The organism is Verrucomicrobiia bacterium (assembly GCA_019634625.1).
Lineage (GTDB): Bacteria > Verrucomicrobiota > Verrucomicrobiia > Limisphaerales > CAIMTB01 > CAIMTB01.
Genome location: JAHCBA010000003.1, coordinates 1 through 57671, shown reverse-complemented (window position 1 = coordinate 57671; position 57671 = coordinate 1). Strand labels below are relative to the sequence as shown.

Here is a 57671-nt window from a genome sequence, read left to right as displayed (position 1 = left end):
CCAACCCTTGATCGAGCGTTCGTGCCTGGCGTGTCACAGCGGGGAAAGACCCAAGGGCGGTTTCACGATGAGCGATCGGGCCGCACTGCTGAAGGGCGGCAATCGCGGTGAGCCGGTCGTTGTTCCTGGCAAACCCGACGAAGGCCAGCTGATCCATTTGGTGCAGGACGAGGTGGAGGATCTGGAAATGCCGCCTCTTGCGAAGCGCGGGAACTATCCTGCCCTGACGAAGGACGAGACGGCGCGCCTTCGCGCCTGGATTGACCAGGGCGCCCATTGGCCCGAGGGCCTGACCCTCCGGGCTTCCGGGAAGTGACCCCATGCCCAGGCGGAACGTTCAGGACTCGGCAGGCCCAGGAAGGCCGTCAACGAACCGGGGATGAACCGCCCTGGAAGCAGTGCCTCCACACGCTGTCGGCGGGGAGGCATTGATTCGAAGGGACAGGTTCCACAAGTCCTCATCCCATCCCTCCCGCGCGACCTCGTGGAACCCGACCCTCCGAATTCACCCCTCCGTTTCACATGTCCATCGGCCCCGTCATGCGGTCCCCGGCCATTTCATAGATCCCGACGAGATAGCCGTTCTCGTACATCTCGCCGACCTTCAGCGTCCCGTGCAAGACCACCGCCTGGTCCATGATGGGCTTCACGCCCTGGCCCACCATCTTGACGCTGACCCATTCGTTGATCCTCGGCACCGTACCGTAGCAACACATGGACTGGTCCCGCATGATCAGCAGCTCGGTGACCAGTCCCTTCTCCACCTTGAGCGGGAGCATGAACCCTTTCAGCGAAACAAACTGCTCATTCAAGGCCTGGATGCCCTCCGGGATCTGCGCCGAAGCCTTCCCCGCCGCCACCGGTTCCACCTCGACCGGCCCGTCCGGAAGATCGTACTCGAAGGACGCCAATTCATCGAACCCCACCACCAGCGGCTTCTCCCGTGTCCCCCGCTCCTGCCGGGCCCGTGCGGCTGCCACCGTTTCCGAACCCTTACCCTCCCTGGGAACCTCGATCGCCGAATCCACCAAAGCCGCGCCGGCAAGCGTCAACTCCGTCACCTCTTCCAGCACCGGAGCAGGCACGTCGTTCACAGGCGGCGTCCCGGGCGCGGCAACCATGATCTCCCCGGTCAAGTCGCCGTCCGTCCACTCCGCAGCCTCGGGTTCGGATTCCATCCCGACCCCGCCGGCCTGCGGAATCGGCACCGACGCCACCGCCCGAATAGGTTCCCCCCGGATCTCGGGAAGAGCCGCCCCATCTCCATCCCCCCCGCCCCGACCACACCCCGTCCAGACCGCGGACAGGGCCATGAGTGCCGCCAGCGTCGTCCAGCGAACCCGCCATTGCCGCATCCCAAACTCGTTCATCGGGGATTGAATGGCACAGGCCCGGACGGCACTCAAGCGTGGATACCCTCCGCTCCCTTCCCTCGAATCGGGTTCGACGAACCCTCCCCGCACCACGCACGCTCGCCGCCATGCGCCCGCCCCCTGACCTCGTGCGCCTCGGACTCCTCCTCGCCCTCGTCGTCCTCGCCTGCCTCGATACCGTCGGTGCCCAACCCGCCCCCGGGACCCCGCCCAGGGTCTATCGCGATCGGGTCGAACCCAACTGGTTCGCCGGGGATACCCGCTTCTGGTACCGCAATGATCTCGCCAACGACACCCGCGAGTTCCTCGTCGTCCACGCCGTCGAAGGCACCCGCTCCCCGGCTTTCAACCATGCCCTCGTCGCCAATCGCCTCGGCACCCTCCTCCAGCGTCCCGTCCATCCCGACCGCCTGCCGGTGGATACCCTCCGGTTCTCCGAGTTGGACGACATCGTCACCCTTCAGGGATCCGAGGGCACCTGGCGGTGGAATCCCGGCCGCGCCGAACTGACCCCCGATCCGGATGCCCCCGCCGACCAGGGACGGCCCGCCGAAGCCAACGCTTCCAATCCACCCCCCTCCCCACGACGTGCCCGCCAGCCCCAGACCCCCACGCCCGTCACCTCGGTCCCCTCTCCCGACGGACGCTGGGAGGCGTTCGTCCGCGACCACAACCTCTGGGTCCGCGACACACAGTCCGGCGCCGAACACCCGCTCGCGTTCGATGGCAATCCGGGCCACTCCTTCCAGCAGGACATCCAACGAGCCCGCCTCGTCGAAATGCGGTACGATGCCCCCGAGCCCCCCGAGACCCTGCCCCGGGTCTTCTGGTCCCCGGATTCCCGCAAACTCCTCGCCCTCCAGACCCGCTCCGTCCCCGAACGCCGCGTCCACCTCATCCACGCCGCCCCCCGCGACCGTCTCCAGCCACGTCTCGACTCCTATCCGTACCTGAAACCCGGCGATGATCTCCCCGTCGCCACCCCACGCCTCTTCGGAATCGACCCCCGCCGCGAGGTCACCCTCAACCGCGATCTCCACCCCATCCCCTGGAACCTCTCCCACTTCCGTTGGGACCCCGACAGCAGCCGGGTGATCTTCCTCTACAACGAACGCGGTCACCAGCGCCTGCGAGTCCTCGCCGCACCCTGGCCCTCCGACCCGGACGCCACCGCCTCCGCCCTCTTCCCGCTCCTCGATGAGCCCTGCGACACGTTCTTCGATTACTCGAACAAAACCCACCTCGAGTTCCTCCCCGGCACCGACGAGTTCCTCTGGATGTCCGAACGCTCCGGCTGGAATCACCTCTACCTCCTCGATGCCCGCACCGGACACCTCCACAACGCCGTCACCCACGGACCCTGGGTCGTCCGCGGGGTCGATCGCGTGGACCCCGAAACCCGCCGGGTCTGGTTCCGCGCCTGCGGCATCCGGCCCGGCGAGGACCCCTACCATGCCCACCTCGCCCGCGTGAACCTCGACGGCTCCGGCCTTTCGATCCTCACCGAAGGCGACGGCACCCACTCGGTTCAATGGTCGCCGTCCCGGCGGTACTTCCTCGACACTTGGTCCCGCGTCGATGCCCCGCCCATCACCGCCCTCCGTGACGGAGAATCCGGCGCCCTGATCGTCCTCCTCGAACAGGCCGATGCCTCCGAAGTCCTCGCCGCCCGCGGCCGCTTTCCCCAACGCTTCGTCGCCCCGGGCCGCGACGGCGCCACCGACATCTGGGGAATCCTCCACCGGCCCCGCGACTTCGACCCCGCCCACCGCTATCCCGTGGTCGAAAACATCTACGCCGGTCCCCATGGACAGCACGTCCCCAAGGCCTTTCGCGCCACCTACCGGCACCAGGAGGAAATCGCCGACCGCGGTTTTGTGGTCGTCCAGATCGACGGCATGGGCACCAACTGGCGCCACAAGGCCTTCCACGATGTCGCCTGGCGGAACCTCGGCGACGCCGGGTTCCCCGATCGCATCGCCTGGCTCCATGCCGCCGCCCGGCACCTGCCCTTCCTCGACCTCGACCGTATCGGCATCTATGGAGGATCCGCCGGCGGCCAGAATGCCCTTCGTGCCCTCCTCGCCCACGGCGGCTTCTACCGGGCCGCCGCCGCCGATTGCGGCTGTCACGACAACCGCATGGACAAGATCTGGTGGAACGAAGCCTGGATGGGCTGGCCCGTCGGTCCCCACTACGCCGAACAATCCAACGTGACCCAGGCCCACCGACTCCAGGGCGCCCTCCTCCTCACCGTCGGCGAACTCGATCGCAACGTGGACCCCGCCAGCACCACCCAGGTCGTCGACGCCCTCATTCGCGCCGGCCACGACTTCGAATTCCTCCTGCTCCCCGGTGCCGGCCACGGAGCCGGCGAATCCGAATACGCCCGACGGCGCCGCGCCGACTTCCTCGCCCGACACCTCCTGCCCGCGTCGAGCCCCGCCCAACGGCCATTGCCAGCCACCCCGTCCCCGCGCTAAACGAAAGCACCCATGAGGGACCTGGAACCGCCGGATTCCCACTTCCTCAACGCCGCCCGCGGATGGCTCGGACTCGGCCTGCCCGAGGAGGCGCGCTCCGAATTGAACCAGCTCTCCCCCGAAGCCCAGCTCCATCCCGCCGTCCTCACCGTGGAATGGGAGCGGTACGCCCATCTCCGCGACTGGACGGCCGCCCTTCGCATCGCCGACCGCCTGCTCGCCATCGACAACTCCCTTCCCGCCGGCTGGATCAACCGCTCCTACGCCCTCCACGAACTCCGCCGCACCCACGAAGCCCGCACCGCCCTCCTCGCCGCCCTTCCCCGGTTCCCCTCCGTGGGCGTCATCCACTACAACCTCGCCTGCTACGCCTGCCACCTCGGCGATCTCCCCGAAGCCCGCACCTGGCTCCGCCAGGCCATGGCCATTGAGGGCCGCGAGGTCATCCTCGAACGCGCCCGCACCGACGCCGACCTCGACCCCATCCGTCACGAACTGTCCGGCCTCTGACCCCCCGCCCCGGGGTCACATCTGTGAATTTGACATTTGCCTCGCCCCCTTCGGGCCCGACCCGTTCGTTTCACCCGCAGTCCCGGAGCCTCCCTCCTGCGAACTGCCCCGCAGCCCCGATGGCTCAATACCCCGCCCCCCGGCGCACCCACCCCAGATCGATCCTCGGCAACGCCATCGGTGCGGCCTCGGCCTCCCCTTCCCTTATCCGGTAGCCCCGTTCCATCTCCAGCCCGACCAATACCTGCCGAATCCCCGACGCCGGCCAGTCCACCTCGATTCCCGTCACCGCCACCGCATCCCCCAGCCCCACGTGCTGCCGCAATGGCGACGATCCGAAACTGCCCCCCGAACTCACCGTGCGATGAATCGTCCGGCTCCCGTCCGGAGTCTGCACGCGAACCCTCAGACGCGCCCCGATGGCGGCCCGATTGGACCGCGTCCCCTCCAGCTTCAGCGCGATCCATCGATTGGAGTTCCCCGGGTTGAGAAAGAGCGCATTCGGATAGTTGTCGCCCGTGTACGCCCCCCCCGCCACCAGGTACACATCCTGGTGACCGTCATGGTCCAGGTCCGCAAAGGCAATGCCGTGCCCCTTCTGCAAGTGCCCGAACCCGCCCCCTTCCGAGACATCCTGAAACCGTCGCCCGCCATCGTTTCGGAACATCCGGTTGGGGATGATCGTCGCCAGATCCGGATCCCCGGTCCCCAGGTACATGTCCAGCCATCCGTCGTTGTCCAGGTCCCCGAAATTGGCCCCCATGCTCAGGCACACGCGGTCCAGACCCACCGCCATCGTGACATCCACGAAGGTGCCGTCGCCCCGGTTCCGGTAGAGCCTTGGACGCGCCGCCCGGTTCGGCAGCCCGAGATACTCCGCCGCCACATCCCCGACCCCTTCGATCGCATAGCCGCTCACGAAAAGATCCTCGTGCCCGTCGTTGTCGAAGTCGAAAAACCACGTCGGGAAGCTCGGCACCGAATCCGAGACGCCCACCCGCTCTCCCACCTCGGTGAACCGCCAGGTCACGCGCCCCGCCTCGTTCGTCCCCGCCGGACCCTCATTCCGAAACAGCAGGTTCCGCTGACTGTCCCGGCAGGAAAGGTACAGGTCCGGTCGCCCGTCGTTGTCGATATCCCCCACCGCCACCCCCTTCACCAACCGCGCCACCGCCAACCCCGACTCCGCCGCCACCTCCGTGAACGTCCCGTCCCCGTTGTTCCGATAGAGTTCGCATCGGTCGGGATCCCTCGGATTCCAGCTCTCGTTCCCGATGAACACGTCCAGCCAGCCGTCCCCGTCAAAATCGAACCATACCGAGGCCTGGGTCGGATGCCGGCTCAACAGCCCCGCCTCCTCCGTCACATCCGTGAACGTCCCGTCCCCGTTGTTCCGCAACAGCGAATTCGGAATCCGCCCCGCCTCCCCCAGCCACGCCCCACGCAGCATCCAGATGTCGAGGTGCCCGTCGTTGTTGAAATCGGTCTGCTGGATGTTGAGCGCCCCCACCAACCCCGCCAATCCCGCCTCCCGCGTCCGCTCCGTGAACCTCCCGTCCCCCTCGTTGCGGAAATACCGCAACGGCCCGTCCGAACCCCACGCTGACACCACCACGTCGATCAACCCGTCGTTGTCGAAATCGTCCAGGACCACCCCGCCCGCCAGGTCATTCACATCCAACCCCAGTGCCCCCGCCACATTCGGAAACCGCCTGATCGGATGCTCCGAGGCGAAAGCCGCGGCCGGAATGACCCACTCCGACGGCACCCGTTCCGGCCATTCCCCCAGGGTCATGTACGCCACGTTCATCAACCATCGCGCCCCGAGATCGTCCGGAAACGCCCGCAACTGCTCGCGCAACAGCGGCAAGGCCCCCCGCGAACCCCGCGTCCGCTGATGCACCCCATCCCCCCGGATCGGCAGCAGGCACGATTCGGCCTGATGATGGTCCACACAGTTTTCCTGCTCTCCCAACCGCAGCCAGGCCACCGCATGTCGCATCCGGAATTCCGCCCGTCCCGCCGCCGCCAGCCGCAGCCGCCCCTGGTCCAGGAGTGCCTCCACCCGCGCAAACTCCGCCAATCCCTCCTCCGGCCGCCCCGCATTCACCAACTCCCGCGCCAACCGGAACCGCAACGGCATCTCCTCCCGGACCTCCTTCGCCCCCGCCACCTCGCCTCGCAACGCCTCCACCCGGCGATCGTTGAAGAATGTCGTCGCCATCGGGTCGATCGCCTCATAATGACGCTGCAGGAGCTCGACCATCCGCCGAGTTCCCTCCGGTTGTTCCACCTCCCCTTCCGAAAACGCCCCGTCCACCACCAGGTTCGTCGTCACACACATCGGGTCCGCCTCCAACCCTCCCCCTCCCGGCTCCGCCGCCCCCGCCATCCCCAGCGCCAGTCCCACCCCCAAAGCCCACCTGCTCTGTCCGGACATCACACCACGCATGCTGCTATCCATTCACAGGACCCCACCTGGAGGCAACCGTTTGGAATCAACCTTCGACTGCGGGATGTGCCCTGAAAAGAACGGCCGATCGCTCTCTGCTCGCCTCACGAACAAGGAACATAGGCCATAAGTTAATAGGTCAGGCGTCTTGCTGTTGACACCGCGATCCCGTCAGCCACCCCTAGGTCCCCCGACTCCGATGGATGCCCCCGTTGCCCGTCAGAGAGTCAGTAAACAGTAAGCTGCCTGGCTTGCTATTACATTGTCAATAATACTATGCCTGTCTGTCTATATTTCCCCATCCTGCTCTGGCCGCTCCGACCTTGCCCAAACCCCGTCCGTCATGTCGGAGTCAGGGCCGCTCATGCAACCGGAGCCGCCTCTTTCCAACAGCCCCAACGTCCCGCCCCGCGCCCGCTATGTCATGATCGGCGGGTTCCTGGGCGCTGGAAAAACCACCGCCGTCGCCCGACTCGCCCGTCGCCTCACCGAACGCGGTCACAAGGTCGGACTCATCACCAATGACCAGGGGCGCGACCTCGTGGACACCGCGATGCTTCGTTCCCGCGGATTCGCCACCGAGGAAATCCCGGGCGGCTGCTTCTGCTGCCGGTTCAACTCCCTCGTTGAGGCCGCCCGCACGCTCACCGCCCACAACCGCCCGGATGTCTTCATCGCCGAACCCGTGGGCAGTTGCACCGACCTCGTCGCCACCGTCACCTATCCCCTCCGCCGCATCTACGGGACCGACTTCACCATCGCCCCGCTCAGCGTCCTCGTGGACCCCATCCGGGCCCTCCGCATCCTCGGCCTTGAACCCGGCGGCACCTTTTCCGACAAGGTCCGCTACATCTACCTCAAGCAACTCGAGGAGGCCGATCTCATCGTCCTCGGCAAGAGCGACCTTGTCCCAGCCGCGCGCATGGAAGCCCTCCGCGCCGCCATGGCCGATCGCTTCCCCCACGCCGAACTTCTCACCGTCTCCGTCCGCACCGAATCCAACCTGGAACCCTGGTTCTCCCGCCTTGAAAGCACCGAACAGTCCCGCCGGGCCTCCATGCAGGTGGACTACGACCTCTACGCGGAGGGCGAAGCCCTGCTCGGCTGGCTCAACGCCACCGTTCGACTCGCCTCCAGCACCCCCTTTGATACCGAGCGTTTCCTTGGCGCCCTGGCCCGCGCCATCCAGGAACACCTGGCCGCCCAAACCGCTGAGATTGCCCACCTCAAAATGACCCTCAGCCCCGACGATGGCCTCGGCGAAATCGCGGCCATCAACCTCGTCCGCAACGATTTCATCCCCGAACTCTCCCTCCGACTCGATGGTCCCGTCCTTGGCGCCCAGTTGATTCTCAACCTCCGCGCTGAAGCCAGCCCCGAAACCCTCGCCGCCTCCGTCCGAAAGGCCCTTGCCCACGCCGCCGGCGGCTTCGACACCCTCACCGCCGACCTCGATCACCTCGAACAGTTCCGTCCCGGTCGCCCCACCCCCACCCATCGGGATCCAGTCGCCGGCGTTTCCGCGCCCGCCTGATCCCCAACCGGCATGTTCTGGCTGAAGCGCCTCTGGACCCTCGTTCCCGTCCTGCTGCTGGTCAGCCTGGCCGCCTTCGCCCTTGTCCGCCTCGCCCCGGGCGGCCCGTTCGATCGCGAGCGCGCCCCGGCTTCCCCTGAAATCGAACGTGCCCTGCGCGATCGCTATCACCTCGACGACCCCCTCTGGCGACAGTACGCCCGCTTCCTCGCAGGCGCCGCCACCGGCGACCTGGGCCCGTCCCTGAAGCACCGCAACCACACCGTTGGCGAAATCATTGCCCAAGGATTCCCCGTCTCCATGGCCCTGGGAGCCGCAGCCTTCAGCGTCGCCCTCGGCCTCGGACTTCCTCTCGGCGTCGCCGGCGCGCTTCGCCGCGGACGTTGGATGGACGGCTCCACCAGTCTCCTCGCCCTCCTGGCCGTGTGCATCCCCGGCTTCGTCTCCGGCCCGCTCCTCATCCTCTTCTTCGCCGTCCGCTGGGAACTCTTCCCCGTCGCCCTCTGGGGCGGTCCATGGCATATGGTCCTCCCCGTCCTCACCCTCGGTGGTTACTATGCCGGACGCGTCGCCCGACTCGTCCGCGAGGGCTGGACCGACGTCATGACCTCGCCCCACATCCGTGCCGCCAGAGCCCGCGGCCTCCCGGAGTGGCGCATCCAACTCCGCCATGTCCTGCCGCTGGCGATCCTTCCCGTCGTCAGCTTCTCCGGCCCCCTTCTCGCCGACCTCCTGACCGGCTCCTTCATCGTCGAGAACCTCTTCCAACTCCCCGGCATTGGCACCCTCACCGTCAACAGCGCCCTCAACCGCGACTACCCCTTGATCGTCGGACTCGTCCTCCTCTATTCCGCCCTCCTCCTCGTTCTCAACCTGATCACTGACCTCGTCCATGCCTGGCTTGATCCCCGCATCCGCCATGCCTGAATCGAACCCGGCCCCCTCTTCCCCGCCGACGCTCGCACTCGGTCAGTTCGGTCAGTCCCCATGGACCCGGGCCGCACGGAGATTCGTGGCTCTCCGCACCGCCGTCGCTGCCTCCCTGTTCCTCCTCGCCCTTCTCCTCGCCGTGTTCTCCTCCCCCGTCTGGTGGCCCCACCACCCGGAAACCCTGACCCAGGCCCAGTGGGCCTCGCCGTCCCTCACCCATTGGCTTGGCACCGATGCCAACGGACGCGACCTCCTCGCACGAATCTGCGCCGGTGCCCGTATCAGTCTCTGGGTCGGCCTCGCCGGGGCCGTCGTCAGCCTCGTCATTGGCGTTGTCTGGGGTGCGGTGGCCGGCTACGTCGGAGGACGCCTCGACGGCGTTCTGATGCGCACCGTGGACATCCTCTACTCCCTGCCGTCCGTGATCTTCATCATCGTCCTCCTGACCACCCTGCAGGCGCCGGCCCGCGCCATCCTCGCCCGGCTCGGGAGCGGGCAGGATGCCGATCACGCCCCCCTCCTACTCTTGATTCTCGGCCTCGGTGCCATCTCGTGGCTCACCATGGCCCGTATCGTCCGCACCCAGGTGATGTCGCTCCGGCAGCGCCCCTTCGTCGAAGCCAGCATCGCGCTGGGAGCCGGCCATGCCCGACTCCTCTTCCGCCACATCCTGCCCAACACCACCGGGGTGATTCTCACCTACCTTACCCTGACCCTCCCGACCGTGGTGCTCGCCGAGTCGTTCCTCAGCTACCTGGGCCTGGGAGTCCAACCCCCGCAGGCCAGCCTCGGCACCCTCATCGCCGAGGGCGCCGCCCAAATCAATCCGATCCGAACCTACGGATGGCTGCTCGCCGGCCCGGCCGGAATGCTGGTTGGTCTCCTCCTCGCCCTGGGGTTCCTCGGAGACGGTATCCGCGATGCCCTTGACCCGCGTTCCTGATCCGTCCCGCCGGCATCCCCACGGACCTCACCGCGCCAGGCGGTAGAATGCCAGCCTGCCCACCACCGCAACCGGGGAATGTCCCTCCGTCCAGTACGCCCGCGTGCCCAACCGCTCGAAGTGCGTCGCCCCCCGCGAATACCCCGGCAGCGTCTCCGGCTGGTTGTACATGCGCCGGGCGATCTCCAGCGCCTTCCGAAAATCCCGCTCACCATGGTACCTCCGGATCAGAGCCTCGGGAGTCGTCCGGTTCAGACAGGTGAACTGCTTCGGCCGCAGCACCGCCGCCAGAGGACTTATCCCCGCCCGGTCCGCCCGCAATCGAATCACCTCCGCCACCGCCGTCATGGCCTTCTCCCCTTCGCCCCACGCTTCCCCCATCAGCACCGCCGCCACCACCTGCTGCCCGTAGGTGTAGCTGGGCGGCCCCGCCTCCATACGGCGCCCCACCAGGGCCACCAGCCCGCAACAAATTAAGAGTAAAGCTCTTGAAGAGATCATCGGAAACGGAAGTGCCCGGCCTGTACATCGTCCCGCCGGGATCGGTCTGAAGGAGCGCCCTGCCTCAGGGTTCGAGAGACTTGACCTCCCCGCTTCGCCCAACGCGAAGCACCGCGGACCGTGCCCCACTCCGGCGGAATCGCAAGAGCCGATGTTCACGACGCGGCACACGCCGATGGCGATTCCTGGACCCCGCCCGCCCGGACTACCCCCCTCCTTTCGGCCCCACGGCACGCATCCCCATTCCCGCCGCACACGCAAGGACGCTGCCTCCCGTCCCAATACTACCCACACTTTCTCCAGGACTTGGCAGCACCCAACTACCCGAAATGCTTAAGTGATCCGCGTAGTTACGAACCGCGTTCGCGCCGTGGAATGGAGTCGGGTGGGCCATGGAATCCCGCCGTCGTCCCTCCCAAGCGTCGCACCACCCAACGCAAGTCCATGAAGTACCCATTCCAGGTCGCCCTCACGGCGATCTTCGCGGCAACCGTCACCGCCGGCGCCGCCCTGACACCTGTCGCCACCTCCGGGAGTTCCGATGGCTCTCCCCCGGGAACATTGGTCGATGTCATGAGGTCGATCCTCAATGATCCCTCCTACGACGCCAATGCCCCCGTGAACAGGGTGCAGGACACCGGACCCGGCGTCACCGATCAGGTCTGGACCATTCACGACAGCGCCACGGCTGTCCTGATCCTCGAGATCGCCGGCAATCGGAACATCAACCGCTTCGGCATCTACAATCTTTCCACCAAGGAAACGCTCGAGATCTTTTCAGGCACCGATTCTGGCCTGGTCTCCCAATCGATCACCTTCACGGGTGGCACGGCCACGGTGGGAGCGAACAGCCTGGCGGTCGGCAACCAGTTCGGCTTCTACCTGAGCACCGTCAACGGCCCCACCTGGTACTCCAGGCAAAGCGACAATCCGCACGGCCTCGATCAGATGGTCACCCTGAAGACCGACGAGAATCGCACCCTTTACCTCGACGCCGCCGGCCTCGGAAGCTGGGCGTTGGCTGCCGGAACTCAATTGGATTGGAAGGCCGGGGAATACCTCCTTGCCTGGGAGGACCTGGCGGTCACCGGCGGCGACAAGGACTATCAGGACATGCTCATCAAGGTCAGCGCGGTTCCCGTTCCTGAGCCCTCCACCTACGTTGCCGGCGCGCTGGCCCTGGTCCCGCTTCTGCTTGGTCTTCGATGGCGTCGGATCCGCCGCGACTGACGCCATCCTGACGGGTTCTCACCTGAGGTAGCGAGGGGAGCTACGGACCAGGGGGAATGGGGGTGGCCACGGCAAGCTTCGGATTGTCCGTTCGGCATCCGGGTGCCTACCTTCCCGGCCACGCCTCGCACGGGCCACCGCCATGCACCGAAGCCTCCGTGTTCCCCACACCCTGGTGCTGCTCTTCGCCATGATGCTGGCAGCGTGGCTGGCTACCTGGCTGCTCCCTCAGGGACGTTTCGACACCACCGAAACCGCGGAGGGACGGTCGCTTGTGGTCCCTGGCAGTTACACCCCCGCCCCCGAACGAGTGCGACTGCCTCCCTCCGCCCTGCTGACGGCCGTGCCGCGGGCTCTGGCGGCCGCCCAGGACATCGTGTTCTTCGTCCTGCTTGTCGGCGGCACGGTGTCGGTCCTGCGCGCAACGGGGGCGATCGACGCTTTTTTGGGCTGGGCGCTCCGACGCGCCGCCGGACGACCCAACCGATTCATCGTGGCAGGCATGACCGCCTTCGCCGCCGGGTCCAGCGCCCTCGGCATGGCCGAGGAATACATTCCGGTCACCGCCATGGTCGTCGCCCTCGGCACCGCCCTCGGGCTCGCACCCGTGGCTTCGGTGGGCGTGCTGATGGGGGGATGCGCCATTGGCTACGGCGTCGCGGCCCTCAATCCCTTCACCGTCCAGATCGCCCAAGGCATTGCGGAACTGCCTCCCACCTCGGGGCTCCGCTTCCGACTTGCCCTGTTCCTCCCCTTCATCGCCATCGGCGCCCATCATGTGTGGCGCCACGCCCGCCGGTCGCCGATCGTACCAGATCCCCCTGGGCCCGCGGAAACACCAAACGCTGCCGCCACCTACCCGACCCTCGACGGTCGCCGTCGCCTGGTGGCCCTGATCGCTTTGGCCACGCTCCTGCTGATGGTCGGCGGAATCGCCACGGCTGGATGGTATCTCACCGAATTGGGCGCCCTGTTTCTGGGCCTCGCCATGGTGGCCGGCGCGGTCGGCAGGCTCGGAGCGGATGCCACGGCCCGGCGGTTCGCGGAAGGCGCGGCGGATCTGGCGCCGACGGCCCTGCTGATTGGATTTGCCCGTTCCATCGCCCTGATCCTCGAGGACGGCCAGGTGCTGCACACAGTGGTCCATGGCCTCTCCCAACCGCTCCAGCATGCAGGCCCCCACGTGGCCGCCGTGGGCATGCTCCTCATCCAAACCGTCCTCAACCTCTTCATCCCCTCCGGCAGCGGCCAGGCTTTCGTGACCATGCCGATCATGACTCCGCTGGGCGACCTCCTCGGTCTCGACCGTCAGGTGGTCGTGCTGGCCTACCAGTTCGGCGACGGCTTCTCCAACCTGATAGTCCCGACCAACATCGTCCTCATGAGCATCCTCGGCATCGCCGGCGTGCCTTATGACCGCTGGGTACGTTTCGCGTTTCCGCTCCTCCTCAAGCTGGTCGCCGCCGGGGCGGTCTCGCTGGGGGTCGCCAACGTCACCGGCATGGGCCCTTGAACGCGCCGACTCAACCGCGATGGCCCCTGCCCGGGTCCAGGGGATTCCTTTATGAGCCCCGATTGGCGGTTGGTTCGCGCCCGCCCCATGGGAAACCGCCTCGAAGCCCGTCAGCGGAAGCGAACCTCGCCACCGAGCATCCGCCTCCGCAGTTAGCAACGCACGCCCGAATCGTGCGTCACGGCACCTGCCCGCCCACGGTCACACCCGCGCCGCACCCGACCGCCGCATCCACCGGTGCCAGCCCAGCGCTCCCAGCAGCAGCACCACCGCGGCCCATTCCGGTTCCGGCACCGGGGTCCCGACGAGATCCAGGCCCCACTCGAACAAGGTTGCCGTCCCACCCACGTTGAGATCGGCCACCGACAGCGTCCATGCGCCGCTCGCCGCAGACCCATTGAAGGACGACAGCAGTTCGGTGCGCGGAACGCCGATGACCGGCGTTCCCGCCAGCGGGCTCCGCCCGTCCGGCGCCCACGTCCCCGTCAGCGGAGCATTAAACAACGGATCGATCGGAGCGGTGTGCGAACCCTCCAGCGTCAACCGGTACACATGCACGTCGCCGTTGGCCGCGTCGTCATCGAAGACCACGTCGAACCCGTTGTCCGAGTACCCCAGCGTCTCCGAGGGAAGAACCCCGTCCCGCCGCCCAACCCGGTTCAACAACACGGCGAACCCGTTGTCGTTGACGAGGGTCACCAGAAAATCCCCGTTGTACGCCCCGCCCTGGGTCGGGTTGGTCAGCCGGAGAACGACGTTCACGTCGGTCAACGCAATGATGTTCGAGTCGAGGATCCGGGTGTCGGTCACCGGCACGCCGCCCCCATCCACCGGATTCAACGGCAACGGCGAATCGGTGAACCGGTACGACTCGAAAATCACGCCCTGAGCCGCGGAAGCGGCCGCCAGAAGTCCTGCGGTCAGGAATGCACGGGTAACGAAGGAATGGATCATACGCAACGCGATTAACTCAACTCATCTAACGCCATACAACTACTACGAACAATCATCTGCGCCGAACCTCGCTCCAATCCCCTGCCGGCCTTGCAGAGCCCGGCCCTCCGATTTCACCACCCCGCTTCACCCTCCGGAGGGACGAGCTCCGCGAGTCCACACCCCATCGCTCCAATCCCCTGCGGCCTCGCGAAGCGCGTCGCTGCTCATGGCCATACCGATCGGTAATACCGCGTCGGATGATCGGGCGCGTCCTCATCGACGTACTCGAACCGGCCATTGGCACCCGCCCCGCGGCTTCCCAACAACTCCCACGTCACCAGGTTCGGACTGCCCTCGATCCGGTACGTGTAACCCGGCACCCCCATGAACACGATGCGCCGCGACCCGTCAGGCAGCGTTTCGATGGACACGATGTTCTGCACGGTCGCGGCGGGGGACTGGACCGTTAAGTTCACCCAGGCGGAGGCGGTCGCTCCGAAGCCGTCATCAATGGTGTACCGGAACCGATCGGAGCGATCATCACCCGGCAACGGAAGGTAATAGACCCAGGGCCAGTCGAGCACGACATCCGCCCCGTTCTCGCTCAAGGCATCCACGGCCGTCACCATCGGCAGGTCACCGTCCGGATCGCTGTCGTTGAGCGTGAGCTTGATGGCCGAGATCTTGAACAGTTCCCCGGCGACGCGCCCCGCGGAATCCGGGATGGCCAGCGGCGGGGCGTTCCGGATTGCCCCGGAATCCCCGGTGGCCGCCACCAGATCGCCCTCGAACGCCGCCTGCCCTGCAAAGGACTGCGCGGTGTCCGGCCCCGCGACGGGCTGCATCCGGTAGGTCAGGGTTCGCAGTGTGCCGTCCGGAAACGGGCCCCACTTGATGCGTCCGGCGACCGGGTCATAGGTGCCTCCCTCGGTCGCCTCGATGAACGCCCAGCCTTCCGGCACCGATTCCTCGACGGCATACGCATCGATGGACGGCGCGGGCCGGGCTTCGATCCGGGCCACCCATTCGACCCCGGCGGTGTATCGGGGGGGCAATGTCCGGACCAGGTATCCTGCGGGTCCCTGGATCGCATCGTCGCCGCCTGTCGGCACCGTCATCCCCCCGAACTCTCCCCGCCCGGCGAATCGCGCTTCACCGCGCGCGGCGGGTGGTGGAAGGGCCTCGTACTCCAGCACGCGCGGTCCCGTGTCGGGTGCCAGGAAGGGTCCCCACTTGACCCGGCCCAGCGCCGCATCGTGGAAACCGCCGCCGGTCACGCTGCCCGGCACGACGGACCACCCGGCGGGCGGCGTCTCCTCCACCGCGACCACCCCGGTGCCATCCCTCGGCGTCACCTCCAGCGAGACCCGCACCGCCTCGCCGCCCCAGTATTCCGCAGGCAACGCGCGTCGCAGCGCATGGTCCTCATGCTCCCGGTATCGCCGGGTCCCGACCTCGAAGCCGACCGCCACGGCATCGAACCAGCCCAAGCCCTCCAACCCGAACACGCCGTCCGCATCCGCCGGCGGTGTCAAGGTGGCCCCCAGGGTTCTGGCCGACGATGATTCCTCGACGAAGGGCCCCCACTTCAACCGGCCACTCGCCGCATCCCAGACCCCCGACTCGTTGACCTCACCCACCGTCCAGCCTTCCGGGACCTTCCATTCCAGCGACCAGGCGCGGACCGTCGGGGCCGGGATCACTTCCGCCTCGATCGCCAGCGATGCTCCCGGCTCGAAGGTCACCGGCATCGCCGGTCGAACCACGCTGGGTTGCGGATCGAGAAGGGAGGGGCCGGCCGCCGCCACCACGACCGCGTCGAAAACGGCCCGCCCCGCGAAGTTCACCGTCCCGGTCGCCTCGACGGGCACCCTCACGCGATAGACCAATGTCCGTTGCCCCGGTTCCACTTCAGTGAACGGCCCCCACTTGATCCGGCCCGTCGCACCGTCCCATTCGCCATCGTCCCCGGCGTCGATCACGGTCCAGCCCGTCGGCACCCGTTCCTCGACCGCATACGCGGCCAAATCGTCCGCCGGTTCGACCGTCAGGATCGCCTCCAACTCCTCTCCCGCCACATAGTACGCCGGCAACGCCCGCGCCAGCGCCCCGGGAAAGCGTCCCACACTCGACGGCCCGGAGACCTCCACCAGGACCGCATCGAACTGCGCTCGCCCCGAGAACACCCCCGCCCCCCCCGACCCGGCGGGTGCCGTCACGACATAGGACAACGACCGGCTCAACGCCGGCGATTCCATGAACGGCCCCCACTTCACCCGGCCAACCCAATCATCGAAACTCCCGCCATGGCTCACCGACGTCACAGCCCAACCGGCGGGCACCGTCTCCTCGACCGCATACACCCCGGTCGTTCCGGAAGGCTCGACCGTCAGCACGACGCCAAACCCCGCTCCCGGCGTGTAGGCGGCGGGCAATGTCCGTTCCACCCCGCCCGCCGCAACCGGCCCGGTCACCGTCACCGCCAGCAACCCGATCAGGCAGACCGACACGAACCTCCACGAATCGCCCTTCCCACGAAGGACGCCAACGGTGCAGACCCCCTTTTCGTTCCGAGCGCGGACAGCCGTGTCCGCCCCTTCGCCAGTCTGCGGGAGACCTGCGGGACGGGCGGACCGACCTGTCCGGAATCCATGCAGCGACTTGGACATCGTCAGGGGCGCTTCCGCCGATCCGCGAGGGCCAGGGACTTCACGACGGTCCTCCTCTGCCCAGCCGGCTTCGAACGTTCTTTCATGGCTGTCGCGCGAGTTGCCGCCGGCCAGGGGATCAGTCGGCGCGAAGACGGAAGAACGCGGCGCCGTTCCCATCCCGCGGCACAAGGAACCGCGCCTCGCCCGAGGCGTCGGTCGTCACCGAGCCGGCGTCGATCCAATGCGTAAGATCCGAACTGAACTCAACCCGGTAGGGGATTCCCGCCGCGCCCCGCGCCGTCAGCGTGAGACCTTCGGCGGTGGCGTGTGCCGACAGGCCCGGCGCGACGCCCGCCGACCCTCCGCCGTTCGATCCCACCCCACCGACGCTCACGCTCGCCCCATCGAACGACGCGGTTCCTGCAAACTCCGGCACGGCATCGTTCAGGGCCGTCAGTTCATAACCCAGGGTCCGCGCCTCGCCCCCGTAGAACGGACCCCACCGTATGCGGCCCTGCCGGGTGTCGAGCCGGCCTTCCGAGTTGATGTAGCGGATCCGCCAACCCGGCGGTGGCGTCTCCTCGACCGCGAACGCCCGGGTTCCCGACGACGGCCGCACCTGCAGGGTCACCTGTACCGTGCGGTACAACGCCGGTTCCTCGGACCAGGCGCGAAGGGCTTCCGGCGCCCCGGGCAGGCCATGCGGGGCCGCGCGCCGATGGCCCGAAGTGGACGCGGCGCCTTCTGCACGTTCTGCAGCGACCGCCCTCGCGTCCGCCAATAGTTGAGCCCTCACCCGCCCCGCTTCACCCTCCTCGCCCTCCTCGCCCTCCGGCGCATCCACACCCTCCCCCGGGGTCCCGGATCCGGCGGCTCCGTGTGTCGCCGGCATGGCGGGCGGCGGCACATTGACCCACCACAGCGGTGCCGTCGTGGGAGGATCGTTCTCGAAGGCATAGTGTTCCCCGCCCACCCAGAGGGCACTGGCCCGTGTCACGTAGTCCACCGGGATCACGTAGGGTTCCGTGGACCAAGCCTCGCCGAGCTTCCATGCCAGCGCGTACTCGGTCACTTCGCGGATGTCGATGGCCCAGTCGGCCGGACTCCGATCCGCCGGATGCCAGCCGTCCGGCGTCAACGGATCCGTGCCCTGGAGGAACTCCGTCAGGTTCGATCGTCCGTCCCCGTCCGGGTCGTCATGGGGATTCGCGCCGGTGATGGACCCGAAATACGCCAGCTCCCAGGCGTCGCTCATCCCGTCGCCGTCGGTGTCCACATCGCCGAAATCCAGACGCGCAATCTGTCCGCGCCCGGCGAGGGAATGCGTGGCCTCGTCCCGCGGGCCGCTGGCATCGCGCACGGTCAGATGCACGGTGGAACCCAGGGCCACGGCGCCCGGGTCGCGGACCGGCGCGAAGGCCTCCACCTGGATGCGCACCAGGTAGAAGTTCCCCGCCGCGGCCTCGCTTCCCATGCGATACCCGGTCAGCACCGGGCCGCCCGGCGCGGCCCGGACCTCGACCGTCACGTCGGTGCGGTCCGCGCCCACCGGACCGCCGTCCAGCGCAATGGAGCCGTAGAGCACGACGTCGGGCTCGGGGATCTCCGCCCGCACCGTGGCGGAGGTCCAGGCCAGGCCGACGACCGTCACGACGATGGCGAGCACGCGCTGCCAGGTCATCGGCTTCCCCTTCGGGCAGGGCTCAGGGAACCCGCCCCGCGCAGGGCTTGTCTCGCGGTCACCGGGATCGGCCGACACTTTGTGAAAGGACCGCAGCGTCATGGGATGCCTCGAAGGGATGTGGATGGGATCAGTCATCGGATGCCTCTAGTTCCCCGAGTAGCTGTAGGTCTCGAAGGACAGTTTGATGTCGTTCACGGTGTCGATGAAGGTCTCGATCCCGAGGTTCGGATCGGCGAGCAACGTGCCGCCCGGAATGATCAGGACCCATTCCGTGTTCCAGACCGAGCGCCCCACCAGACGCGAGTCGCGGGTGATCTCCGCGTCGCTGTACAGCCCCGAGTCGTGGAAGGCGCGGAAGCTCGCGTACCGCCGGACCTGCGCGAAGCTGCCGCTCAGCGCATCCAGCTTCGGGTGCCAGTTCGGATCGCTGAGCGAGCTGGCCCCGATCGGGAACGGCACTGGCACCACCTGATCCAGCACCCGCCATTCCCGCGTCGCCAGATCGCTGCCCGTCGGTGAGCGCATCACATCGAGCCCGACCGGCACCAGGTACACCCGGGGGGTCTGAGAAACGCGCGTCGCGTCCTCGCCCTCGAAGGCGACGCCCACCGCGCCGATCTTGGTCGCGTACAGGCTCGGATCGTAGGCGCTGTCCCCCGGCCCCAGGGGCCATCCAAACAGATTCAAGCCGAAGGTGATGGTGGTCGGGAACCGGATCGCCAGCCCGGGCTGGGGTCCGCCGGTCTCCGGCGCGAACGGCCGGCAGTATCGCCGGAACTCCGGCAGCGCCCACAAATCCGCCACCCGCGCCCTCTGCAACTGCTCGCGCCACAGGGCATCCGCGTCGGCGCTCCCGCCGATCCGGAAGAACTCCTCCCGAAGCGAGAATCGCGCCGCCTGGAGCTGCGGGTTGTTGAGTCCGAACTGCGAGCGCAGGACCGAGAAATTCGCCGCCATGCGCCCCATCGGGTCCGCCAGCCCCGGCACCCCCACCATCGGCGTCCCGTCCAGGACCTGGCCCAGCCCCCGCTGCCGGATGATGTCGGTCAGGAAGTCGCGGCCCGACCGCGAATCCGTGCCGAGCAGGTTCAGCTCGTAGTCGTAGGCCGTCGCCGCGAGATACACGTAGCGGGCGGCCAGGTCGAACGCCGCCCGGTACTTGTTGAGCGCGTCGTTGCGGAAGATCCGGAAGGTCATGTCCTGGTACCGCTGCTCGGTGGTCTCGGCCGACGCCTGTTTCCGGAACCGCACCAGTTCCTCCAGCAGGCGCTCCCCCTTGGCCAGCGTGGACCGGTAGCGCCCCATCGCCTGGATCAGGTTCTCCCGCTGGGCGAACACTTCGATCCGCTTGCCGGCCTCCTGACGGAACAGCGCCTCGATCGCCCGGACCCGCTGCGTCACCTCGAAGTCGCTCGTCTCGATGAACACGGACAACTCGGTGGCCATTTCGACCGTCTCCTTGCCGGCCTCGACGAAGTTCTGCGCCACCTCCGCCACGTCGGCTCCGATGTTGAAGCCGGTCTGCATCGCGCTGCTCACCGCCACGATTTGCAGACGCGCACTGAAGGACGGGTCGGTGGCCAGGCCCGCCACCGTCGGCAATCCCTGGATCGCTCCGGTGAAGCCCTTGTCGACTTCCTCCGCCGCCCGCTTCAATCCGATCTGGGTGGCCTGCAACGTGGCGATCGCCAGGTTCATCGTGGTGATCACCGCCAGCTTGGAACCGAGCACCTCGATCTGGTGCCGGTTGACGTCCTTCTGCGCCTCCAGCAGATCCACCGCGTCCTCGATGTCACGGATCACGCCGTCGTAGTCCTGCAGCGCCACCTTGAATCGCGCCTGCTCCTGCACGATCGCCGCCAGCGCCTCCTGCAGCTCGCCCGGCGCCCGCCGCTGCCCCCACGACGCCGGCGCCGCAAAGGTGTACGCCCCCGCCACCTGCGGATACCGGACCTCCAGCACCGAGGTCTCCACCGTGTCCACGTCGTACCGCCGGTCCGATCCCGGAAAAAACACATGCCCGTCATGTCCGTCCTCGAGCGGTTTGAAGAAGGCCGTGAACTCCGGCGACGGCGGCGCATTCTCGCCCGTGATCTCCGTCGTGTTGACGTACATGTAGTGGTACAGATCCGGCCCCTGGTACCCGCTCGGGTAGGTCCGCCCCGGGCCGATGTCGCCCGCGTACGGGTATCCGAAGATCTCGATGAGTTCGTTGCGGTACACCCGCTCCCGGGCCCGCACCTCGGGGATGAACTTCTCCGCGCTGTCCTGGTTGCGGCGCAGCAGCGACGTGAACTTGTTCGCCTCGTCCCAGATCTTCACCGCGTTGCCCAGCGCCTTCATGGCCCGCTCCTGGATCTGCTCGAAGTGTGTCTCCCGGTACGAGCCAGGCTCGGTGATCGGCTGCGGTTCGATGTCGAATGGCACCGCCCCCTTCGCCACCCCCAGCGGGTTCAGCCCGACGTCCGCCTCGTCCATCCGCATCTGGATCTCGCGCAGGTTGGACTCGATCTCGCCCAGTTCCCGGACCGTGGTCCGGTCAATCCGGGTGATCCCCGTGTTCGCGGGGTCGGGGTCCACCGCCGGGAGGATTGCGTTGGCCACCATCCAGTCGAACACCGCCGCCTGACCGGTCCGCCGCGCCCAGTCGGTCACGCCCCATGCCCGGCCCGGATCGGTGTCCTCGTACCCCTGCCACTGGCCCTCCGGATCGTCCACGTAGTTGAGCCGGTAGGTCAGGTTCACGATCTCGGCCCCGGCCCGTGCCCGGGCGGCGGCGGTGCGGGCAAACTTCCGCTCATCCAGGAAATCCACCTGCACGGCCACGCCGTTCACCAGCACATTCTCGGCGCGCGGCACCCAGGTGAAGTTCTCGTGACGCAGCAGCTCGTACCAGGTCTTGATGGCGGTCAGGTAATGGCCCCAGGCGTCGCCATGCCCCTGCGGGTACATGATCCGCGCGTCCCGCTCGTCGATGAAGCCGTCCTCGTTGAAATCGTGGACGTTGTACGCCTGCTGGTAGGCCACCTCGCCGTCCCCCAGGGTGAAGTTCCAGAACAGCCGGTTGTACACCGGCGACGCGCCCACCCCGGCCCCGCGATCGTCGCGCCCGCGCAACAGCGCCAGTTCCTCCTCGAGCAGGGAATCGAGCTGGTTCTGGAAGGCGAAGATCGACGTCGCCGCCGTCCCGTATTCGCCATCCACCGTGGCAAACCCGATGGTCGGATCGCTGGCATCCGCATAGGCCTCGTTCCCCAGCAGGACGTACAGGTCGGCGATCCGGGAGGCCACCAGCAGCAGCGCGTTGTTCGCCGCGTCGTAGTTCACCGCCGGCGTCCCGTCGATGCTCAGCCGGCGCCCGCGTCGCAGGACGGTCTCGTAGGCCTCGATCAACCCGATGCTGTTGATGGCGTCGCCCTCGGGATTGAAGGCGATGTCGCCCTCGTAGCGGCGCCCGGCCTGGACCAGCATCGAGGCGAAGGTGTTGACGTCGTTGGCATGGAAATCGGAGATCCGCTGATCGAACGGATTCAACCCCCGGATCACCCGCTTGATCCAGCCCTCGACCAGCTTGGCCCGCGCCGTCGGTCCCCCGGACGGATCCCCCGCCCACTCGCTCCACGGCATGGCCCCGTTCACATTGAACCCGCGGTACCGCATCACCAGCCAGTTGTCGCCCAGCGTCAGCAGGCTCGACATTCCTCCGTCGCCCAACGTGACGTAGTTCACCCCGCGCCCGTCCGGAGGCGTGTAGGCCGTGAACAGCAGCCAGCCCCTCGGATCCGTCACATCGCCCGTCACCGGATCCACCACCGGCAGATCCGTGGGGTCCACTCCGATCCCGTCCGGGCGATACCACCACTCGAAGGTCAACCGCTCCGGCTCGGCCCCGAAGTCGGCGCTGTGCCGCACCGAGATCATCTCGCTGAACACGTTGGCCGGGGCGATGTCGTTGAGCTGCCCGGTGAACGGCCCGTCATCGATCCGGATGACATGCAGGCTCACCGGCAGCTTCAGTTCGCCGTCGCTGTTTTCCGCCACGGTCACGAACCGCGGCGGAATCCCCGTCGGCGCCGTCGAGTCCACCCGCGTCGCCCCGCCCGCCAGCGTCCCCGACAACCCCACGGTCCCGCTGTCCAGCGCCGCACCCGACGCCTCATCGAACCGGAAGTATCGCAGCAGCCCCTCCTCCGTTCCCAGCAGCCGCTTGCTCCGGTCCTTCGCCACCGTGAATCCCGTCCGCGGCTGGTTCCAGATCCGCACGTCATCCAGTTCGCCCGCGAAGAATCCGCCTGTCACCCCGCGCCCGATGAAGAACGTCCCCGACCCCGTGTACCCCGCCGCCGCCGTGTCGCTGGCCAGGGCCACACCGTCGCGATAGATCACGCGCTGCCCGGTGAGAGCGTCATACGTGACGGCCCAGTGGTGCCACGCATCGGCGGCCGTGGTTTCCGCGGTGACCAGCGGCACGTCGGCGCCGGTTTCGCGGAAGCTGAACACAAACCGGTTGTCCGCCCGGAACCCGGCTTCGATCCCCCCAAACGGCGTGCCCGTGCCCTGTCCGATCACCAGGTGCTCGGCCCCGGCGGTCGCGCGTCGCGCCCAGAATTCGATGGCGAAGCTCAGGCCGGCCAGCTCGATCGAGGCCCCGGCGTTCACATGGGCCCCCGAACCGTTGAGACTCAGCGCCCGGCCCGGACGCGGTTCCGGCGGTGGCGCATTGCCGATCGCCGCGGACAGCGCCTTGGTCTCGGGCAGCGCCTCGAGCACCACATCGCCGGCCGCGTTGGTGATCAGGCCCACCCGCAGCGCCCGGTCCGGCTGGCCGTCCCGCGGATCCAGATCGACCTGGTTCGGGTTGCGGGTCAGGTCGTACAACGCATCGATCGCCTTGTCCCAGTCGGTCGAACTGCCGGTCGCGCCATCCAGATCCTTGATCCGCTCGCGCTCGCGTTCGGTGAGGATGTTGAGCAGGTAGAACGGCTCGCCCGCGGTGCGCGTCTCGTCGAAAACCCCGGAGAAGATGAACCACTTGTTGAGCGGATCGTAGGCGAGGCGCTCCGCAATGTCCGGCGGGAGATCGTCGAACCGCACCTTCCCGGCCCGGATCGAGGTCTTGATCGCAGCCGGCACCTGGAACTGGTCCCCCGGCACGGCCAATCCTTCCAGCTCGGGCACCTTGAGAATCCGGTCGCCCAGCGGATCGAACAGGCGCACCGCCGACTCGAGGAGATTCGCCCCGGTCAGATCGATGGTCGGGTTCGAGGAATCCCAGATGATCTCGGCGCTGGCAAACCGCAGCAGGTCCGGCAGACCCCGCTTGGCCCTCAACACCGACTCGCCGATCTGCAGCACCGGGGCGTCCGGCCAGCGGATGGTGTAACGGACGTCCACCGGCAACTGCGACGGGTTCCCGCTCTGCCGGTGTTCCAGCAGGCCCAGGCAGCTTCCCGCCTGGACGTCGCTTTCGCCGTCGCCGTCGAGATCGTAAAAGAACGCCGGCTGCCGCGGATACCACCACCGGGCCACCACGTCCGCGGTGAGATTCTCGTCGTGACCCGCCGCCCGCGCGTAGAGGCGGCCGTTGTAGTCCTCCCAGTACGGCCCGCTCACCCCGTGCGACGGTTCGCAGAGATTGAGGAGCGGCAGCGGGTACGGCGGCGCAATCTCGTTGCCCGCCACCCCCGCATACTCGAACCGGTGAAAGGCGTCCTCGGCCACCACCTCGAACGGCTGGATCCGCCACTGCCCGCTGGCCGGCTCGCGGTACTTCAGCAGCGCGTACGGTTCGGAGTGGTGGTGGAACCGGTTCAGATCGTTGCGCAGGGCGAACAGCGCCGCACCCCCGCCCCCGTTCGCCGGCGCGATCAAGGCATGCTCCTCGTTGGGATTGAATCCCGGCAGCCCCGCATCGGGCTGGTTGTACACGCGCAGCGTCGCCCCGTAGATCGCGAAGTCCAGCGGCCCGCTCCCCTCCGTGCTGGCAATCACGATCCGTGGCGCGTCGATCGGCCACACCGGATTGTACCGCACCGGCTGGTGCGCCCATGCCACCCGGATGGTGTTCGTGGCGTACCAGATGACCACGAAATCATCGAGGGCGGATGCCGTGTCCCGGTTGACCGGCAGCAGCACCCCCGTTCGCGTCGCCCGATCGTACGCCCGCTCCGGGCCCGTGCCGTCATACGGCGACCGCTCAAAGTGCATCCAGCCGTTGCGCCCCGGGTGGTCCCGGTGGAACGCGCTGGTCACCGGCTGCCCGATCGGAAGGGTCACGTTGTCCACCGCCGGCGTCAGCACCCGCGGGTCGTTCCATCGGAAGGTCCGCACCACCTCGAAGTACGGGGCCTGCAGCACCGAGTCCGAGGGCTGCCCGAAGTTCTGCAGGTAGTACAGCACCGAGTACCCGGGTTCACCGGCCGTGAACACCTTGGTGCTCCCATCCACGTTGGCCCCCGCACTGGTGGTGTGGAGCAGGGTCTGAAGCGCATACTCGAACCCGGTGATCGCCGGCTCGGTCTCCACCGGCGCCCCGGCAATGTGGACCTGGGGTTGACGCGGCCAGACGTTCACGTTGAGCACCGGAATCGGCGGGGCGTTGGTGTCGAGCGGATTGGTGCTGGTGGGCCACTTGACCCGCGCCGTCACCGGACGGATGGCGTACAGCCAGCCCGTGGCCGGGCTGAAATGAAACGCGTTCTGCGGCGTGTCGCCGACCTGCGACTGCAACAGTTCGATCTGCGGCGGCACGCCGGCCACCGAACCGGCCGGGCGCGTGACCTTCCTCCCAATCAGGTTCGCCGGCACCGCCAGAAACGCCCGGGGCACCCCGTTCAACGTCCCGCTCCCCACGATCTCCCCGCGCGAATTGATCCCCGAAGCCTCGGTCAGCCGCCACGCGAGCCGGTCCTCCTCCGGGACCACCTCGTTCAAATCATAGATCTGGCCCGCACTCACCAGGATCGCCCTCGACTGGTTCGACACCACGGCCGATCCCACCACCTGCCCGAACCGGTTGATGCTCCGCGCCTCGCTGTCCCGTCCGCCGGGCAGCGTCCCGAGGCTCATCAGCGACTCGCCGTTCCACAGGAATCCCCGCCGCACAGCCTGCCCGCCCTCGATCGTGTTGCCGGATCCCACCACCCATCCGAACCGGTTGATCGCGTACGCCACGCTGTCGTCGCCCCCGGGCAGGAAACCCAGCCCGTTGGTGGCCGCCCCCCAGAGCGTCGCCTGGCCGCGCCCCGAGGCGTCGTACGACACCCCGGCCACCAGGTTCGAATCGTTGATCCCCCACGCCCGGCTCGCATCGCCATGCGTCGGCAGGGGCCCAAGCTCCACCAGCGATGGACCGTCCACGAACAGGAACCCCCGATCCTTGCCCCCGGTGACGTTCCCGTATCCCACCGCCGCCCCCTCGCCGTTCAATGCCGTCCCGTAACTCCGGTCCCCGCCCACCAGCGTCCCAAGGTCCCTCAATTCGAATCCGCCCGCCGCGCTCCGCAGGAAGGCCCTCGGCCGTCCGGCGCCGTCCGGCGAAGTTCCCACCACTTCGTTCAGGTCGTTCAACGCCGACCCGCTGCTCGTCGTCCCCGCCAGCGTCCCGACCTCGATCAGGCCGCTCCCCGACTCCAGCCCGCTGAACACGAAGGCCCGTCGCGACTGCCCCTGGGCGTTCTGCGCCGCATCGGCCAGCACGGCGCCGTTGTCGTTCAAGGCCGCACCGAATGCCACCGGGCGGTTGGGCAGCGCCCCGAGGTCGAAGATCTTGTACGCCGGACGCGGCTCGACCCGCACCTGGAACCGGCGCTCGAAACTCAGATACCCGTCGTAGGCGGTCAGCGTGATCTCCACGGTCCCTGACTCGCCCGCCGCCGGAATGACCGTCACCGACCGGTTCTCGCCGCTGCCCTCCAGCACCAGCCCGCCCGCCGGCACCAGCGCCAGATCCCCGCTGCTCGCGCTGACCAGCAGATTCTCCGCCGGGTCATCAGGATCGCTGACCGTGAACGGAATCGGGCCCAGCACCATGTCTTCCAGCACCACCTGGTCCGGGATCACCGAGATGAACGGGGGATCGTTCAGGTCCAGGACCTCGATCTGGAAGGTGTGGGTGTCCTGCAACGGGCCGTCGCTCACCCGGTACTGCACGGTGACCATCCCGTTGAAGTTCTCCGGCGGCGTGTAGAACACCGGGTTGTGCGTCAGGTTCGACACGCTCCCGCTCGTCCGGTTGAACAGGCCCTCCGACACGGACAGGATCTCGTAGGTGATCCCGGGCGAATCGACATCGTATCCCGGCAGATAGACCGGCGTGCCCGGGGAATCCTCCGGAACCAGCCAGTTGCCGAAGCCGTCCGCCGGCTCCCCCCATTCCGGCCCGCCGGGATACGTCAGCGCTCCATGCCTGCCGTTGCCCGACGAATCCGCGGCGAAGATCGTCCCCGCCTCGTCCAGTCGCCAGTAGGCGAGCAGGCCGCTCTCGTTCCCGACCAGCGGCTCGAACCGCTTCGTGGCTATCTCCGTCTGGCTCCGCGCCACGGACCACACGCGGACCTCGTCCAGTCCGCCCTCGAAGTAATGCCCGCCCGCCGGCCGTCGCCCCAGCCGGAAGGGCGACACCCCGACAAACGCATTCGTCGTCGCGTCCTGGGCCACCAACTGCCCGTCGAGATACAGCCGCCGCAGCCCCGTCTCGATGTCGTACGTTCCCGCCCAATGGTGCCATCCGGTGCCGGTGAAGGGCACCGGCTGGTCAAGGTCGTTCCCCCAGAACGCAAACGTGAACCGGTTGTTGTCCCGGAACCCGAAGTGCATCCCCTGGTTCAACGCACCCTGACCCTGCCATGCCACGATGTCCCACCGGTCCGTCCCGGCCCGCTTCACCCATGCCTCGATCGTGAACGACCGGTTGGTGATCACCAATGCCGGCGCCACCACCTCGTCGTTCACCCCGTCGAACACCAGTCCGTACCGCGACCCCGCGATCGGCGCGTCGTTCACGTTGTTCACCGTCAGGTTGAAACTCGTGCTCGCCGTCAGCGATTCCCCGTCCCGCACCGTCAGCGTGATGGACGTCGTCCCGGTCGCGTTCGGACGCGGGCTGAGCGTGATCGACCGGTTCGCTCCGCTCCCCCCCAGTTGCATGTCGCCCGCCGCCACGATCGACGGGTTCGAGGACGTCGCCGTCACCACCAGGCTCCCCGCCGGGGTCTGCAAGTCCGAGACCGTGAAGAAGACGGTCTTCGGCACCTCCTCCGGCGTGGTCTGGTTGGGCACGCTCTGGATCGTCGGCGGGGACGACGCGACGGCGAAGTGGTAGGTGGTCCCGCTTCCGTTCGCGCTCCGAACCGCCGGATTGAACGAGAACCCGGGGTAGGTCGGCCTCAGCGTGACCCCCGACAAGGGCAGCGTCACGCCGCCGGTCTGTTCGGAAAACGTCCGTGAAAACGAGTAGTTGCCGCTCGCGTTCGCCGTCGTCGTGCCCCGCAATCGCGACAGGTCGTAGTACGTCACCGTCCACCCCTGCGGGGGCTGGAAGGGCTGGAAGCTGCCCCCGGGAGGTACCCACGCGATCAGGATTCCAGCATCCCCGGTCGCCTCGAAATACCGCATCCGCACCCGGTACGTCTGCCCGGCATTGAGCGAGACGCTCCCGGAGCTGGGCGACATCGCATGCACCCCGTCCGTCCCGATCTCCAGCAGCGAGGTCCCCCCCAAGGTCTCGATGGCCATCCGCCCGCCGTCATCCGTGCTGATCGAGAACTGGTACCCCCCCCCGTTGGTTGCCACGAAGGTCGTCTCGCCCACCAACCCGAACCGGTCGGTCGGTCCCCCGGGATAAAAGGCCCCCGCCGTGGTGGTGAACTGCGTGACCATCGCCAGGTCCACGTTGGTCCGCACCGTCAATACCGTCGCCGCAGCCGGGTTGGCCAATTGCGCCACGCCGATCGGTGTGACCGGCACCTCGAGCGCCACCGACACCGGCGCCCCATTGGCCGGGATCTGGCCCGAAAGGTTCAACGTTCCCGAGAGGTCCGGCACCGTTCCAAAGAACACACCGAACGAGGAGTTCACCAGGACGGTCACCGGCTGGCTCGCCGGGGAATAGGAAAGACCCGACCCGTTCGCCGGCTGGACGGTGTAGCTGATCGGCCCGGTGCCCGGCTCCTGGAACGTGATCGTGTACCGCCCTTCGATGTCCGTGACGCCGCTGCCGAGAATCCCCGTCCCCGGGGGCCGGTTCACGTTCATCGTCAGTCCGGCCACCCCGGGCACCCGCCCCGTCAGGGAGATCGTCGCTGCCGTGGCGGCCGGCGCCGTGGCGAGGCCCAATGCCAATGCCAGCACGCGGCCCATCCGCCGCAGCCGGTCCGGGAAATTCGTTCGTCGATGCATGGTCTGTCCGGAGGTTTTCGCCTGGTGTGAAATCTGTGGATCGCCGCCCTTCGTCTCGCCGCCGCCTACTGGTTGAGCACCCCCGTGAGCGCCACCCGGCGCAATCGGAACACCCCGCTCACATGCAGGTCATCCTTGTGCAGGCCCGTCACCCGCTCCCGGTAGGTCCCCGCCAGCACGTCGTGCCCGTACTCCGGACCGGGTGCCCCCTCCGCATCCGTCCCCAGCGGCATCAATTCGATCTCCCGCGCCACGGCGTACGCCTCGGGCACGAAGTTGCGGAAGGTCGCATCGAGGTTGTCGTGGTCCGGATGGTACCGGTGCAGGAAGGGATTGGTCGGCGATGCCGACGCCAGCGACAGCGTTCCCGTCACCGCTCCCCCCACTGCAAACGGTCCGGCCAGTTCCACGTAATTCTCCGGCCCCCCATCGAAGTCGTAGCCCACCGTGCTCACCCGGCGTCCCACCGGCACGCCATCCCGCAGGTCCGTCCCGCGAAACGCCGGGACCAGCCGCAGATCAGTGAGGAGTGCGAACCGCCCCGGCTCCGACATCCGTCGCAACCCCGATGCGTCGTTCGTGTACGCCCCCTCCCGCCACAACTGCACCACGTCCTTCAGCAACCGTGCCACCCCGTTGGTGTCCACGTGCAGGATCAACCGGAACTCCAACCCGCTCCGCACCGGCGTCGGGGTCGTGCTCACTCCCGTTCGCGTCACTTCCCGCGTCACCGGGTTCGTCTCGAGGTTCCCCGAGTTCACCTCCGCCACCCCCCTCAAGGTCACCGTCCCCACCCACAGCCCGGCCCGCCGCCGGGCCTCCTCCTCCGGGGTGGCACTCCCCAAACCCGCCAGGGGCGCCGGGGTCCGCGCCCGCACCGCCAGGTGGTGCAGCGTCCCCTCGTCGTCCGCGATCTCCAGAATCGACCCGTGCTCCGCTTCCTCGAATTCCCGCCGCCGGATGGCCAGCCGCAGGTCCGTCCCCTCCCCCGTCCCCAGAATCAGGCTGTGGATCCCCGGCAGCTCCGGCCATACGTCCGGATCGTCCGTCGCAAACCGGTAGTACGACAGCCTCGAAGGAAACTCGAAGTCCCGCACGGTGACCAACCGCCCGCCCAGCCCGCGATTGCGCAACCGCACCGCCAGCTCCGTCAGGCTCGCCCCGTAATTCAGCGCGTCCCCCTGTTCCAGACCCAGATCCAGCGGCGCCGTGAAGGCTGACGGCCCCTCGGAATACACCCAGTACGCCTGCCCGCGCTCCATCGTCTCGTGCCCCTCGACCGGCACCCATTCGCCCGTCGGGGCCAGCCGCAATGCCCCGCGCATCCGCCCCGTCCCCGCATCGAAGTGCGCCGGCTCGGCCGCGAAGAACGACGCGAAACTGGGCGGCAACCCCGGATCCACCGGAAATCCAACGAGGTTGTACGCGTCCGGCACCCATTCGCGCGCCCGGTGCCGCGGCACGCCGGTCACACTCCAGACCACCGGGCTCGCGTTGGTGATCCGCACCAGGTACGGACGGTTCGCCTGGATCGTGAACAGGTTGTTCTGAAACGCCTCGAACCGGTGGGTCGGCACGTGGACCCGCCAGCTGCTGCGGTTCCACACCGCCTCCTCCCGGTTCTCGATGAACTGCACCGCCGACAGCCGCGCCTGGAAACTCCACACGCTGTCCAGCGGCACCCCGTCGAACACCGCCCCCACCGCGTTGTTCGTCGGTTCCACCTCCAGCCACACCGAGTTCCACCCCGGCGCCAGCGTGAAGGTCTGCGTCAGCAACTGCCCGCGCACCGGGACCATCCCCACTCCCAGCAGCAGCGCCACCGCCGCCGCCCACCCCGTGCGCAGACCCGGATTCCGGGCCGGTTTCGAAAGGGACTTCATGACGTTACACCCCTTGCTACAGCGGTGGCCCGTCATCCTTTCGCGTCGCCGCAAAAAAAGTTCTCTCCCCTCCTCTCCCTCCCCCGCACCTCCATCACACCTTCGGACCCTACCGGATCCACCCACCCGCCCGCATCCACTCCTCCACCCGGTCCGGCCACCGCGTCACCGGCAATTCCGTGCGCCGCAACCCGTACCCGTGCCCGCCCTTCGGATAGACATGCAGTTCCAAAGGCACTTTCGCCGCCTGCAACGCGAGAGCGTAATGCAGCACATTCTCCATCCGGACCGGGTCGTCCTGGGTCATCACCAGGAACGTTGGCGCCGTTTCCCCACTCACAGGCAGTTCCGGAGCCACCCGGTCCCCCTCCTCGCGAACCGTCAGGTAGCCGGGATACACCAGGACGGCGAAGTCCGGCCGGAAACTCCGGTCATCCGCGGCGTCCACCCGCTCATACAACCGTCCGGTTCCCGTGCTCAACACCGCCGCCAGATGGCCTCCCGCCGAAAACCCCAGCACCCCGATCCGCCCGGGATCGATTCCCCATTCGCCCGCCCGCTCCCTCAGTATTCCCATCGCCCGCTGCCCATCCTGCACCGCCACCCGATACCGCTCGGTGTCCGCCCGGCGCGGCACCCGATACTTCAACAACACCCCCGTCACCCCGATCGAGTTCAACCACTCGCACACCTCCGTCCCCTCCAGGTCGAGCGCCAGAATGTGATAGCCGCCCCCAGGACACACCAGCACCGCCGCCCCGGTGTCCCGATCCGCCGGCGGCCGATACACCTGCAGGGTCGGTTCCAGCACATTGCCCAGCCGCACCACCCGCCGCCCAGCAATCAACCCGTCGGTCTCCCGTGTCGTGTCCCTCTCGGCCCCCAGGTTCAGCGGACCCGGTTCCGGTGCGCCCCCCGGCCACAACCGGATCGCCTCCGGTTCCGCCGCCCACGCCGACGTCCAAGCCGCCAACGCCAGCCCCAACGCCAGCCCGCATCCCCTGCCGCCCCCCGGACCTTTCGCAGTCCAATGCATGGCCTTCCCTCCGGGTTCAAAAGTTCAACGACGCCGGGCCGTCCAGTCGATGACGACCGGGTTCCCACCCATCTCGGTCTTCGCCTTCCCCACCAACCGGTCGCCCTCCACCGTCCCCGTCATCTCGTACTTCATCACCGAACCGTCGTCCCGCGCCCGGTTCAGTCGCCACGTGAACGCCTTGCCCTCCAGACGCCCCTCCTCGACCGGCATCCATCGTCCGCCCTCGCGCGCAAACTGGCCCGACAACCGCCCCCCCTCCTGTCGCAGCGAAAACGGCAGATCCACCGGCTGCTGGTCCGGCCCGGGAACCGTCGCCACCCAGTCCCCGCTCAAATCCAAAGCCCCGGCCGCCCGCACCGGCGTGTCGCCAATGACGCGCGCCAGCACCGGCTCCAAGGACTCCGCCCACACACCGTAAGCAGCCGGGGACAGATGCAGGTAGTCCGGCATCAGATCGCGCGGAATGGACCCGTTCGCCCGGATGAAGCGATGCCCGAAATCCACCCAGATCACCGACTCGCCGTCCGGCAGCTTCTGCAGAATCTGGTTCACCTGAAGAATCTTCCCCCGCTGGGCCGACGGATTCTCGCTCCTCGGGAAGATGGGCAGCAGCAGGACCTTCGTCTCCGGCAGCGCCTCCCGCAGCCGCCGCACGATTGCCGTCACCCCGTCCGCGATCTGGTCCACGGTGTTGTCCTCCCCGTTCGAGTTGTTGGTCCCGATCATCACCACCGCCGCCTTCGGCTTCAGCCCTTTCAGGTTCCCGTTGTCCAGGCGCCACAGCACATGCTGCGTCCGGTCGCCCCCGATCCCCAGATTGATGGCATGCCGCCCCGTGTAGTACCGCTCCCAAACCTCCCTCCCCGCGCCCTCCCAACCCTGGGTGATCGAGTCGCCAATGAAAATCACCTGCGCCCGCTGCCCCAGCTCCGCCACCCGGCCGTTCATCGCCTCATGCCGCTTCTGCCACCACTCGTCCGTGCGCGGCACCGGCTCGATCGCCGAATGCCCCCACGCCCGGGCCAGACCCATTCCCATCAGTGCCACCATCCAAAAACGGAATCCCATCGAAGTGTTCATAGCGGTGAATCGATGCCCCATCTCACGCCACCCCCCCCTTCCAACGCAAGCGGACTCTCAGCCCGCCCTCCTCCTACCGCCCCCGGCACCCTTGAAGGCGCCGCCCCCTCTGGCCCACACTCGCGCCCTCATGGAGTTCATCCGCGACATCCACGCCCGCTGCCAGCGGGAGGGACGCCCCGCCCTTTCCTTCGAGTTCTTTCCGCCCAAAAGCGACGAGGGCCTCAAGAACCTCTTCGAACGTACCCTCCCGGCTCTCCTCGCCCTTCGCCCGGACTACGCCTCCGTCACCTATGGCGCCGGCGGCAGCACCCGCGACAAAACCCTCGGCATCGTGGACCGCATCCAGCGCGAACATGGCCTCACCGCCATGGCCCACCTGACCTGCGTCAATTCCACCCGCGACATGCTCCGCCAGGTCCTCGACGAAGCCCGCTCCCGCGGCATCCGCAACATCCTCGCCCTCCGCGGCGACCCGCCCGACGGCAACAGTTCCTGGACCCCGACCGAAGGAGGATTCGAGTACTCCTGGGAACTCGTCCGCTTCATCCGTGAACTGGGCGGCTTCGGCATCGGCGTCGCCGGCTTCCCCGAGGGCCACATCGCCTGCCAGGAAGGCAAACACGTCGATTGGCAGCGGCTCCAACACAAGGTCGGGCAGGGCGCCGACTTCGTCATCACCCAGCTCTTCTTCGACAACGCCGATTTCTTCGAGTTCCAATCCTTCCTCCGCAACCAGCTTGGCAGCCACGTCACCCTCATCCCCGGACTCCTCCCCATCCTCTCCACCGCCCAGGTCAAAAAGTTCACCACCCTCTGCGGCGCCCGGATCCCCGATGCCATGATGGCCCGCCTCAACGAACTGGGAGACGACGACGAGGCCGTGACCGCCTACGGCATCGACTACTGCGCCGCCCAGTGCCGGGAACTCCTCGATCGCGGCGTCGCCGGACTCCACTTCTACTCCCTGAACAAAGCCCGCTCGACCGTCGAAGTCGCCCGCCGCCTCGGCCTGGCCTGACCCCCCTCCCGCAGCAACCCCTGCCCCGCTCAAATCGACGAGAACTTCGTGCATATGCACGAAGTTCTCGTCGATTTACCCGCGTCACGGCACCCGGCCGCGTCACGGCACCATCCGCACCCGGTAGTACCGCTCGTTCCCAGTGGCGCCCGGATCCGTGAACTCCACCTCCGCTCCGGCCGCCAGCACCGGTGCCCCCACCAACTGCCAGGCGCTTCCCGCCACCACCCCCCGCGCCTCCAACTGGAACCGCTTTCCAATCGCCGCCTGCGATCGCACCCGCGCCCCGGACTCCGTCACCCGCACCGTCTCGATCCGGAAATGCGCCGATCCCGGATCCGTTGGATCCGAACCGGTCTCGTACTCCCACCGATTGCTGAAGCCGTCGCCATCCGGATCCGCCGTCGGCCCCGCCTCGGGCGCCGTGAACCGGGGCCAGTACCGCCTCTGAAACCGGTCGTCGAACCCATCGAAGTTCACATCGGGAAACGGCGGGGCCAGTTCGATGAATCCGTGCGCCCAGGCCACCGAACCGCCCACTTCCAACCGCAGGCTCCGCAGTCCCGGCGTCGCCCCGGCCAGCACCGTCACCGGCACCGCCGCCAGGGACATGTTCCCCAGGACATTCGCCTGCGTCTCGGTCGGACCCTGCACCAGGCCGTCTCCGCGAACCTCCAACTGCACACCGCCCGTCAGCGTGGCCGGGGTGAGAACACCCAGGTACACCGTCTGCCCCGCCGGCTGCACCTCGACAGGCTTGTCGTGAAACGACGGCTCCGTCAGGTCGCCTGCCGGGCGCAGCACCCGCACAATCCGGATGGGTTCGCCCGCCACCACCTCGAAATTCGCCGTCACCGCACCTCCGCCCGGGATCGTCACCTCCCGGTCGGTCGTCGGATGAAAATCCGTGCTGGCGCCCGAATAGGTATTCGCAATGTCCGCCCCCCGCACCAGCACGTTCGGCGCCCCCGCCGGGTCCAGCGGCGCCACCCGGACGACATACCGGCCGGCCGCCAGCCCGCCGAGTTCGTACTGCCCGCCCGCCCGCGTCACCGTCCCCGCCGCGACGTTCCCCGCCGCATCCTCGATGAACACCGCCGCGCCAAACACCGGCGCCCCCGACGCCGTAACCGTCCCGGCGACCCTCCCATATCCCGCCGCCACCGCGGCCGCCCCATACAGCGCCCGTGCCGCCGCGATTTCGTCCGCGGACAATCCCGTCTGCGAATTCACCCCGCGATCCCCCACCGCCAGCATCGTCGCGCCCCCCACCGGCGAATGGCGCAACCCCAGCAGGTGCCCGATCTCATGCAGGGCGATCGCCTCCACGAAAATCTCCTGCCGGGTCGGATTCTCGAAGTCCGTGAACCAGTCGTACTGGACCCCGTTGAACACGATGTCGGCATTGGCAATGACGTTGCCATCGGGATACGAACCCACGTAGGTCAGCGCCAGCACCCCCGACAGGTTGTCCCGGCCCCCGTTCACAAACAGGCTCCGGCTCCAAAACACCGTGTTGAACCCGTCATTCAAATCCACATCCGCCGTCCCGCTCACGCTCGGCGCCTCCTCGAAACGCAACAGCGTCCCCGGTACCGCCTGCCACTGATCGAATGCCGTCCGGACCGCCATCAACTCCGCCAGCGCATTGCCGGCCGGTGAGCCCGCCGTGTCCAGTCGGTACCGGATCGCCCGCGCGGTCCGGTTCACCGCATTCACCGAGACCCGGGTATCCGGGGGATTCAGCGCCCATCGCCGGACCACCCCCGCCGCGTTGAACTCCGCCACGTAGCCCCAGCCCACTCCCGACCCGGCCACCAGCAACCATCCCATCGCCACGGCGCAAGCGATTCGCCAGCCCCCACCCCGGCACCGCCAGAATCCTCTCATCGTTCCACCTCCAGCGTCCGCCGACGCAACTCCTCGATCGCCAGCGGTCGGTCCGCCGGCCATCCCCCGTGTCGATCCCTCCCCGCCCCAGCCGCCCCGCCCCAGAAAGGGTTCGCCACCCACCGACGCCCCCCCTCCTCCCGCACCCGAAACGCCCCCTGGGCCAGCCCCAGCGTCACCCATTCCCCGGCCGGGTTGCGCACCAGGAAACACACAACCTCTTCCCCCACCCGGTACTCCACCTGCCCCTGCGCCGCCTCCAACCGTTCCCCCAACACCCCCCCCCCGGCCACCACCTCCCACACAACGCCCCCGGCCACCCCGCGCCACACCTCGATCGCCCGGACCTCAACCCGCCTGTAAATCCGCCCGCCCGCATCCCGCAATACCGTCAACCCCTCCACCCGCCCATGAACCACCGCGTCCGCCCGCGCCGCCAGCTCCTCGATCGTCAACGGCACCCAACGCGTGCCCTCCGCCCACGGAATCAGCCCCAGCCACATCCCCAAGCACAGCCGCCATCCATGTCTCATGCGCCAGCAAAGAACCCGAAACCCCAGGGCGACGCAAGCGCCTGTCATCTCAAACCCAGCCCCCGCCCGCTGGTTCATGGTGGGCAGCATCCCTTCGACGCCCCAATCCAGGCGCGCACGCCCCCCCCGCGGAAGCCCATCCGGCCGTCGCAGATGCCCTCGTCGCTCGTCGCCGGACAGTCAACAGTAATGCGCCAGGTTTTATATTTAAGAGTCAATAAACTGCATGATGGATCTTTAAACCTAGAGTCAACAGTTATGAGCCGGGCTGTATATACAATTGCCGTCAACAGTATTACGCCGGGTTTAATATATAGGGCGGCCAGTCGAACGGTCTGGCCCTCAACCGGGGTCAACAATCCTCCAACCACTGCCGGCCAACGATTCGGGGGGGGCATGGGGCATGCCCCCCGCAACTCCGGCGTGACCGCCACCCTCTGAACTGCAACCCTCCGCCCGCCCTATGGCCCGACGACCCGCCACAAGTCCCGCTGCCCCCGCCACCCACGAAGTTCCTGTGCCGCCCGAAACGCCTGGGCGCTTCTCCAAATTGATGGCCGCCAATCGCTCGGAAATCGCCATCCGCATCTTCCGCGCCGCCTCCGAAAACAACCTCCGGACGGTCGCCATCTTCGCCCAGGAAGACCGGTTCTGCATGCACCGGTTCAAAGCCGACGAATCCTACCTCGTCGGTGCCGGCAAGGGGCCCGTCGCCGCCTACCTCGATATCGAAGGCATTGTCGCCATCGCCCTCGAAAAGGGCGTGGACGCCATCCACCCAGGCTACGGTTTCCTCAGCGAGAACGCTGATTTCGCCCGCGCCTGCGCCGCCGCCGGCATCACCTTCGTCGGCCCCCGCCCCGAGGTGCTCGACCAGATGGGCGACAAAACCGCCGCCCGCTCCCTCGCTGCCTCACTCAACGTGCCCACCCTGCCCGGCACCGAAGAACCCCTCACCCATCGCGACGAAGCCGTCCGCGCCGCCAAGTCCATTGGATTCCCACTCATCATCAAGGCCGCATTCGGCGGTGGCGGACGCGGCATGCGCGTGGTCTCCAAACCTGCCGACCTCGGCCCCCTCCTCGATGAAGCCCGCACCGAGGCGGGACGTGCCTTCGGCAACCCGGCCGTCTTCCTCGAGAAATACATCCCCCGCGCCAAACACCTCGAGGTCCAGATCCTCGGCGACCGCCACGGCAACGTCCTCCACCTGCACGAACGCGACTGCTCCGTCCAGCGCCGCCACCAGAAGGTCATCGAGACCGCACCCAGTTACGGCCTGCCCCCGCAGGTCGTCGCCGAACTCTGCGAGGCCGCCGCCCGCATGGCCCGCGCGATCCGCTACGACAACGCCGGCACCATCGAGTTCCTCTATGACCTCGACCGCCACGAGTGGTTCTTCATCGAGATGAACCCCCGTATCCAGGTCGAACACACCGTCACCGAGGTGATCACCGGCGTGGATCTCGTCCGCGCCCAAATCCTCATCGCCGAAGGCCACCGCCTCGATTCCCCGGAACTCGGCCTGCCCGCCCAGGCAGACATTCCCCGCAACGGCTACGCCCTCCAGTGCCGCGTCACCACCGAAGACCCCGAAAACCGCTTCACGCCGGACTACGGCAAAATCCTCGCCTACCGCTCCCCCGGCGGCTTCGGACTCCGCCTCGATGGCGGCATGGGCTACGCCGGCGCCGTCATTACCCCCTTCTACGACTCCCTCCTCGTCAAGGTCGTCGCCTCCGGCCACTCCTTTGACCTCGCCTGCGACCGCATGGATCGCGCCCTCCGCGAGTTCCGCATCCGTGGCGTCAAAACCAACATCCCCTTCCTCGAAAACGTCATCGCCCACCCCGACTTCCGTCAGGGCCGCGCCGTCACCACCCTCATCGACACCACCCCGGAACTGTTCGCCTTCCGACCCCGACGCGACCGCGCCACCCGCCTCCTCAACTTCCTCGGCAACGTCATCGTCAATGGCAACCCCCATGCCAAGGGCTACCGACCCTCCCGCGTCCTGGAACCCGCCCCCGTCCCAGCCTTCGATCACGCCACCCCTCCCCCCAAGGGCACCCGCGATCTCCTCCGCCAGCTCGGACCCCGCAAGTTCGCCCAGTGGACCCGCGACCAGCGCCGCCTCCTCGTCACCGACACCACCCTCCGCGATGCCCACCAGTCCCTGATGGCCACCCGCGTCCGCACCTACGACATGCTGGCCTGCGCGGACGCCCTCGCCCACCTCGTCGGCGACCATCGCAACGGACTCTACTCCCTCGAAATGTGGGGCGGCGCCACCTTCGACACCGCCATGCGCTTCCTCAACGAGGACCCCTGGGAGCGCCTCACCGAACTCCGCGCCCGCATCCCCAACATCTGCTTCCAGATGCTCTTCCGCGGCTCCAATGCCGTCGGCTACTCCAACTACCCAGCCAATGTCGTCGCCGGATTCGTCCAGCATGCCGCCCGCGCCGGCATGGACATCTTCCGCATCTTCGATTCCCTCAATTACCTCCCCAACCTCCGCGTCGCCATGGAGGCCGTCCAGGACGCCGGCGCCCTCTGCGAGGCCGCCGTCTGCTACACCGGCAACATCCTCGATCCCCGCCGCGACAAGTTCGACCTCCAGTACTACGTCCGCCTCGCCCGCGAACTCGAACGGATGGGCGCCCATGTCCTCGCCATCAAGGACATGGCCGGCCTCTGCCGCCCCATGGCCGCCCGCAAACTCGTCAAGGCCCTTCGCGAAACCGTTGATCTGCCCATCCACTTCCACACCCACGACACCTCCGGCGTCCAGGCCGCCGCCATCCTCCACGCCGCCGAGGCCGGCGTGGATGTCGTCGATCTCGCTCTCGCCTCCATGAGCGGTTCGACCAGCCAGCCCAACCTCAATTCCACCGTCTCCGCCCTCCAAAACACCCCCCGCGACACCCGCCTCCCCCTGGATACCCTCAACAGCTTCTCCGATTACTGGGAACGCGTCCGCGAATTCTACGCCCCCTTCGATACCGCCCCCAGGACCGGCTCCGCCGAGGTCTATCTCCACGAAATGCCCGGCGGCCAGTACACCAACCTCAAGGAACAGGCCGCCAGCATGGGCGTCTCCCATCGCTGGCCCGAAATCGCCCGCGCCTACGCCGAGGTCAATCAACTCTTCGGCGATATCGTCAAGGTCACCCCCTCCAGCAAGGTCGTCGGTGACATGGCCCTCTTCCTCTTCAGCCGCGGCATCAAACCCGCCGACGTCGTCAACCTCGAACCCGGCGCCACCCCCTTCCCGGAAAGCGTCATCGACATGTTCTCCGGCGGCCTGGGCTGGCCCGAGGGCGGCTGGCCCGAACCCGTCTGGCGCGTCATCCTCGGCGACACCCGCCACGCCGAAGCCCGCGCCCGCTGGAAACGCGACACTTCCCGCGCCCATCCCGCCTCCGATGCCGCCCCGATCGATCTCAACACGGTCCGCGCCGACCTCTCCGAACGCCTCCGCCGCGAAGCCTCCGAAAGCGATGCCTACAGCCACCTGATGTATCCCCAGGTCTTCCTCGATTTCGCCAGACACCAGCGCGAATTCGGCGATGTCAGCGTCCTCCCCACCCCGGCCTTCTTCTATGGCCTCCGCCGCGGCGAGGAAATCAGCGTCCATATCGAAGCCGGCAAGACCCTCATCATCCGCCTCGTCAACGTCGGCGAACCCGACAAGGACGGCCGCCGCACCGTCACCTACGAACTCAACGGCATGACCCGCGAGGCGTTCATCCCCGATGCCAACGTCGCCCCCCGCGCCAAAGCCCGGCCCAAAGCCGACCTCGCTGATCCCCTCCAGATCGCCGCTCCCATCCCAGGCCTCGTCGCCGCCCTTTCCGTCAGCGTCGGCAACAAGGTCCACAAGGGCGACAAACTCCTCATGATGGAGGCCATGAAAATGCAGACCACCATCACCGCCCCCTGCGATGGCGTCGTCGAGGCCCTCCACGTCCAACTCGGTGACACCGTCGAAAGCAAGGACCTCCTCCTCCGCCTCCGCGCCTGATCCCCCAACCGGCGGAAGCCGCCGTACCCAACAGCCCAATTCCGCACTGCCGCCCGGTGTCCACGCGTCAGCGTGCCCGGGCTCGCACACTCTGACGGCCGCCTGACCCGCCCTATCTTCGCCTCGCTGCCGCCCGCGCCTCCAGGAACCGCGCCCACAGCTCCCGCTCGACATACACCTCGACGAAGAACCTCGGTCGCAACTCGAACATCCCCACCATCCGCATCGCCCCCTCCGAACGTTCCTCCAGATTCGCATTCAATCCCGTCGCCGCCACCACCACCGCCGCATAAGGATTCTCCGGCACCGCATCCCACCACCCCACCCGCTCCATCCGACGCCAGTACCACGGCAGCGGCCAATACTCGCTCCGTGGCGCCATCACCTGCATCGGCATCCGTTCCCCCTCCGGATGCACCGCCACCAGTTCCGCCACCCGCTCCAGCAGATTCTCCACATCCCCGGCCGTGTGCGCGTACACATACGGATTCCGGAAATCCGCCGGCATCCAGTAGCTCGCCCGCCACGCCTGCCAGCCCAACTGCCCCGCCGCCGCCGCCAACGCCAGCCCGGGCAGGACCCGCAACCAGACGGGCCGCACCACAGTCACCAACACCCAACCTCCCACGCCCGCCAACAGGATCAGCCCGTGCAGGAACCCCAGAAAACACCACGGCGTCTTGTACGGAATCGCGCTGTACATCCCCGCCAGCAGCAGCGTGTACACCGATAGAAATCGTCCCCACCGCCAGTCCACCCCGCCACCCCCCCCCGGCCGCCGCCACCAGACGCCCACCACGCCCACCCCTGCCAGCAGCAGGATCGCCCCTTCCGTCCACACCCGTTCCCCCGGCCATCGGTACCAGGCCAGCCGTTCCCAGTAGAAGTGCCACGGATGGATGTGCGGCGACGCCCCGCCCGCCCGTTCCAGCCAGATGAAATAGGTCCGCACCGCATCCCACGGACCACCGGGATTCGCCAGAAACGATGAGAATAACACCACCGCCACCCCGATCGCGAGACCGCCCGCCATGCCCCAATGCCGCGGTTGGACCTGTCCCATGACCCGACGCCACCGGAGTCCGATCCGTCCCACCCACCCCCGCGTTCCCGCCGCATCCCCCTCCGCCTCGCCAGCACCGGCCGCTCCGCGGCCCGCCGCCGCCATCACCAACACCCCGGCCGCCGCGGCAGCCACCGCAAACACGAAAGTCTCCTTGGTGGCATACATCAACCCCACCCCCACCCCCGCCATCGCCGCCCAACCCCACCCGGGACGCCGCACATACCGCCACCCCGCCGCCAGCGTCAGAAACGTGAAAAACACCAGCGGCACCTCGTGGATGTAGTAACGGCTGTAATACACCATCGCCGGCGACACCGCCGTCAGCACCCCCGCCACCACCATCGGGCCCGTCCCCATGCCGTCACGCACCAGCGGCAGCAACAGGATCAACCCCACCCCGAACAGCACCGTCACCCACCGCATCCCCACCTCGTCCGGTTGTCCGGGCCGCACCCACGAAACCCCCTTCAAGACGGGCAGCGAAGCGTAGTACAGGACCGGACCATGATACTCATGCGGGTCATATCGGTACCGGCCATGGTCATGAAGTTCGGCCAGCTTGAAGGCGTTGATCGCCTCGTCATTGTGCAGCGGCCGGACAGCCAGATCGCCGCCGCGGAAGATTCCTCCCGCGACGGCGATCAACAGAATCGGCCAGAGCCTGGCCCAGCCCTTCATGGGACGGGAATGCCGTACACCTCCAGCTCCTGCCAGCAGTTCAGCGCCGTAAGACTCGTGCCCCGCGAATAGCCCCGCACGTACCGCGCCACCTCGCCCTTGGCGTCCACCACCTTGCCGTAGTGCGTCTCGAAGTACTCCTTGTCCGTTCCCACCCCCAGCCCAGAGGAATCGTCCATGTCGTTGTTGAACAGCGTCCGCACGTTCTCCGTGAACTCGGCGTCATCCGCCACCTGAAGGATCACGTCCCGCGTGATCTGGATGTACCGGTGATCATGCCACATCACGATCGCGTACAACTTGTGCGGCGCCCCGAGATCCACCTGCACCCATTGCGTCCGGCTCCGCATCTCGATGGCGTCCGAATCGAACGCCTCCTTCTTGCCGTCCACCAACTGCGACAATTCCCCCGTAAACGGCCGCACACTGCTGGTCACCGGCTTCCCCAACGCCACATTCTTCACCCCCGCGGGCGCCAGGAACGGCGCCGGCGCTTCCTTCGGAGGCGGTTCAATCGTCGGTCCCGAGGGAAGATCCTCCGGGGTGCCGCGCAGGGTCGGCTCGGGAAATTGCAGCGGCAGCGGCTCCAATCCGGTTTCGCCCGCCGCCGGCAAAGCCAGGGCCCCCAGGGCGACGCACGCCGCCAGCAGGCCGCCGCCCAGGCGACGTCGCAGAGAAATGACAAGGTCTCGGTTCATGTTCGTGTGTTTCAGATGACAATTCACGGTCGCGTCCGACGTTGGCAACGCCGTTTGACTTCGATTCCATCCCACCCGGCGCCCCCGAACAAGCCGCTTGTGCCCGACCGTCGTCGGCAAGCATGGACCCATCCCGCCAACCCCGCACCGAAAACCCATGCCTCCCACCCCAACCCGACGCTCCCCCAAGCCCCGCCCCAGCCCTCACCCTTCAGGCTTCAGGCTTCAGGCTTCAGGCTTCAGGCTTCAGGCTTCAGGCTTCAGGTCTCAGGTCTCACTCCAAATGCCGCTCGTGCCGCTCGTGCAGGCGTGCCACATGTTCCGGATGGCGCTCGGCCAGGTTGGTCGTCTCGCCCGGATCCTCCGCCAGGTTCACGAGAAACAGCGGAATTCGCTCCCGCACGTCCGCCCCTTCACCCGTGTCCCGGGCGTTTCCGATCAGCTTCCAGTCCCCCTCCCGCACCGCCCAGTCCGCATTCGGCCCAATCCCCACCTGCCAGTGCAGGGACCGCGTCGCATGCGGGCTCGGCGCCGCGCCGTCCCGCAGGACGCCGGCCAGGCTGCGCCCGTCCAGGTGGACCGCTGGCGTCGGGATCCCGCACAACTCGGCCAGGGTCGGCAGCAGATCGCAGGCATGGGCCACCTGGTCCCGCCCCGCCCCGGCCGGCAATCGACCCGGCCACGACACGATCGCCGGAAGCCGGATGCCACCCTCGAACAGGCTGAACTTCGCGCCACGGTACGGACCCGACCGTCCCCCGCCGAAATGGGCGCGTTCCTCGGTCGAATATCCGTTGTCGCTTTGGAACACCACGATCGTTCGCTCCCGCAGGCCAAGTTCATCCACGGATGCAAACAACGCTCCAAGCCGTTCATCCTGCGCGGCGACGAACGCCGCGTACAGGTTTCGCGGATAAGGCAGATCCCGAAACCGCTCCAGCCACCTGGCATCCCCCTGATACGGATAGTGCGGCGTGTTCAACGCGTAATAGAGGAAGAACGGACGTTCCCGCTCCCGCTCCATGAACGCCACGGCCTCGCGCACCATCAGGTCCGGGAAATACTCGCCGTCATGAAACACCTCCTCTTCGTTGCGCCACAGGTCATGGACGTTCGGGCCGCTCCAGTAGAAGAAGTGGGAATAATTGTCGATGCACCCCCCCATGTGCCCGAAGCTGTGGTCGAACCCCTGCGCCCGCGGCAACCGCCCGGGCGTGTACCCAAGGTGCCACTTGCCCACGTGTGCCGTCGCGTAACCCGCCGCCCGGAACATTTCCGCGATCGTCACCTCCTCCGGCGGCAGTCCGCCCGCCCCGCCCCTCTGTGATGGCGCATTGTTCGGCACCCCCGCCCGCACCGGCCACCGCCCGGTCAGCGTCCCGGCCCGCGACGGCGAACACACCGGCGCGGCCGAGTAGAACTGCGTGAACCGCACCCCCCTCGCCGCCAGCGCATCGAGATGTGGCGTGTGCAGATCAACCGCACCGTAGCACCCCAGGTCCACCGACCCCTGATCGTCCGCCATGATCAGAATCACATTCGGCCGCACCGCCCCGTCCGCCGCACCCGCCATGCCTGCCGTGCCCAATAGACCCGCAACAATCCACCCCAGGATTCCACCACCGTTCCATCGCATCCCCGAACCGTAAGAGCCTGCCAAGGAATTGGAAGCAGCAGAGCAGCAGTAATTTATAATAGGTCAGGCTAGCCATTGTTGACGGCATGCGCCCGGAATTATAGTAGGTCAGGCTCGCTATTGTTGACGCCACGCTCCCGCCCGATACCCCGTGAATCGCTTCCGTCCGGTGCCCTGATATTAGTCAGACATCTTTTTGTTGCCTGCTCGGCGCGACAGTTCCATGCCGTGCGGTGCCTGCGTCGTTGTCCCTCAACGCACCTCCCCGCTAGCCTTCGCCCATGCGAATTCTGTCGGGGATCCAGCCGTCCGGGGCGCTCCACGTGGGCAATTACTTCGGAATGATGCGGCCGGCCATCGAACTCCAGAACCGGGGCGAGGCGTTCTACTTCATCGCCGATTACCACTCGATGACCTCGCTCTTCGATGCCACCCAGCGCCGCCGCAACGTCCTCGACGTTGCCCTCGACTTCCTCGCCTGCGGACTCGATCCCGACCGCGCCGTCTTCTTCCGCCAATCCGACGTCCCGGAACACTGCGAGCTCACCTGGCTCCTCAGCACCGTCACCCCCATGGGCCTCCTCGAACGCTGTCACAGCTACAAGGACAAGGCCGCCCGCGGGATTCCGGTGAATCACGGCCTGTTCGCCTACCCCGTCCTCATGGCCGCCGACATCCTCATCTACGACTCGAACATCGTGCCCGTCGGCCGCGACCAGAAGCAGCACGTCGAGGTCACCCGCGACATCGCCATCAAGTTCAACGAGACCTATGGCGCCACCTTCCTCCTCCCCGAACCCGAGATCCGCTCCGAGGTCGCCGTCGTCCCCGGCACCGACGGCCAGAAAATGAGCAAGAGCTACGGCAACACCATCGAGATCTTCGGCGACGAGAAGGCACTGCGGAAAAAAGTGATGTCCATCGTCATGGACAGCCGCACTCCTCAGGAACCCAAGCCCGACGCCGACCGCAACCACGCCGTCCAGCTCCTCAAACTCGTGGCTCCGCCCGACGTCGCCCAGTCCGTCGAAGAACGTCTCCGGGCCGGTGGCTTCGGCTACGGCGACCTCAAGAAGGCCCTCTTCGAACATTACTGGAACCACTTCGCCATCGCCCGCGAGCGCCGGCGCGAACTCGAGGCCAATCTCGATCACGTCCACCAGGTTCTTCGCAAAGGCGCCGAACGCGCCCGCCACATCGCCGCTCCCGTCCTCCACCGCGCCCGCCAGGCCTGCGGCCTCGCCTGAGCTACCCGCCTCCCCGGCCAAGCAAGGATTGATCCCCCGCGTGCCCGATGCTGGCCGCCCACTTCATGTAGTGGCGGGTGAGCACCTCGACCAGGTCGCCATGGGCTTCAGGGTCCCGTTCAACGTGCGGGAGGACCAGCCGCAACGCCTCCTCGACGGCGGCGACCGCCTCCGAGGTGCGGCCCAACGCAGCCAGGCAATACCCAAGCAGCCCCAAACTCCGGGCCACCTCGGCCGCGCAAGAGTCGGGCCGTTCGCCAAAGCACTGCTGCATGGGCCTTTCCCAACTCTCCAAGCAAAGAGGCCCTCTGCACCCGTTCCCGCGGAACGGGAGGCCGGTCGCCCACCGAATGCTCCAGTTGCCTCAATTGCTCTCGGAGGATCTCGACCCCTTCGCGCTGACGGACGAGGGAACGGCCTTGCCACACCTCGAAATCCGCCTCCTCCATCGGAACAAGCTCGACCGATGACGCCACCGGTGCCGTCGGGAAATCGAAGGTGGCCACGCTCACTCAAACACGGTGCCGATAGGCCATGGCGCCAGCACCATCGCGATTGGCACGGTGAAGATCAGGTGGGCACGCAGTTGCTTCAGCATGTCTCCGTGATCGAAATAGAGCCGTCGGGCAACCTCACTGGGGAGTCGATCGAGGTCGTCCTGGACAATGAGGAGTTCGTGAGGCCTGCCCTTCTCCTTCAGCTTCGCGGTCGCATGATCGACGAGCAGGTTGACCTGATCGACCAGTTCGTTGCCGCTGTTGCGAAGCCGTTGCCGTACCGTGGTGCGACGCTCCACGTCTCCCTTCATCAACGCCTTCACCTTCGTCAACAGCCCGATTCCAAAGACACGAATCCCAACACCGGCCTCCGCTTCGTTGGAGATGTCTGTATGGTCACGCTGACCCGACCCGTGCCAGAGACAATCCGCGCCGCCGATCCAGAACCGTGCATCCCGGATTTGCGGGGTGAGGTGCGAACTTCGTGAAGCGTCGCCTCGGAGGGCCGGGTTCCACAATGCCGCAACGGTGTGGAGCGTTGGTTCCAGGACTCGCAGAGCTCGTCCCTCCGATCGGCTGCCTCCTCACCCACAACTCCGGGATGCACCGGATCCAGAAACGCTGAACAGCCAGCCTCGACGCCCCCTCTCCGCTCCCCGTCATCCCCCGGTCCGGCTGCCCTCCGCCCCCGCCTCTGCACGCGCATGCCACTGGCAGGCGGCCACGCTATCACCGGCGGCGCCGGCCGCCAGAAACCCCAACCGTGCCGCGTCTGCCGAATGTCGCATGGCCCAGGAACGCCCCGCCCGGTCCAACGCCTCCGTCCACACTCCCTGGCGAAGGGCTTCCATCCCCATCCGCCAGTGCACGCGAGCCGCCACCGCAATCCGCCGCAGTTCGGTCAACTCACAGCCGCAGCGGGCGCACCGCGCCTCCGCCTGGCCCGTCTTGTTGCATGCCGGACACCGGATGACCATGGATGCGAAAGCTAGTCCTCGAGGTAGAACAACACATCGGAGAGCGCATCGTTGTGCGTCCGCAGCGCCTCCCAATTCCCCTCCGTGATCGCATGGGCGCTCTGATGCACAAGTTCACGGATCTCCGTGGCATCCTCGGCGGCGACACCCTTCTCCAACAAGGCTTCGCTCCGCTTCCGCAAGTCCTTGGCCGTGGCCAGCAACTCACGACTGGCGGCACCCTGGGAATTCTGACCGCCCGCGGGGATGTCCATCCCCCCACCGGATTCGGCCGTCGTCCCCACCAGGGCCGCGATGTTGCGGCGCGCCTCCTCGACATCCACGTGGTGCTGTCCCCGGGTGTCCAGCGCAACGCTCCTCGCCAGGCCGGTGTCCTTCTCCGTCGCCGTGACCTTCAGGATCCCGTTCAGGTCGAGATCGAAGTGCACCAGGATGGGGTTGCCGGCCGGCACCGCGCTCAGGCCCTCGATCCGGAACTCACCCACGAGCGTGTTGTCCCCTGGATACTCGCCCTCCCCCTGGTAGGCTTCGACATTCACGGACGGCTGATCGTCCATCACGGTGTACATCAACTCGGACTTGCTCGCGGGCAGGGGGGTGTTCCGGGGAATGATGGGAACACAAATGCGCTCCTCCCGAATGCCACGGTCCGACAGGGCCGCCGTGCTGTAGGTGTGCGGCGTGATGTCCACGAGAATGCTGTGGCGCCGGTGCCCCGCAATCACCCCGGCCTGGATGGCGGCGCCCATCGCCACAATGAGGTCCGGATTGATCTCGACCCGCGGATCCAGCCCGAACCGGCTTTCCAGCAGTCTCCGGATCAGCGGCGTCCGCGTGGCGCCCCCCACCATCATCACCTTCTGAATGTCCTTCGGCCCCAGTTTCGCGTCGTTGAGCGCACGGTGCAGACAGGCAAGCGTCTTCTCCAACAGCGGCTCGATCAGCCGCTCATACTCGTTTCGCAACAGCTCCATCTCGAGGTGATGTGTCCCGTCGAGGTACTCCTCGCGGATCATGACGAACGGCTCGTCCGACAACACCCGCTTGGCCCGTTCCATCACGACGCGCAGGCGGCGCTGCGCCGAAGGGTTCTGCCGCAGGTCCACCCCATGCCGCTCCTCGAAGCGTCCCGTCGCGTAATCCACCAGTATCTGATCGAAATCATCCCCGCCCAGCCGCGTGTCGCCGTGGCTCGACTTCACCTCGACCACGCCGGCCTCCGCCACCACCACCGAGACATCAAAGGTCCCGCCCCCGAGGTCATAGACCAGCAGCCGTTCGCCGTCCGTGACCCCCGCCCCGTAGGCCAGTGCCGCCGCCGTCGGCTCATGCACGATCCGCAACACCTCCAAGCCCGCCAGATCCCCCGCCACCTGCGTCGCCCTCCGCTGTCGCTCGTTGAAGAACGCCGGAACAGTGATGACCGCCTTGCGGATCGGCTGGCCCAGCTGCCGTTCCCCCTCCCGCTTCAGTTCACGCAGGATAAAGGACGAGATTTCCTCCGGGGTGTGCTCGCGCGTTCCGAGAAGCACCTTCGTATCCTCGCCCATCCGCCGCTTGATCGACACAATCGTCCGGTCGGGCGCCGCGATGAGCTGATTCCGGGCCGCCTGCCCCACGATCAGCCGGTCTTCCGCGTCGAGTCCGACACACGACGGCATGATCGGGCTCCCGTGGATGGGCAGCACCTCCACCCCGTCGTCGCGCAACACCGCCAGCTCGGAGTTCGTGGTCCCCAGATCGATTCCAACAATCAGTTCGCTCATAACCGCGCTCATAACCGTCACTCGTTTCCGCTCACCGTCACCTGCGCCGCCCGCAGCAGCCTGCCATGTCGTCGATACCCGGACGCCAATTCTGCAACCACTGTCCGAGGCGGTCGTCCCGACGTCCTCTCCACCGCCACCGCCACCATCGTGGTCGGATCGAACGCCTCCCCGACCGTGGCAAACCGAACGACACCATCCCGCTGAAGCAGGGTTTCGAGATGTCCAACCACGATCGACAGGCCGTCCCGCTGCCCCTCCCACAGCCTGCGCCATGCGGCATCCTGCGAACGCCACCACGAAGACCGGGGCGTCTCCACGGATGCCGCCGCCTCCAACCGACGCATCCGGTCGAGCAGTTCCACCAGCGCCAGGCATCGCTCCGCCGGCATCCCCTCCTCCGCCGGCCGGGCCGCCGCCAGGTCCGCGACGCTCTCCCGCAGAGGGCCAAGGCTCTGTTCAAATCGCCCAAGCGTGTCCGCCCACTGGCTCACCGCTTCCGCCGAGCGCCGGTTCGCCTTGCGCACTTCGTTGTTCAGGGCCGCCAACTGCTCGAAAAACGAATACAGGTCCGGTTCCTCCTCCGTCCCGCCTTCCACAACGTCTTCCTCCGGGCTGTCAAAGTCCTCCCCGACCGAGGCCAGCCAGACTTCGAAATCCCGGCGCAAAGCCTCCTTCCACGCGGGCATGGCGTCCGCCTCTCCCGACCCTGCCTCCGCACCCGCATCGCGGTCCGCCCCCTCCGCATCCGCCTGCCATGCCTCGTCACCCGCTCCTTCCCGATGGGCGCCCGTTCGGTTCACTTCTTCGCACATAGGGTCAGGTATTCCTTCATCGACTCGAATGTCATGGGACCCGGCCGCGGCCCAAGCCGCCAGTGCCGGACGGCCACCTCGACCGGCGAGTCACCATGCCGATCCTGGCCGAACAACTCATCCCGACACCGGCTCGATTCGTCCCGGATCCGCTCGTACGCTTCACGCAACGCATTGAACAGGACCGGGTGAGTCTCCGGCGTGGCCTCCCGGATCGCTCCCAGATAGGCGCGCCGGATGTCGGCATCGCCGGCGTCGCGAGCCACCCTCAACAGCATGTAAGGATTCATCTCAGAAAAGTTCCGGTTGGGATGAGTCGATCTTCGGCACCCGCCGCGGTTTTCCGCCTGAACCCCCGCGCGCCTGCTCCCGCCGCCGACGCACCTCTCCCATGAGCGCGTCATAGAGGTCCCTCGGGACACCCGGTGGACACTGTCCCGTCATCTGCTTGAACTCCGGTTCCGGCATAAGGAGCAACCCTGCAACCATGGATTTGAATTCCGGCATGGCTTCGATCGCAGGCATGACGTCCGCCGGCAAATCGTCCCACGAGTTCTCGTCCTCGTCCTCGTTTTCAACCAGGTTCGGGCCGGGCAGTCCATCGCCCTCGTCGCGTCGGGACAGGCGCCCGATGATTTGCTGCACCTCCGACAGGCATTCCTTGTCGCCCCGCCGCTCCGCCTCTTCCCGAATCTCCTCCAGGTCGTTCATGAAGCCGTCGGGGTCGAAATCCATCAACGCCCGGTCCTCGACGAGACGCGTCAGTCGGAAGTAGGGATGCTCCGGGTCGAGCCGGAGGCAGACGTCCAGCAACCGGTCCCGCTCATTCCGAAACGGATCGCGGCGGCACAGTTGCACCAGTTCCCGTGCGTCCTCCGGATGGAATCTGGTATTCGCGATCCGCCTGACAAAATCGCACACGACCCGCAACTCGGGATGCTTCCGCAGTGGTCCCGGCTCGGGAACCCAGTGGAAGGCGATGCGAATCAATTCACAGACCTCCTGAATCGACACGGAGCCCGCCCGCACGCCCCGCAACGCATCGAGATGGGGCGTGGACGTCAGCTTCTTCGTCGCGCACTCCATCTGCACGTGGTGGCAGTACAGTTCCACCGCAGTCCGGAACGGTGCCAGTTCCCGGGCCTGCTCAATCCGCTGCTGCCCCGTCCCGGCGTCCCCGAACATGCGCTCGATCACCCCCCAGTGCGCCATCACCGCCCAGCGTCCCCGACGGTAATCCCTCGCGTCCTCCACCACCCAGGTCTCCGACTCCTTCAACGCCTCCCGCGCCCGGTCCGCTTCGCCACGCTCGAAGTGCTGACGGGCCAACCCCACCCACCCCGCGAGGATCAACGCCGGCATCTCCGGATCGAGCGGATCCAGATCCCGCGCCCGAAGCAGGTACGTCAACCCCTTCCGATACACCTTCCGATCCAGGCAACTCCCGCCCGCCAGCACCAACACCGGCTTCGAGTCCGGAAAGCGCTCGGCCATCGCGTCCAGCAGACGGTTCCGCAACGAGGTTTCCCGCAAGTGCCGGTACATCTCCTGCAATCGGAGATGCGCCAAAAGGTTGGCCGGATCCAGTTGGATCGCCCGCTCGAAGTGCGCCACCGCGCGCCGCGCATCGAGGGGACGCGGCGGCTGCCACCCGAATGGATCCGGTGGCGCCATCTGCGCGGCAGACGCCCCCAGGGTGGAGAAGGCGAGCGATTCCAGGTGCCGGTTCTCTCCCCGGACCTTCCGGCGCCATTCCAGGAACTCATCCATGGTCTGATCCGCCGTCTTCGATCCCGGGCCGACGCTGCCTGCCAGCCCCGTAAGGCGGACCATCAGCATCGCCTCGACATCGTTCTTCGCGCCGTTCCTCCGGCGTTCCTCGAAGCTTGCCACGTACTTCTCCCCGGCCTCCTCCGCAAGACTGGGAGTGGCGTGGAAATAGAACTGGCTCAACGCCCCCACCCAGTCGTCCGCCACCGTGGGAAAGGACCCGATCCCGTCGCGAACCGCCCGGTACGACTCCGCATGCGCCCCCCGCCGCCACAACCGATCCGCCCGGACCACCGTCTCGATCTCGCCGTCCTTTCCAAGCATCCGCTTCCAACCCTCCACAAGGCGGTCCGGAACCGGTTGCCCGACATTCACTGGCGCCACCGCATCCGGCGCCAGGACAAGGTACGCCTCCGATGCCCGCGCCGGCACGCTCCCCTCCGGCAGGCCCCGCAGACACCGTTCCACCATCCCGCGGTCCCCCTCGTGGAACGCCGCCACCCCCCGCACAAACAACGCCCAGTGCCGCAGGGCCGAACGATGCGGCACCCGCCGGGCCCACTCCCGCGCGCCGTCCATGTCCCCTTCCCCAAGCGCCTGCAACGCCCGTCGAATCGCCATCCCGTGCGCCGCCGGTCCTTCCCCGGGGAGCTCCGTTCCGTCCGTTCCCTCGCCGGTGCCTCCCAGCCGTTCCATCACCAACCGGTCCGCATACCGCACCCGCACCGCCTCCGGCACCGCTCCGGTCGAGTCCCCCAGTGCCCGCTCCAGCCAGGCCACTCGTTCAGGGCCCGTCCCCTCCGGACAGCTCAACTCAAACTCCAGCCCGCGAATCACTCCCTCCGCCTCCGGCGCCACCCGACGCAGGTAGTCCAGCACCTGCCGCGCCGCCCCGGGCTGCCCGGCCTCGATGAACTCCTGCGCCAACGCCTCGTTGGTCCGCACCAGCAAGGGCAGGAACCTCTCCGGCGCCAGCCGCACCAACGGCTTGATCTCGTCCCGCGCCTTTCGCCACTCCCCGCGATTCAGGTACTCCAAAGTCCTTGCCTCGGCGGCCAGGACCGCCGGGGGCAGGGGCCTCCCCACATTCGGTCCCCCGGGGTTCGGATGCGGCTCGCTCGACATCCATGCCAGTAGAACGCCCCGCCCCTCGCCTCTGAAAGCAACGGTTGTTCACACCCGTTCCCAAGGTTGCTCACCCTCCCACGGCAGGCTTCGCGCAGCTCACACCCCCTTCAACAACTCGCGGAGGCACCCCCAACCTCCGCCTGCCCCCCTGTCCGCCCCGTGCATCCCGGATCTGCGGGGAGAATCTGTGGGGAGAGTGCGAACTCCGCCAAGCGTCGCCCCGGAGGGCCGAGTTCCACGAGGCCCCAAGGGTGTGGAGCGCCGGGTTGTGGACTCGCGGAGCTCGTCCCTCCGGTTGGCTCCCTCCTCACCCGCAACTCCGGGATGCACCGCTGTCCGCCGGTCGCCGCAAATCCCGTGTTGCCGTAAATCCCGTTGCGCCCCCGCCCCGTTTCCGGCTTCAATCGACCCAATGAATCGGCGGCCCGCTGCCCTTGGCACGACCTCCTAGCGTCCCTCCCGCTTATCCGGGAAGGACGCCGACACGCCTCGCACTGATCTCAGTCCGGGGCGTTTGCATTTTTACAGCGCCATCCATGAACGCCCCCAACTCCCATCCCAACAACCCCGCCCCCGACGGCCCCGCCCGCAAATCCCTCGACGAGCGCCAGCGGATGACCGACCTCGAACGGATCCGCCATTCCTGTGCCCACGTCCTCGCCACCGCCATTCTCCGCCTCTGGCCCGATGCCCAGTTCGCCGCCGGTCCCCCCGTCGAGAACGGCTTCTACTACGATGTCGAACTCGATCACCGCATCTCCCCCGAGGACTTCCCCCGCCTCGAGGAGGAAATGAAGCGCGAGATCAAGGCCAACCACGTCTTCGAGAAGGTCGTCGTCTCCCGTGATCAGGCCCTCGACGACGCCCGCCAGGGCCGCCTCGCCGCCCTCTCCCCACGCCCCACCCCCAGCAGGTTCAAACTCGACATCGTCCAGGGCATCCCCGACGGCGAACCCATCTCCTACTATCGCAACGGCGACTTCATCGACCTCTGCGCCGGTCCCCACGTCATGCGCACCGGCAACATCGGCGCGTTCCGCCTCACCCACGTCGCCAGCGCCTACTACAAGGGCGACGAACGCAATCCCCAGCTCCAGCGCATCTACGGCACCGCCTTCAAGAACAAGACCGAGTTGGAGGCCCACTTCGCCATGCTCGAAGAGGCCAAACGCCGTGACCACCGCAAGCTCGGTCAGGAGATGGGCCTCTTCGCCATGGACCCCGACTTCGTCGGACCCGGCCTCCCCCTCTGGCTCCCCAAGGGCACTGTCCTCGTCGAGGAACTCGAAAAGCTCGCCAAGGAAACCGAGTTCCAGGCCGGCTACGTCCGGGTCAAAACCCCCCATCTCGCCCGCGAGAAAATGTATCTCACCTCGGGTCACCTTCCCTACTACGCGGAGTCCATGTTCCCGCCGATGGAACTCTCCGAAACCCGGGACCACCCAGCCTCGTCCGCACCGGACTCCGCTGGACCCGCCGCCGAAAGTCCGAAGGACCGCTACTACCTCAAGGCCATGAACTGCCCGCATCACCACCGCATTTTTGCGGCGGAACCGCGCAGTTACCGCGATCTCCCGCTCCGCCTCGCCGAGTACGGCACCTGTTACCGCTACGAACAGTCCGGCGAACTCTTCGGACTCATGCGCGTCCGTTCCATGAACATGAACGACGCCCATATCTACTGCACCCCGGAACAGTTCGCCGACGAGTTCCGAGCCGTGAACGAGATGTACCTCAAGTACTTCAAGATCTTCGGATTCGACCGGTACCGGATGCGTTACTCGACCCACGATCCGGCCAGGCTGGGACAAAAGTTCGTCAATCAACCCGAACTCTGGCGCCAGACCGAAGACATGGTCCGCCAGGTCCTGACCGAGTCCGGAATCGAGTTTGTCGAAGTCCCCAACGAAGCCGCCTTCTACGGACCCAAGATCGATGTCCAGGTCTGGAGCGCCATCGGACGCGAGTTCACCATCGCCACCAACCAGGTCGATTTCGCCGTGCCCGCCCAGTTCGGTCTCACCTACCGCGACCGCGACAACACCGACAAAACCCCGCTCTGCATCCACCGCGCCCCGCTCGGCACCCACGAGCGTTTCATCGGGTTCCTCATCGAACACTACGCCGGCAACTTCCCCCTCTGGCTCGCGCCCGAGCAGGTCCGCGTCCTGACCATCGGCGACGATGAACCCCTTGTGGACTACGCCCGCAGTGTGGTCGATGCCCTGCGCGCCCGGTACGTTCGTGTCGAACTCGACGCATCGACCAACAAGATCAACGGCAAGATCCAGGACGCCGAACGTGCCAAGGTCCATACCATGCTGGTCATCGGCGGACGCGACCGCGACGCCGGCCAGGTAAGCGTCCGCCTTCACGGCAAGGGTTCCATCGGCGCCCGCCCAAAGGACGAAGCCATCGCCAGCATCGTCCAGTCCATCCAGGAACGCTGTGCCTGACCCGGGAGGAACCCAACCCCTGTCCGGGACTTCACCCGCCGGACAGGCTCCTGGAACCCGCCCCTTCCATCCTTGAAGCCTCCAACCCACCGCCACGGCCACCGCCGCCGACTCCAGCGTTGGCTCGCCATCGGCCTTCTCGCCGGAACCTTCGCCTCTGGAACCCTCCCGGCGCAGCAACCCCCCAACACCCAGGAGGATGCTGCCCTGTTCCCAACCTCCCCGTTACCCGATCTGGCGATCGATCCCCCGCGTCACGCCGTCCGCCTTCAGGGCGAAGCCGCCCAGCAGCCCGATCCCCAGCCCCGCGTTCACCTGGTTCCCCAGGAGCCCGCCCGCATCACGCGCCTCACGACCAACCTTCACCTCGTCGATTTCGAACGCGTCGCCTACGGCAACCTGCTCCTGACGCCGTCCGACACCCGGACCCATGCCGTCACCCTTCACTTCGGCGAAGCCCTCGCCGATGGCCGCGTGCTCCGCACCCCACCCGGCAGCGTCCGTTACGCCCGCATGGCCGTCACCCTCGAAGCCGGCCGCCCTCGGATCGCCGCCCCGCCGCCCGATCGCCGCAACACCGAAGTGGACAGCCCCCGTCATCCTCCGGCCGTCCTCACCCCATCCGACTGGGGCGTCGTGCTCCCCTTCCGCTGGGTCGAAGTCGAAGGCTGGCCCGGCGACCTCCAACCGACCGCAGTGATCCGGCGAGCCGCCTTCAGCCGCACCTGGGACGACTCGGCCGCCGCCTTCCACTGTTCCGACGACCTTCTCAATCGGATCTGGGACCTCTGCCGGTACTCGATCAAAGCCACCACCTTCGCCGGCATCTACGTTGACGGCGACCGGGAACGCATCGCCTACGAGGCCGATGCCCATGTGAACCAGCTAAGTCATTACGCCACCGATCCCGATTTCCAGATGGCCCGCGACACCTTCGACTGGCTGATGAAGCACCCCACCTGGCCCACCGAATGGGCCTCCTACATGATCTTCATCGCCCATGCCGACTGGATGCACACCGGCGATCGCACCTGGCTCGCCGCCCGGTACGAGAACCTCAAGGACCGCCTCCTCGCCTTCCGTACCCGACCCGATGGCCTGATCGACAGCGGCCCCAACGCCCTCCGGCGTCTCGACCTTGTGGACTGGCCCCCCGGCGAACGCGACGGCTACGTCTTCACCGCCCTCAACACCGTCGTCAACGCCACTCACCTGCGCGCCTTGGCCCGGATGTCTGATCTCGCCGCCGCCCTCGAAAAGCCCGGCGAAGCCGCCGACTACGCCGCCCGCGAACAATCCGCCCGCGCAGCCTTCCTCAACCAACTCTGGGATCCCGATCGCGCGCTCTTCCGGGACGGCCTGGATACCGATCACACCTCTCTCCACGCAAACCTCTTTCCCCTCGCCTTCGACCTTGTCCCCAAACCGGCCCGCCCCGCGGTCACCGCCTGGCTGGCACGACGCGGCGTGGCCTGTTCGGTCTTTGCTGCCCAGTACCTGCTCGAAGGCCTTTTCCAACAAGGAGCCGCCCACCATGCCCTGGCTCTCATGACCGCCGATGGCGACCGCAGCTGGAAACACATGGTTGACAGCGGCACCACCATCACCTGGGAAGCCTGGGACCAGGTATACAAACCCAACCAGGACTGGAATCATCCCTGGGGTGCCGCGCCGGCCAACCTCCTCCCCCGCTTCGTCCTGGGAGTCGAACCCCTGCAGCCCGGATGGACCCTCGCCCGCATCCGACCCCATCCCGCCCATCTGCGGTACGCCGCCGGCAAGGTCCCCACCCCGCGTGGTCCAATCGAGGTCGCCTGGGAACGCCAACCCAACTTCCGCCTGACCCTCACGCTCCCCCAAACCATCGCCGCCCGGGTCGAACTTCCCGCCACGGAAGGCGCCACCCAAGTCGTCCTCCTCGACGCCGACCGCCCCCGCCCCGTCTTCGCCCGCCTCGCCGGGGACCGTTGGGTTCTCGATGAACTCATCTCCGGCAGCGCGACATTCGAAATCCGCTGAACGCTCGCGCTTGGGGGGGGGCGCATCTGCGAGTTGTCGGAAGGTGCAACGGAATCGGGGTGGGTCTCGCTATCGGAATCGGTATCGACGGGTGCAATAAAGTTCCGCGCGTCCACGGTTTTCGTACCGATTCGATTCCCATAGCAACCCCAACCCCGGCGGCCCCCTCGTCGTCCCCTCGTCGTATCCCTTGACCGATCATGAATTATACGCCTGACATTTTAAACTTTATCCGTTCCAAAAAATAACCCTGCCATTTTTTATTTACATGACGCCCTCAATGCCCATGCTCACCTGCGCAAATGAT

General features: G+C 67.2%; 35 protein-coding genes (1 of these 35 running past the window's edge). 13 read left to right on the top strand and 22 right to left on the bottom strand.

Annotated elements, in window-relative coordinates:
* Positions 1-316, top strand: the end of a protein-coding gene (locus tag KF833_02315) for an ankyrin repeat domain-containing protein (GenBank protein MBX3744119.1). Its footprint begins 2138 nt before the window's first position; 316 of the gene's 2454 nt are visible here — the last part of the coding sequence; its start codon lies beyond the left edge, outside the window; the stop codon is at positions 314-316.
* A 202-nt stretch (positions 317-518) separates the two neighbouring features.
* On the opposite strand, the gene KF833_02310 is transcribed toward KF833_02315, so the two are convergent.
* The gene (locus KF833_02310) at positions 519-1370 is read right to left on the bottom strand and encodes a DUF3299 domain-containing protein (protein MBX3744118.1); all 852 of its coding nucleotides are present in this window, start codon (positions 1368-1370) and stop codon (positions 519-521) included.
* A 110-nt stretch (positions 1371-1480) separates the two neighbouring features.
* Between KF833_02310 and KF833_02305 the strand changes: the two genes are divergently transcribed.
* Both KF833_02305 and KF833_02300 read left to right on the top strand, forming a co-directional pair.
* The gene (locus KF833_02305; protein ID MBX3744117.1) at positions 1481-3856 is read left to right on the top strand and encodes a prolyl oligopeptidase family serine peptidase; all 2376 of its coding nucleotides are present in this window, start codon (positions 1481-1483) and stop codon (positions 3854-3856) included.
* 12 nt (positions 3857-3868) lie between these two features.
* On the top strand, positions 3869-4366 hold the full coding sequence (locus KF833_02300; GenBank protein MBX3744116.1) for a tetratricopeptide repeat protein: 498 nt from the start codon (positions 3869-3871) through the stop codon (positions 4364-4366).
* Positions 4367-4490: 124 nt separating this feature from the next.
* Here KF833_02300 and KF833_02295 read toward each other — a convergent pair whose 3' ends face one another.
* Entirely contained in the window at positions 4491-6818 is a 2328-nt protein-coding gene (locus KF833_02295) for a CRTAC1 family protein (protein MBX3744115.1), read from the bottom strand.
* A 424-nt stretch (positions 6819-7242) separates the two neighbouring features.
* On the opposite strand from KF833_02295, the gene KF833_02290 reads away from it, so the two are divergent.
* The 3 genes from KF833_02290 to KF833_02280 are packed head-to-tail and all read left to right on the top strand — an operon-like array spanning position 7243 to position 10225.
* Positions 7243-8352, top strand: coding sequence for a cobalamin biosynthesis protein P47K (locus KF833_02290; GenBank protein ID MBX3744114.1), 1110 nt, complete (start codon positions 7243-7245; stop codon positions 8350-8352).
* Between the two features lie 12 nt (positions 8353-8364).
* Complete coding sequence (locus KF833_02285; protein ID MBX3744113.1) at positions 8365-9279, top strand: ABC transporter permease; 915 nt, start codon at positions 8365-8367, stop codon at positions 9277-9279.
* Positions 9272-10225: an ABC transporter permease gene (locus KF833_02280; protein ID MBX3744112.1), complete on the top strand. Its 954-nt coding sequence runs from the start codon at positions 9272-9274 to the stop codon at positions 10223-10225. Before KF833_02285 ends, KF833_02280 begins: the two co-directional genes overlap by 8 nt.
* A 27-nt stretch (positions 10226-10252) precedes the next feature.
* Here the strand turns inward: KF833_02280 and KF833_02275 are convergent, their stop codons facing one another.
* On the bottom strand, positions 10253-10684 hold the full coding sequence (locus tag KF833_02275; GenBank protein MBX3744111.1) for a cell wall hydrolase: 432 nt from the start codon (positions 10682-10684) through the stop codon (positions 10253-10255).
* A gap of 486 nt (positions 10685-11170) precedes the next feature.
* Here KF833_02275 and KF833_02270 point away from each other — a divergent pair, with 486 nt between their 5' ends.
* A complete protein-coding gene (locus KF833_02270; protein MBX3744110.1) occupies positions 11171-11956 on the top strand; it encodes a hypothetical protein in 786 nt (261 codons plus the stop codon).
* A gap of 142 nt (positions 11957-12098) precedes the next feature.
* Positions 12099-13469, top strand: a complete 1371-nt coding sequence (locus tag KF833_02265) for a YfcC family protein (protein ID MBX3744109.1) — start codon at positions 12099-12101, stop codon at positions 13467-13469.
* 201 nt (positions 13470-13670) lie between these two features.
* On the opposite strand, the gene KF833_02260 is transcribed toward KF833_02265, so the two are convergent.
* From KF833_02260 to KF833_02230, 7 genes are all read right to left on the bottom strand, one after another.
* On the bottom strand, positions 13671-14423 hold the full coding sequence (locus KF833_02260; protein ID MBX3744108.1) for a hypothetical protein: 753 nt from the start codon (positions 14421-14423) through the stop codon (positions 13671-13673).
* 206 nt (positions 14424-14629) lie between these two features.
* Complete coding sequence (locus KF833_02255; protein MBX3744107.1) at positions 14630-17074, bottom strand: hypothetical protein; 2445 nt, start codon at positions 17072-17074, stop codon at positions 14630-14632.
* Between the two features lie 118 nt (positions 17075-17192).
* Positions 17193-18875 carry a hypothetical protein gene (locus KF833_02250; protein ID MBX3744106.1) on the bottom strand — a complete coding sequence of 561 codons (1683 nt, stop codon included), beginning with the start codon at positions 18873-18875 and terminating at the stop codon, positions 17193-17195.
* Between the two features lie 9 nt (positions 18876-18884).
* Entirely contained in the window at positions 18885-29138 is a 10254-nt protein-coding gene (locus KF833_02245; GenBank protein MBX3744105.1) for a hypothetical protein, read from the bottom strand.
* A gap of 65 nt (positions 29139-29203) precedes the next feature.
* Entirely contained in the window at positions 29204-31021 is a 1818-nt protein-coding gene (locus KF833_02240; GenBank protein ID MBX3744104.1) for a hypothetical protein, read from the bottom strand.
* 109 nt (positions 31022-31130) lie between these two features.
* On the bottom strand, positions 31131-32057 hold the full coding sequence (locus tag KF833_02235) for an alpha/beta hydrolase (GenBank protein ID MBX3744103.1): 927 nt from the start codon (positions 32055-32057) through the stop codon (positions 31131-31133).
* Positions 32058-32081: 24 nt separating this feature from the next.
* On the bottom strand, positions 32082-33128 hold the full coding sequence (locus KF833_02230; protein MBX3744102.1) for a hypothetical protein: 1047 nt from the start codon (positions 33126-33128) through the stop codon (positions 32082-32084).
* 142 nt (positions 33129-33270) lie between these two features.
* Between KF833_02230 and KF833_02225 the strand changes: the two genes are divergently transcribed.
* A complete protein-coding gene (locus KF833_02225) occupies positions 33271-34161 on the top strand; it encodes a methylenetetrahydrofolate reductase (protein MBX3744101.1) in 891 nt (296 codons plus the stop codon).
* Positions 34162-34263: 102 nt separating this feature from the next.
* On the opposite strand, the gene KF833_02220 is transcribed toward KF833_02225, so the two are convergent.
* Together KF833_02220 and KF833_02215 are read right to left on the bottom strand one after the other, a co-directional pair.
* Positions 34264-36000, bottom strand: a complete 1737-nt coding sequence (locus tag KF833_02220; protein ID MBX3744100.1) for a matrixin family metalloprotease — start codon at positions 35998-36000, stop codon at positions 34264-34266.
* A gap of 47 nt (positions 36001-36047) precedes the next feature.
* A complete protein-coding gene (locus tag KF833_02215; GenBank protein ID MBX3744099.1) occupies positions 36048-36584 on the bottom strand; it encodes a hypothetical protein in 537 nt (178 codons plus the stop codon).
* Between the two features lie 553 nt (positions 36585-37137).
* Between KF833_02215 and KF833_02210 the strand changes: the two genes are divergently transcribed.
* Positions 37138-40611: a pyruvate carboxylase gene (locus KF833_02210; GenBank protein MBX3744098.1), complete on the top strand. Its 3474-nt coding sequence runs from the start codon at positions 37138-37140 to the stop codon at positions 40609-40611.
* 112 nt (positions 40612-40723) lie between these two features.
* Here KF833_02210 and KF833_02205 read toward each other — a convergent pair whose 3' ends face one another.
* From KF833_02205 to KF833_02195, 3 genes are all read right to left on the bottom strand, one after another.
* A complete protein-coding gene (locus KF833_02205) occupies positions 40724-42355 on the bottom strand; it encodes a TIGR03663 family protein (GenBank protein MBX3744097.1) in 1632 nt (543 codons plus the stop codon).
* Entirely contained in the window at positions 42352-43053 is a 702-nt protein-coding gene (locus KF833_02200) for a hypothetical protein (protein MBX3744096.1), read from the bottom strand. Before KF833_02200 ends, KF833_02205 begins: the two co-directional genes overlap by 4 nt.
* Positions 43054-43327: 274 nt before the next feature.
* Entirely contained in the window at positions 43328-44689 is a 1362-nt protein-coding gene (locus KF833_02195; protein MBX3744095.1) for a sulfatase-like hydrolase/transferase, read from the bottom strand.
* A gap of 281 nt (positions 44690-44970) precedes the next feature.
* On the opposite strand from KF833_02195, the gene trpS reads away from it, so the two are divergent.
* Entirely contained in the window at positions 44971-45936 is a 966-nt protein-coding gene (trpS, locus tag KF833_02190) for a tryptophan--tRNA ligase (protein ID MBX3744094.1), read from the top strand.
* 1 nt (position 45937) lies between these two features.
* Here trpS and KF833_02185 read toward each other — a convergent pair whose 3' ends face one another.
* The 7 genes from KF833_02185 to KF833_02155 form a co-directional block, all read right to left on the bottom strand.
* Positions 45938-46210, bottom strand: a complete 273-nt coding sequence (locus tag KF833_02185) for a hypothetical protein (protein ID MBX3744093.1) — start codon at positions 46208-46210, stop codon at positions 45938-45940.
* 234 nt (positions 46211-46444) lie between these two features.
* Entirely contained in the window at positions 46445-46765 is a 321-nt protein-coding gene (locus KF833_02180; GenBank protein MBX3744092.1) for a hypothetical protein, read from the bottom strand.
* A gap of 327 nt (positions 46766-47092) precedes the next feature.
* A complete protein-coding gene (locus KF833_02175) occupies positions 47093-47410 on the bottom strand; it encodes a hypothetical protein (GenBank protein ID MBX3744091.1) in 318 nt (105 codons plus the stop codon).
* A gap of 11 nt (positions 47411-47421) precedes the next feature.
* Positions 47422-49176 carry an Hsp70 family protein gene (locus KF833_02170; GenBank protein MBX3744090.1) on the bottom strand — a complete coding sequence of 585 codons (1755 nt, stop codon included), beginning with the start codon at positions 49174-49176 and terminating at the stop codon, positions 47422-47424.
* A 17-nt stretch (positions 49177-49193) separates the two neighbouring features.
* Positions 49194-49991: a nucleotide exchange factor GrpE gene (gene grpE / locus KF833_02165; protein ID MBX3744089.1), complete on the bottom strand. Its 798-nt coding sequence runs from the start codon at positions 49989-49991 to the stop codon at positions 49194-49196.
* Positions 49976-50281: a hypothetical protein gene (locus KF833_02160; GenBank protein MBX3744088.1), complete on the bottom strand. Its 306-nt coding sequence runs from the start codon at positions 50279-50281 to the stop codon at positions 49976-49978. Before KF833_02160 ends, grpE begins: the two co-directional genes overlap by 16 nt.
* Before the next feature lies 1 nt (position 50282).
* The gene (locus tag KF833_02155) at positions 50283-52886 is read right to left on the bottom strand and encodes a hypothetical protein (GenBank protein MBX3744087.1); all 2604 of its coding nucleotides are present in this window, start codon (positions 52884-52886) and stop codon (positions 50283-50285) included.
* Positions 52887-53425: 539 nt separating this feature from the next.
* On the opposite strand from KF833_02155, the gene thrS reads away from it, so the two are divergent.
* Together thrS and KF833_02145 are read left to right on the top strand one after the other, a co-directional pair.
* Positions 53426-55345 carry a threonine--tRNA ligase gene (gene thrS, locus KF833_02150; protein ID MBX3744086.1) on the top strand — a complete coding sequence of 640 codons (1920 nt, stop codon included), beginning with the start codon at positions 53426-53428 and terminating at the stop codon, positions 55343-55345.
* A gap of 234 nt (positions 55346-55579) precedes the next feature.
* Positions 55580-57364, top strand: coding sequence for a family 78 glycoside hydrolase catalytic domain (locus KF833_02145; protein ID MBX3744085.1), 1785 nt, complete (start codon positions 55580-55582; stop codon positions 57362-57364).
* The last annotated feature ends 307 nt before the right edge of the window (positions 57365-57671 follow it).

What these genes read in the sequence shown, in the direction of transcription:
- KF833_02310 (MBX3744118.1), bottom strand. Translation starts at nt 1,370, where the DNA reads ATGAACGAGTTTGGGATGCGGCAATGGCGGGTTCGCTGGACGACGCTG.
- KF833_02305 (MBX3744117.1), top strand. Translation starts at nt 1,481, where the DNA reads ATGCGCCCGCCCCCTGACCTCGTGCGCCTCGGACTCCTCCTCGCCCTC.
- KF833_02300 (MBX3744116.1), top strand. Translation starts at nt 3,869, where the DNA reads ATGAGGGACCTGGAACCGCCGGATTCCCACTTCCTCAACGCCGCCCGC.
- KF833_02295 (MBX3744115.1), bottom strand. Translation starts at nt 6,818, where the DNA reads ATGCGTGGTGTGATGTCCGGACAGAGCAGGTGGGCTTTGGGGGTGGGA.
- KF833_02290 (MBX3744114.1), top strand. Translation starts at nt 7,243, where the DNA reads ATGATCGGCGGGTTCCTGGGCGCTGGAAAAACCACCGCCGTCGCCCGA.
- KF833_02285 (MBX3744113.1), top strand. Translation starts at nt 8,365, where the DNA reads ATGTTCTGGCTGAAGCGCCTCTGGACCCTCGTTCCCGTCCTGCTGCTG.
- KF833_02280 (MBX3744112.1), top strand. Translation starts at nt 9,272, where the DNA reads ATGCCTGAATCGAACCCGGCCCCCTCTTCCCCGCCGACGCTCGCACTC.
- KF833_02270 (MBX3744110.1), top strand. Translation starts at nt 11,171, where the DNA reads ATGAAGTACCCATTCCAGGTCGCCCTCACGGCGATCTTCGCGGCAACC.
- KF833_02265 (MBX3744109.1), top strand. Translation starts at nt 12,099, where the DNA reads ATGCACCGAAGCCTCCGTGTTCCCCACACCCTGGTGCTGCTCTTCGCC.
- KF833_02260 (MBX3744108.1), bottom strand. Translation starts at nt 14,423, where the DNA reads ATGATCCATTCCTTCGTTACCCGTGCATTCCTGACCGCAGGACTTCTG.
- KF833_02255 (MBX3744107.1), bottom strand. Translation starts at nt 17,074, where the DNA reads ATGTCCAAGTCGCTGCATGGATTCCGGACAGGTCGGTCCGCCCGTCCC.
- KF833_02250 (MBX3744106.1), bottom strand. Translation starts at nt 18,875, where the DNA reads ATGACTGATCCCATCCACATCCCTTCGAGGCATCCCATGACGCTGCGG.
- KF833_02245 (MBX3744105.1), bottom strand. Translation starts at nt 29,138, where the DNA reads ATGCATCGACGAACGAATTTCCCGGACCGGCTGCGGCGGATGGGCCGC.
- KF833_02240 (MBX3744104.1), bottom strand. Translation starts at nt 31,021, where the DNA reads ATGAAGTCCCTTTCGAAACCGGCCCGGAATCCGGGTCTGCGCACGGGG.
- KF833_02235 (MBX3744103.1), bottom strand. Translation starts at nt 32,057, where the DNA reads ATGCATTGGACTGCGAAAGGTCCGGGGGGCGGCAGGGGATGCGGGCTG.
- KF833_02230 (MBX3744102.1), bottom strand. Translation starts at nt 33,128, where the DNA reads ATGGGATTCCGTTTTTGGATGGTGGCACTGATGGGAATGGGTCTGGCC.
- KF833_02225 (MBX3744101.1), top strand. Translation starts at nt 33,271, where the DNA reads ATGGAGTTCATCCGCGACATCCACGCCCGCTGCCAGCGGGAGGGACGC.
- KF833_02215 (MBX3744099.1), bottom strand. Translation starts at nt 36,584, where the DNA reads ATGAGACATGGATGGCGGCTGTGCTTGGGGATGTGGCTGGGGCTGATT.
- KF833_02210 (MBX3744098.1), top strand. Translation starts at nt 37,138, where the DNA reads ATGGCCGCCAATCGCTCGGAAATCGCCATCCGCATCTTCCGCGCCGCC.
- KF833_02205 (MBX3744097.1), bottom strand. Translation starts at nt 42,355, where the DNA reads ATGAAGGGCTGGGCCAGGCTCTGGCCGATTCTGTTGATCGCCGTCGCG.
- KF833_02200 (MBX3744096.1), bottom strand. Translation starts at nt 43,053, where the DNA reads ATGAACCGAGACCTTGTCATTTCTCTGCGACGTCGCCTGGGCGGCGGC.
- KF833_02195 (MBX3744095.1), bottom strand. Translation starts at nt 44,689, where the DNA reads ATGCGATGGAACGGTGGTGGAATCCTGGGGTGGATTGTTGCGGGTCTA.
- trpS (MBX3744094.1), top strand. Translation starts at nt 44,971, where the DNA reads ATGCGAATTCTGTCGGGGATCCAGCCGTCCGGGGCGCTCCACGTGGGC.
- KF833_02185 (MBX3744093.1), bottom strand. Translation starts at nt 46,210, where the DNA reads ATGCAGCAGTGCTTTGGCGAACGGCCCGACTCTTGCGCGGCCGAGGTG.
- KF833_02175 (MBX3744091.1), bottom strand. Translation starts at nt 47,410, where the DNA reads ATGGTCATCCGGTGTCCGGCATGCAACAAGACGGGCCAGGCGGAGGCG.
- KF833_02170 (MBX3744090.1), bottom strand. Translation starts at nt 49,176, where the DNA reads ATGAGCGAACTGATTGTTGGAATCGATCTGGGGACCACGAACTCCGAG.
- grpE (MBX3744089.1), bottom strand. Translation starts at nt 49,991, where the DNA reads ATGTGCGAAGAAGTGAACCGAACGGGCGCCCATCGGGAAGGAGCGGGT.
- KF833_02160 (MBX3744088.1), bottom strand. Translation starts at nt 50,281, where the DNA reads ATGAATCCTTACATGCTGTTGAGGGTGGCTCGCGACGCCGGCGATGCC.
- KF833_02155 (MBX3744087.1), bottom strand. Translation starts at nt 52,886, where the DNA reads ATGTCGAGCGAGCCGCATCCGAACCCCGGGGGACCGAATGTGGGGAGG.
- thrS (MBX3744086.1), top strand. Translation starts at nt 53,426, where the DNA reads ATGAACGCCCCCAACTCCCATCCCAACAACCCCGCCCCCGACGGCCCC.